Annotated in this window: 54 protein-coding genes and 1 other annotated feature (2 of these 55 cut by a window edge); of the genes, 48 read left to right on the top strand and 6 right to left on the bottom strand. The window is 51.0% G+C overall.

Annotation, left to right across the window (positions count from 1 at the left end; genetic code table 11):
* On the top strand, positions 1 to 390 hold the end of the coding sequence (locus AC0YN4_RS28615) for a sugar phosphate isomerase/epimerase family protein (protein WP_475837357.1). The gene continues 450 nt to the left of window position 1, outside the view; the window shows 390 of its 840 coding nt (coding positions 451–840); its start codon lies off the left edge, out of view; it ends in the stop codon at positions 388 to 390.
* Between the two features lie 208 nt (positions 391 to 598).
* Positions 599 to 1171 carry a nitroreductase family protein gene (locus AC0YN4_RS28610; RefSeq protein WP_475837356.1) on the top strand — a complete coding sequence of 191 codons (573 nt, stop codon included), beginning with the start codon at positions 599 to 601 and terminating at the stop codon, positions 1169 to 1171.
* 48 nt (positions 1172 to 1219) lie between these two features.
* On the opposite strand, the gene AC0YN4_RS28605 is transcribed toward AC0YN4_RS28610, so the two are convergent.
* On the bottom strand, positions 1220 to 2485 hold the full coding sequence (locus tag AC0YN4_RS28605) for a helix-turn-helix domain-containing protein (RefSeq protein ID WP_475837355.1): 1266 nt from the start codon (positions 2483 to 2485) through the stop codon (positions 1220 to 1222).
* Between the two features lie 191 nt (positions 2486 to 2676).
* Complete coding sequence (locus AC0YN4_RS28600; RefSeq protein WP_475837354.1) at positions 2677 to 5847, bottom strand: beta-galactosidase; 3171 nt, start codon at positions 5845 to 5847, stop codon at positions 2677 to 2679.
* 151 nt (positions 5848 to 5998) lie between these two features.
* Here AC0YN4_RS28600 and AC0YN4_RS28595 point away from each other — a divergent pair, with 151 nt between their 5' ends.
* The 17 genes from AC0YN4_RS28595 to leuS all read left to right on the top strand — a co-directional run bounded on the left by AC0YN4_RS28595 (position 5999) and on the right by leuS (position 23134).
* Positions 5999 to 7105, top strand: a complete 1107-nt coding sequence (locus AC0YN4_RS28595; protein ID WP_475779107.1) for a LacI family DNA-binding transcriptional regulator — start codon at positions 5999 to 6001, stop codon at positions 7103 to 7105.
* Between the two features lie 381 nt (positions 7106 to 7486).
* The gene (gene spoVAC, locus AC0YN4_RS28590) at positions 7487 to 7954 is read left to right on the top strand and encodes a stage V sporulation protein AC (RefSeq protein WP_475779108.1); all 468 of its coding nucleotides are present in this window, start codon (positions 7487 to 7489) and stop codon (positions 7952 to 7954) included.
* Positions 7941 to 8957: a stage V sporulation protein AD gene (gene spoVAD / locus AC0YN4_RS28585; RefSeq protein WP_475779109.1), complete on the top strand. Its 1017-nt coding sequence runs from the start codon at positions 7941 to 7943 to the stop codon at positions 8955 to 8957. Before spoVAC ends, spoVAD begins: the two co-directional genes overlap by 14 nt.
* Positions 8958 to 8983: 26 nt before the next feature.
* Complete coding sequence (spoVAE, locus tag AC0YN4_RS28580; RefSeq protein WP_475779110.1) at positions 8984 to 9334, top strand: stage V sporulation protein AE; 351 nt, start codon at positions 8984 to 8986, stop codon at positions 9332 to 9334.
* 183 nt (positions 9335 to 9517) lie between these two features.
* On the top strand, positions 9518 to 10474 hold the full coding sequence (locus tag AC0YN4_RS28575) for an AAA family ATPase (RefSeq protein ID WP_475779111.1): 957 nt from the start codon (positions 9518 to 9520) through the stop codon (positions 10472 to 10474).
* Positions 10475 to 10500: 26 nt separating this feature from the next.
* Positions 10501 to 11736, top strand: coding sequence for a DUF58 domain-containing protein (locus AC0YN4_RS28570; protein ID WP_475837353.1), 1236 nt, complete (start codon positions 10501 to 10503; stop codon positions 11734 to 11736).
* Positions 11736 to 13973 (top strand): transglutaminase-like domain-containing protein, encoded by a 2238-nt coding sequence (locus AC0YN4_RS28565; RefSeq protein WP_475837352.1) that lies wholly within the window; start codon positions 11736 to 11738, stop codon positions 13971 to 13973. The genes AC0YN4_RS28570 and AC0YN4_RS28565 overlap by 1 nt, the downstream gene beginning before the upstream one ends.
* A 104-nt stretch (positions 13974 to 14077) precedes the next feature.
* On the top strand, positions 14078 to 14632 hold the full coding sequence (locus AC0YN4_RS28560) for a YqeG family HAD IIIA-type phosphatase (RefSeq protein WP_475837382.1): 555 nt from the start codon (positions 14078 to 14080) through the stop codon (positions 14630 to 14632).
* A complete protein-coding gene (gene yqeH / locus AC0YN4_RS28555) occupies positions 14629 to 15753 on the top strand; it encodes a ribosome biogenesis GTPase YqeH (protein WP_475779114.1) in 1125 nt (374 codons plus the stop codon). The genes AC0YN4_RS28560 and yqeH overlap by 4 nt, the downstream gene beginning before the upstream one ends.
* A 44-nt stretch (positions 15754 to 15797) precedes the next feature.
* Complete coding sequence (gene aroE, locus AC0YN4_RS28550) at positions 15798 to 16658, top strand: shikimate dehydrogenase (protein WP_475837351.1); 861 nt, start codon at positions 15798 to 15800, stop codon at positions 16656 to 16658.
* Between the two features lie 125 nt (positions 16659 to 16783).
* Positions 16784 to 17074, top strand: a complete 291-nt coding sequence (gene yhbY / locus AC0YN4_RS28545; protein WP_090980029.1) for a ribosome assembly RNA-binding protein YhbY — start codon at positions 16784 to 16786, stop codon at positions 17072 to 17074.
* 38 nt (positions 17075 to 17112) lie between these two features.
* The gene (nadD, locus tag AC0YN4_RS28540; RefSeq protein ID WP_475780066.1) at positions 17113 to 17700 is read left to right on the top strand and encodes a nicotinate-nucleotide adenylyltransferase; all 588 of its coding nucleotides are present in this window, start codon (positions 17113 to 17115) and stop codon (positions 17698 to 17700) included.
* Positions 17690 to 18265 carry a bis(5'-nucleosyl)-tetraphosphatase (symmetrical) YqeK gene (gene yqeK, locus AC0YN4_RS28535; protein WP_475837350.1) on the top strand — a complete coding sequence of 192 codons (576 nt, stop codon included), beginning with the start codon at positions 17690 to 17692 and terminating at the stop codon, positions 18263 to 18265. Before nadD ends, yqeK begins: the two co-directional genes overlap by 11 nt.
* The gene (gene rsfS / locus AC0YN4_RS28530) at positions 18262 to 18609 is read left to right on the top strand and encodes a ribosome silencing factor (protein ID WP_475779117.1); all 348 of its coding nucleotides are present in this window, start codon (positions 18262 to 18264) and stop codon (positions 18607 to 18609) included. Before yqeK ends, rsfS begins: the two co-directional genes overlap by 4 nt.
* Positions 18606 to 19544 carry a CvfB family protein gene (locus tag AC0YN4_RS28525; protein ID WP_475779118.1) on the top strand — a complete coding sequence of 313 codons (939 nt, stop codon included), beginning with the start codon at positions 18606 to 18608 and terminating at the stop codon, positions 19542 to 19544. The genes rsfS and AC0YN4_RS28525 overlap by 4 nt, the downstream gene beginning before the upstream one ends.
* Before the next feature lie 2 nt (positions 19545 to 19546).
* Entirely contained in the window at positions 19547 to 20308 is a 762-nt protein-coding gene (locus AC0YN4_RS28520; RefSeq protein ID WP_475837349.1) for a class I SAM-dependent DNA methyltransferase, read from the top strand.
* A gap of 68 nt (positions 20309 to 20376) precedes the next feature.
* Positions 20377 to 20607 (top strand) — a binding site (T-box leader).
* An 82-nt stretch (positions 20608 to 20689) separates the two neighbouring features.
* Complete coding sequence (gene leuS, locus AC0YN4_RS28515) at positions 20690 to 23134, top strand: leucine--tRNA ligase (protein WP_475837348.1); 2445 nt, start codon at positions 20690 to 20692, stop codon at positions 23132 to 23134.
* A gap of 73 nt (positions 23135 to 23207) precedes the next feature.
* Here leuS and comER read toward each other — a convergent pair whose 3' ends face one another.
* A complete protein-coding gene (gene comER / locus AC0YN4_RS28510; RefSeq protein WP_475837347.1) occupies positions 23208 to 24047 on the bottom strand; it encodes a late competence protein ComER in 840 nt (279 codons plus the stop codon).
* Positions 24048 to 24224: 177 nt separating this feature from the next.
* Between comER and AC0YN4_RS28505 the strand changes: the two genes are divergently transcribed.
* The 3 genes from AC0YN4_RS28505 (at position 24225) to AC0YN4_RS28495 (ending at position 28310) form a co-directional block, all read left to right on the top strand.
* Complete coding sequence (locus AC0YN4_RS28505) at positions 24225 to 24764, top strand: ComEA family DNA-binding protein (protein WP_475837346.1); 540 nt, start codon at positions 24225 to 24227, stop codon at positions 24762 to 24764.
* Positions 24765 to 24980: 216 nt separating this feature from the next.
* Positions 24981 to 25511: a deoxycytidylate deaminase gene (locus AC0YN4_RS28500; protein WP_475780067.1), complete on the top strand. Its 531-nt coding sequence runs from the start codon at positions 24981 to 24983 to the stop codon at positions 25509 to 25511.
* 150 nt (positions 25512 to 25661) lie between these two features.
* Entirely contained in the window at positions 25662 to 28310 is a 2649-nt protein-coding gene (locus tag AC0YN4_RS28495) for a ComEC/Rec2 family competence protein (RefSeq protein ID WP_475837345.1), read from the top strand.
* Between the two features lie 71 nt (positions 28311 to 28381).
* Here the strand turns inward: AC0YN4_RS28495 and AC0YN4_RS28490 are convergent, their stop codons facing one another.
* Positions 28382 to 28699 (bottom strand): hypothetical protein, encoded by a 318-nt coding sequence (locus AC0YN4_RS28490; protein WP_475779124.1) that lies wholly within the window; start codon positions 28697 to 28699, stop codon positions 28382 to 28384.
* 149 nt (positions 28700 to 28848) lie between these two features.
* Here AC0YN4_RS28490 and AC0YN4_RS28485 point away from each other — a divergent pair, with 149 nt between their 5' ends.
* The 4 genes from AC0YN4_RS28485 (at position 28849) to holA (ending at position 33083) form a co-directional block, all read left to right on the top strand.
* Entirely contained in the window at positions 28849 to 29808 is a 960-nt protein-coding gene (locus AC0YN4_RS28485) for a D-2-hydroxyacid dehydrogenase (protein WP_475779125.1), read from the top strand.
* Positions 29809 to 30140: 332 nt separating this feature from the next.
* Entirely contained in the window at positions 30141 to 30689 is a 549-nt protein-coding gene (locus AC0YN4_RS28480) for an RNA polymerase sigma factor (protein ID WP_475779126.1), read from the top strand.
* On the top strand, positions 30686 to 31813 hold the full coding sequence (locus AC0YN4_RS28475; RefSeq protein WP_475779127.1) for an anti-sigma factor family protein: 1128 nt from the start codon (positions 30686 to 30688) through the stop codon (positions 31811 to 31813). The genes AC0YN4_RS28480 and AC0YN4_RS28475 overlap by 4 nt, the downstream gene beginning before the upstream one ends.
* A gap of 253 nt (positions 31814 to 32066) precedes the next feature.
* Entirely contained in the window at positions 32067 to 33083 is a 1017-nt protein-coding gene (gene holA, locus AC0YN4_RS28470) for a DNA polymerase III subunit delta (RefSeq protein ID WP_475780068.1), read from the top strand.
* A gap of 65 nt (positions 33084 to 33148) precedes the next feature.
* On the opposite strand, the gene rpsT is transcribed toward holA, so the two are convergent.
* Entirely contained in the window at positions 33149 to 33421 is a 273-nt protein-coding gene (gene rpsT / locus AC0YN4_RS28465) for a 30S ribosomal protein S20 (protein WP_090980003.1), read from the bottom strand.
* A 189-nt stretch (positions 33422 to 33610) separates the two neighbouring features.
* Between rpsT and gpr the strand changes: the two genes are divergently transcribed.
* From gpr to AC0YN4_RS28365, 20 genes are all read left to right on the top strand, one after another.
* Entirely contained in the window at positions 33611 to 34618 is a 1008-nt protein-coding gene (gene gpr / locus AC0YN4_RS28460; protein ID WP_475779128.1) for a GPR endopeptidase, read from the top strand.
* Between the two features lie 234 nt (positions 34619 to 34852).
* Positions 34853 to 36184 (top strand): stage II sporulation protein P, encoded by a 1332-nt coding sequence (gene spoIIP / locus AC0YN4_RS28455; RefSeq protein ID WP_475837344.1) that lies wholly within the window; start codon positions 34853 to 34855, stop codon positions 36182 to 36184.
* 25 nt (positions 36185 to 36209) lie between these two features.
* Positions 36210 to 36692, top strand: a complete 483-nt coding sequence (locus AC0YN4_RS28450) for a hypothetical protein (protein WP_475837343.1) — start codon at positions 36210 to 36212, stop codon at positions 36690 to 36692.
* A 66-nt stretch (positions 36693 to 36758) separates the two neighbouring features.
* On the top strand, positions 36759 to 38576 hold the full coding sequence (lepA, locus tag AC0YN4_RS28445; protein ID WP_475779131.1) for a translation elongation factor 4: 1818 nt from the start codon (positions 36759 to 36761) through the stop codon (positions 38574 to 38576).
* Between the two features lie 114 nt (positions 38577 to 38690).
* Positions 38691 to 39848, top strand: coding sequence for a radical SAM family heme chaperone HemW (gene hemW / locus AC0YN4_RS28440; RefSeq protein ID WP_475837342.1), 1158 nt, complete (start codon positions 38691 to 38693; stop codon positions 39846 to 39848).
* 108 nt (positions 39849 to 39956) lie between these two features.
* On the top strand, positions 39957 to 40418 hold the full coding sequence (locus tag AC0YN4_RS28435) for an N-acetyltransferase (RefSeq protein ID WP_090979992.1): 462 nt from the start codon (positions 39957 to 39959) through the stop codon (positions 40416 to 40418).
* Positions 40419 to 40610: 192 nt separating this feature from the next.
* Positions 40611 to 41543, top strand: a complete 933-nt coding sequence (locus AC0YN4_RS28430) for a C40 family peptidase (protein WP_475837341.1) — start codon at positions 40611 to 40613, stop codon at positions 41541 to 41543.
* Between the two features lie 276 nt (positions 41544 to 41819).
* Positions 41820 to 42845, top strand: a complete 1026-nt coding sequence (gene hrcA, locus AC0YN4_RS28425; RefSeq protein WP_475837340.1) for a heat-inducible transcriptional repressor HrcA — start codon at positions 41820 to 41822, stop codon at positions 42843 to 42845.
* A 63-nt stretch (positions 42846 to 42908) separates the two neighbouring features.
* Entirely contained in the window at positions 42909 to 43475 is a 567-nt protein-coding gene (gene grpE, locus AC0YN4_RS28420; RefSeq protein WP_475837381.1) for a nucleotide exchange factor GrpE, read from the top strand.
* A gap of 57 nt (positions 43476 to 43532) precedes the next feature.
* Positions 43533 to 45377 (top strand): molecular chaperone DnaK, encoded by a 1845-nt coding sequence (dnaK, locus tag AC0YN4_RS28415; RefSeq protein ID WP_475779136.1) that lies wholly within the window; start codon positions 43533 to 43535, stop codon positions 45375 to 45377.
* 125 nt (positions 45378 to 45502) lie between these two features.
* Positions 45503 to 46645, top strand: coding sequence for a molecular chaperone DnaJ (gene dnaJ / locus AC0YN4_RS28410; RefSeq protein ID WP_475837380.1), 1143 nt, complete (start codon positions 45503 to 45505; stop codon positions 46643 to 46645).
* Between the two features lie 82 nt (positions 46646 to 46727).
* On the top strand, positions 46728 to 46880 hold the full coding sequence (locus AC0YN4_RS28405) for a YfhD family protein (protein ID WP_475779137.1): 153 nt from the start codon (positions 46728 to 46730) through the stop codon (positions 46878 to 46880).
* Positions 46881 to 46896: 16 nt separating this feature from the next.
* The gene (locus tag AC0YN4_RS28400; RefSeq protein ID WP_475779138.1) at positions 46897 to 47088 is read left to right on the top strand and encodes a hypothetical protein; all 192 of its coding nucleotides are present in this window, start codon (positions 46897 to 46899) and stop codon (positions 47086 to 47088) included.
* Positions 47089 to 47224: 136 nt separating this feature from the next.
* Positions 47225 to 47560, top strand: a complete 336-nt coding sequence (locus tag AC0YN4_RS28395; RefSeq protein ID WP_475779139.1) for a cupin domain-containing protein — start codon at positions 47225 to 47227, stop codon at positions 47558 to 47560.
* A complete protein-coding gene (locus tag AC0YN4_RS28390) occupies positions 47557 to 48582 on the top strand; it encodes a Gfo/Idh/MocA family protein (RefSeq protein WP_475837339.1) in 1026 nt (341 codons plus the stop codon). The genes AC0YN4_RS28395 and AC0YN4_RS28390 overlap by 4 nt, the downstream gene beginning before the upstream one ends.
* 139 nt (positions 48583 to 48721) lie before the next feature.
* Positions 48722 to 49702, top strand: coding sequence for a 50S ribosomal protein L11 methyltransferase (gene prmA / locus AC0YN4_RS28385; protein WP_475837338.1), 981 nt, complete (start codon positions 48722 to 48724; stop codon positions 49700 to 49702).
* Positions 49703 to 49795: 93 nt separating this feature from the next.
* Positions 49796 to 50446: a site-2 protease family protein gene (locus tag AC0YN4_RS28380; protein ID WP_475780071.1), complete on the top strand. Its 651-nt coding sequence runs from the start codon at positions 49796 to 49798 to the stop codon at positions 50444 to 50446.
* A 143-nt stretch (positions 50447 to 50589) separates the two neighbouring features.
* Complete coding sequence (locus AC0YN4_RS28375; RefSeq protein ID WP_475779142.1) at positions 50590 to 51369, top strand: 16S rRNA (uracil(1498)-N(3))-methyltransferase; 780 nt, start codon at positions 50590 to 50592, stop codon at positions 51367 to 51369.
* Positions 51370 to 51374: 5 nt separating this feature from the next.
* Entirely contained in the window at positions 51375 to 52760 is a 1386-nt protein-coding gene (mtaB, locus tag AC0YN4_RS28370) for a tRNA (N(6)-L-threonylcarbamoyladenosine(37)-C(2))-methylthiotransferase MtaB (RefSeq protein ID WP_475779143.1), read from the top strand.
* A gap of 120 nt (positions 52761 to 52880) precedes the next feature.
* Entirely contained in the window at positions 52881 to 53318 is a 438-nt protein-coding gene (locus AC0YN4_RS28365; protein WP_475779144.1) for an NUDIX hydrolase, read from the top strand.
* A 1-nt stretch (position 53319) separates the two neighbouring features.
* Here the strand turns inward: AC0YN4_RS28365 and AC0YN4_RS28360 are convergent, their stop codons facing one another.
* A complete protein-coding gene (locus tag AC0YN4_RS28360; RefSeq protein WP_475837337.1) occupies positions 53320 to 54303 on the bottom strand; it encodes a Na/Pi cotransporter family protein in 984 nt (327 codons plus the stop codon).
* Positions 54304 to 54406: 103 nt separating this feature from the next.
* Between AC0YN4_RS28360 and AC0YN4_RS28355 the strand changes: the two genes are divergently transcribed.
* Both AC0YN4_RS28355 and addB read left to right on the top strand, forming a co-directional pair.
* The gene (locus AC0YN4_RS28355; RefSeq protein WP_475837336.1) at positions 54407 to 55822 is read left to right on the top strand and encodes a class I SAM-dependent rRNA methyltransferase; all 1416 of its coding nucleotides are present in this window, start codon (positions 54407 to 54409) and stop codon (positions 55820 to 55822) included.
* A 491-nt stretch (positions 55823 to 56313) separates the two neighbouring features.
* Positions 56314 to 57671: the 5' end (the start) of a helicase-exonuclease AddAB subunit AddB gene (gene addB, locus AC0YN4_RS28350; protein ID WP_475837335.1), read on the top strand. Its footprint extends 2182 nt past the window's final position; the window shows 1358 of its 3540 coding nt (coding positions 1–1358); it begins with the start codon at positions 56314 to 56316; its stop codon lies beyond the right edge, outside the window.

The following is a 57671-nucleotide window of genomic DNA, read 5'->3' as shown; positions in this document are numbered from 1 at the left end:
TTTCTATGGACGCTGGAGGAAACGCTCGATTGGATCGCCGCGATTGGCGAACCGAATGTCGGCCTGTTATTCGATGCGTATCACTGGTACACGAACGGCTTGAGCCTTGCCGATATCGAGGCGCTTACGCCGGATCAGATCGTTCATGTTCATATTAACGATGCGCCGGATCTGCCGGTAGAAGAGGTACGCGATAATGGCAGACTCTATCCGGGCGAGGGCGTAATTGACCTGGCCGGATTCCTTCGTGCGTTGAATGCGATTGGCTATAAGGGTTCGGTAACGCAGGAAATCCTCACTGCTGAACCGCCTGCACAATCGCCGGAGGAGCAGCTTGCACGCTCCAAGGCAGGGTTCGATCGCGTGTATACTGCGGCTGGATTGGCATAATCGAGATAGAGAATCCCGCGGGGTCGGCTGTGGCAGCCGATTCTGACGGGATTTTTTTTGTCCGGAGGACCGCTACTAACAAATCGTACAGGGCTTATTTGCATCGGCGTGTTGTAGCTGGGAACTTCTTGCATGGCATCCGTGGATCAAATTCCGAGACGAAATATGCTACAATTATAGTATCACTTACTAGAATAGGAGACGGTCCATGAATATTCACGAGGCAATTCGAACTAGAAGAAGTATTGGCAAAGTAACACAGGAGCCAATCGATAAAGCGGTTATCGAGCAGATCTTGGAAGCAGGCGTTTGGGCGCCGAATCATCGCTTAACAGAGCCTTGGCGGTTCTTCGTCCTTCGCGGGGACGGACGTAAGCAGCTCGGCGATGCACTTGCAAGTATAGCGCTTGCAGGCGAGGCTGATCCATCATCACCTGAGAATGCGCTCAAAGCAGAATCAGCGATCAAAAAAGCGTTCCGCGCACCTGTCATCATCGCGGTTGCCGTCTCGCCGGCTGAGAGGCACGATATTATCGAGCTCGAGGAATACGGAGCCGTAAATGCAGCCATCCAGAACATGCTGCTTACCATACACGCTCTCGGCCTTGGTGCTGTATGGCGCAGTGGAGAGCCATGCTACCACCCGCTGATGAATGAAAGTTTCGGCCTGCGTCCGCAGGATAAGATGCTCGGTTTCATCTATCTTGGTGTACCGGATATGGCTCCGCCGCAAGCGAAGCGGGCAGCAGCTGAGCTCAAGACGACCTGGATTGACGGCTAGATTAACGAGCAGCCAGCTGAGAACAACAAAAAAGAGATGGTTCCCGGATCAACCGGGAATCATCTCTTTTTTGTTCAGCGGCGGATTGTCTTTATTAATTAAGAAACTAGCCGTTTCCAGCGCCAGCTCCGGTTGACCGGTTGTCATATAATAGTTGAATAACTCCTTCTCGCACCGTTCTACCAGCATCGCATCGCCATGTTTACGGATTACGGACAGCGCACTGTTGCGCAAATAACTATAATATTGCTCGTGCTGCTCTTCGATCTTATAGAGGAGGAGCTGAAACCGAATTTGCAGCATGTGGTCATGAATTTCTTTCGCGGAACGGAGTCCGCCTTCCGTAACTCGCAGCAGCTCTTCTTTGTCCAGTAGTTTCCCCTGCAGGGAACAGCGGATATAACCTTCGAGCGAGAGCAGGTACAGCATCGTCTTCGGGTTATTCAATGCCATCGAAGCTTGATAATTCTTAGCTGCCATCTCGTAATTGTTCTGTTCCAGATATTCATAGGCTAGATTATGCAAGGCAATCCGTTTACGCTCAGGCGTGTTACAGATGTCGCAGGACTTGATCAAATTCTCGAAACGCACGATAATATCCGCATGGTTACGATTCTCGTCGAACACAACTTGCAACAACAACAGCATCTCTGCATCGATGGTGCGCACGAAGTTCCGGCTGTCTTTGAAGAAACGCAGCGATTTCTCCCCGTAATAATAGGCCATCATGTGGGACCCGATCCAATGATAAGCCACAGCCATATGATAGTAATATTCCGGATTGTTATATTCCTCATCGTCAATTTGCTTCAAGGTATCAATTGCAGATCGATAGTCTTGTCTGGCCAGATAACAGATTCCCGTGATGTGAAGAAGCAGGTTGCTCTCGTAGGTTGGGAGTTTGGAGTGGCTGCGCTGCATCTTCTGAACGATGGCATAGGCAGGGTCCGACTGGGAATGAACCAGATAATAACGAGCCTGAATGAGCTGGTATAAGGCGGTGTAATCGGAAATTTGAATCAGCTGCTCATTCGCAAGCTCCAGCTTTATCGTTTCCATTTCATCCAGCAGCAGCATCACGATCGCCTCATGCCAGGCAAATAATCGCTTCTTAATGGTGTTTAGTTTAATGAGCTCATGGTCGAGGCGGATATTCAACCGTTCAGTGAGAAGTGCAATCACCTCAGGTGAGAAGTCCGTCGAGCCGCGCTCGATTTTACTGATATGCGTATCAGAGCAAATGCCTTTTCCCAGCTGTTCTTGGGTCATACGTGCTTGTTCGCGATAAAATTTGATAATTTTTCCTACATGCATGCGTGATTCCTCCAACTGCAACTTCGTTTCCATGACCTTACATTCCTGGTGGGACGAAGCCTAAGAATGATACGATTTCACCATTATAGCATGACCTTGAAGACGGTATGACAAAAAGAAAAGACAAGCTGGGAGTTCATTTTACTCCGGTCTGCTTGTCTTAGCCCTTAGCCCTTAGCCTTTAGCCCCTATTAAAGGGAAACGTCGATTTGAACTTCATGCGGACGATAAACCGCAAGAAGTTTGCCGGCAGCATCTGCAGCGAACATCACAGTCCGCTCCTGTGGAAGTGTAAAGGCGTACACGGCGCCAGTCTGCGGATCGCGGACTTCAATAGCCGTATCGCAGCCGAATTCCGATACGAAGATATAAAGCGAGCCGGAAGCGAAGGCCATCTTACGGCCATAAACGCCAGGCAGCTCCCCGCCATGCAGCCATTCGAGCTCATCAGCCACGCCGGCTTGCGCCAATGCAGCACCGTACACCGCTTGCAGCGGCTCAAGGCGTTCATTCAGCTCAAGCGGAAGCGGGCACCACAGCAGGCGACCAGCGCCAAGCGCAATATCCGTTACTTTGGCTGGGCCTCTATCGGCGGAAGCGAGTACGCCTTTGTTGCTGTCCGTAATGCGATCGCCGCCGAAGGAAATCGGATGCAGCACACCATCGCCGAGCTCTAGCAGCTCTTCACGAAGCAAATTGCTGACTGCGTTCTGTCCCAGCTCGCCTGTCAAACGCTCAACCGGGCGCCAGTACTCGTCCAGCCCAAGCGGGCCGGTAAAGAGAAGCGTACCGCCATTGGTCTTCACGTGCGCGAGAAGCTGATCCAGTGCTTGGCTGCTGAAGTTATGCGCGCTTGGCACGATAATGAGCTTCGGCTTCGTAACCGCAAGCGAATCCAGCTGATATTCGCCAAGGCCGAATGCATGAACATTCATCGTGTAGGACAGTGTCCGAATCGCGCGAGTGGTTGCTCCATAGGCAAGCTTACGGTTCGAGAAGTCGTTGGAATAAGGGAAAATAACAGCAACCTCTTCCAGCTTGCGATCCACGAACAAGTCGCGAATTTGCTCCATGAATGCGCCGAAATCATACGATACATTGGCTTCGGGCTTCTCCGTACCATCTGCGCGCAGCGCTCCGATATGGGACTCATTGATATTGTTCATGTAGAAGTTAATGTTCCAGATCCACTGAACCGCACCGGCTCCGCCTGTAGAGAAGGCATAAGCATATTTGCGCTCCAAAATGTTGCGAAGCTCTTCCTCGCTGCGTTTAGCGCGACCGTCAGGCGTCTCTACATACATAATACCGGTCTCTTGAATGAGGTTCGGTTTATCCGGTGCTTTGGCGAAAATACCATCCCACACGAGATTGTCCATCAGCCACCACGAGTGAACCGTTGTATAATCGACCTCTTGCGCATAGAAGAACGGCGATGGACGCTGAGCGCCAAGCCCTTCATCCTGGCCGACGGTCACCAGCTGCTTCGGCTGGATCGCTCGAATCGTAGCAACTAACTGGGAAGCCCAGCGGTTATGCATATCCATTGTAAACAAGGTATAGTCAAGCCAAGGACCGCCAAGTTTCTTCAGCGTATTAGTCGTACCGAAGGCGATTTCGCTCTGCTCCGGCAGTTTCACGGATTCAAAGGAAGGCAGCTCCGAAGGTGTCATATTCCAGCGCTCTTGAAGCACGCGAATCGAGCCATGGCGCTCCCGCAGCCATTTGACATAATGTGTCTTCTCGAACTGATCGTGAGCGGATCGTGGTCCCGAGAAGATCCGTGTCGGATCGAACATGGATGGTTCATTGATCAAATCCCAATGGACATGCTTGGATTCAGCATGGCGGGACACGATTGCCGCGATGAAACGCTTCTGTGCTTCAACACTGCGCGGATCAAGGTAAGGGTTAACGCCTTCCCATGCTTCCGGTGTGAAAGCAAAGAAGTTAAACGTAACTTCAAGGTCATATCGCTTAGCTGTAAGGAAGAAGGCATCGATTGCGCGCAGCACTTCTTCATAGGGATGACCGTCTACAAACATGACACTGCGATACGCTGTCCAGATCCCGGTACGAATGGAGTTGATGCCCGCGCGTTTCATTTGGGCCATGTCGCGATCCCATACAGCAGCATTCGGCAGGAACAAATATTTACGCGCCACATCGCTCGTCATGTAAGTCATGCCGACAATCGGAAGCGGACGGCCGTTCTTCCAGAAATAGTCCCGGTCGCAAGTAATCATCTCTCCGGAATTGAGCAGTGCCTCATCCATACCCCAGAAGCCTTGGCGGAGCAAGCGACGCTCGCCCGCAGGAGAAACAGCCTCGCATTCTACGATATAGAAGCCTGCTTCTACGTTAAACGGCAATACGATACGTTTAATGCTCAGCTCACGACCAATCGCAAGCTCTGCATCGCTGCGCCATACTTCTGTGAAATCCGCTTCCTCATAGACAAAAGAAGGAGTAGGCTCGCTGACCGTATTGCTGTTTGCTTTGCGCACGCGCATAGTAAACGACCATGCTGCCGCCGTGTGATTGCTTGTCCGCTCGTCACGAGCCAATTGCAGCTGTTGACCTTGCAGCATCAAGACCGGACGCTCGCCAAGCTCATACGAGCCGTAATTCGGCTTCAACCAGAGCTCTGTAACGCCTTGCGATGTGAAGCCCGCCCACTCGGAGAGTGCGGCAGCGCCATTGCCCGACCAGAACGAGCTGCGCAGCGGCTGATTGATAAGAATCCAGCGGCCGCCGCTGAAAGGACCTTTCGTGTGCTCAAGCAAGATAGCAGGCGCTGACAGCTCACGCGCAAGGCCGTCTCCGCTGATCCCGCGAAGCAGCGGGTAGATGTGAGCGTCGATTGGGCCGGCAGAGCCGCCTTCGCCCGGCGCGTCATCCGCTCTTGTGACATGCAGCGCAAGACCGAATGTGGACTCGATCGTAAACAACGATTCGTAGCCTGCGAAGAGAGGAATATCGCGTAAATGCTGAAGTTTGGCAACGCCATCCACTGTAACCGGCAGAGCCTCATGGATATGCAGCTGTTGGTGATAAGCCGTTTGATCCGGTTCGAATTGCCACTCGCCGTTCTCTTCATATACAGGTGTTTTGAATGGTGCGCCGCCTGCTACAAGCAGCCCTTTACCTTCATTAGCATGCGCCAGAATGGCGGGCCAAGCTGATTTAGGGAAATAGGAACCGTGAAGATGCACGTATGTAGAAGCGCCTGGCAAACGATCAGCAAGCTCAGCTGCTGTTACGATTTGGAAGCTTTCACGCAGCTTCGCCAGCGTCCCGGCATCCGGGCGATCTCCTGTATAGGGGAAACTTTCATCATAGAACAAAATAGTGCTGCTCATTCTCGTGTCACTGCCTCTCATTATTGGTTCGTCTTGTTCACATATTGTTAGGTTTGTTAGGTTGATTCACTCTTTATCCGGGGCCAACTTTAGAGGTAAACTAAAGAAAAGTCAATCGGAATTATAGCGAGTTCGAAGGGGTGAAGCAGCCGTGGCACAGAAAATATCGATGCAGCAATTAGCCGACCGTTTAGGTGTGTCCAAGTATACTGTCTCCCAAGCGCTTGCAGGCAAACCAGGCGTCAGTGAGTCGACCCGCAGGGAAGTAACAGCTCTGGCCGGCGCACTGGGGTACAAGATGCGTCCTGTACCTGCCGGGCCGGAAGATGAAGTACATGGGGCACGAATCGTTCATATCGGTTTAGATGAACATCATGCGAAGGAGCCGCATTTCTGGCAGCGCGTCAGAGAAGGGCTGGTGGCAGGCTGCCGGATGCATGGGCTAACGCCGAAGTTTTTTACATTCGGAATGGCGGGTAATCGGACTGCTAAAGATTGGCTGGAGCCAGAACGGGAGTCTGAGCATACAGCAGCCAGCACGGTGTCAGGGTTCATTATTGCCGGCAAATGCCCGCTGGACACGCTGCTCAAGCTGAAGCGCCTTGGACTTCCCATTGTGCTGGCTGATCACGAAGAGCCATTGATCGGAGCAGATGCCGTGCTCAATGCGAATACGGACGCGGGCCGAATGGCCTGCCATCATTTGTTGACGCAGGGCTGCAAATCCCTCGTTTTTGTCGGTCGTGACAGCTTTGCCGTAAGCTTCCGAGAGCGATGGTGGGGATGCAAGCTGGCGATGGACGAAGCAAAAGAAGGACGACGAGGCGGAGAACCTGAGAAAACAGTCGCTCAACTGAAGAAATGGACCGTTCCCTATGGAAGCGCGCAGTGGAGTTCGTGGCAAACTGCTCTTGTACGGCGATTAGATGCGATGTATAGCACAGTGATGGACGCAAAGGAAGGAACTTACCAGCCTGACGAACAGCCGGATGGATTCATTTGTGCGAACGATGATATCGCGTTATACCTGCTCCAGCTGCTGCATCAGAAAGGTGTCATGAAGAAAGTGAGAGTTGTCGGGATTGATAATACGGCTCCCGGGATGGATGCGGTTATTCCGCTGACAACAGTGGATCTGGCGAAGGAGTGGCTGGGAATACGAGCCGTGGAGCAATTTGCGCGCAAGCTTGCTCAGTCCGAGGCGCAGCAGGAGAAAATCATCCTTTCTGCCAGATTGGTGATGCGAAATTCAGGCTGATCTTTTTAATCACGGCTGGACAAATCTCGTATCCGCATTAGCCCGCATAAGATAGCGCAGAAGCCGTTTCAGGCGGAGAGGAGCCTCCCCACATGCAAATGGAGCAACATGCCCGTAGAGTCTCGATGCTGCTTGCGCTTGTGCTGTTCGTGCTGCTGGTTGTTTTGTTGTTTATCGCGTTTCTATAAGCTTCACTTCCGGACATTGCTGTGTAAACCTTTGGTTGCCATACCGAAGGTTTATTTGCATTGGACGGATTACCTGTCTCCTCTTCCAAATTCGGCATAATGGACGGTAATTTAACACATACTCCAGAAAGACGAACCCAAGGAGGCAACCATCATCGCAACGAAAAGCGCAGGACAAGGCAAATACCAAAAAATGTCGATGTCACCCAAAGAATATCAGGCCTATGCCAAAAAACGCGAGCCGGCTCGATCCGTACTGGCTAATTGCGTTCGGGCCTTCATTGTCGGTGGCTTTATATGTGTACTTGGACAAGCCATAACGGAAGTGTTCATATATGGGCTCCATATGTCCAAAGAAGATGCGGGCAATCCGACGGTAGCTGTACTCATTTTCATCTCTGTCATTCTGACTTGTCTTGGCGTATACGACAAGATTGCGCAGTGGGCAGGAGCGGGCACAGCGGTTCCCGTTACAGGCTTCGCGAATTCGATGTGCTCGGCGGCGCTTGAGCACCGCAGCGAAGGACTCGTTCTCGGCGTAGGCGCCAACATGTTCAAGCTCGCAGGCTCTGTCATTGTATTTGGCGTCGTTGCTGCATTTGTTGTCGGTATCGTCTACTTAGTGTTCGGAATCGAGGGGAGTTTCCATGCTACGCGGTAAACAAACATGGTGGTTTGATCAACGGCCGGTCATTATCGGCGCCGCAACGGTCGTCGGTCCGGACGAAGGCGAAGGACCGCTGGCAGCGGATTTCGATCTTGTTCATCCGGAGCTTGATATGCAGCAGAAGAGCTGGGAGAAGGCAGAGCGTCTGCTCCTGGAGCAAGCGTCTGAAATGGCGTTGAAATATGCCAAAGTAAACAAGCAGCAGCTGCAGTTCTACGTTGGCGGCGATTTGATGAACCAAATTATTAGCAACAGCTTCGCGGCCCGAACAATCGGTGCTCCTTATCTTGGGGTATTCGGGGCTTGCTCAACGTCGATGGAATCGCTCGCCATAGCATCGCTTATCGTCAATTCCGGCTCGGGCGAATATGTGCTTGCAGGTACTTGCAGCCATAACTGCACAGCGGAGAAACAATTCCGTTATCCAACGGAATACGGCTCCCAGAAGCCGCCGACGGCGCAATATACCGTAACCGGAGCAGGAGCGGTCGTTGTAGCCCCGTCGGGCGACGGTCCTATAGTGGAATGCGCGACAATCGGACGAATCGTTGATCTGGGCATTACGGATCCGTTTAATATGGGAGCGGCAATGGCTCCGGCTGCCGTTGACACCTTGAAGTCGCATTTTAACGATACGGGCAGGCAGCCGAAAGACTATGATTTGATCGTGACAGGGGATTTGGCAACGGTCGGTCATGGCATTGCGAAAGACTTGCTCAAGCGGGATGGCGTGCCGATGGAAGATACGGTATTCGGTGATTGCGGCTTAATGATCTACGATGTGCAGAAGCAGAAGGTACAAGCCGGGGGGAGCGGCTGCGGCTGCTCGGCAACGGTTACTTATGGCCATCTGCTCAAGCGGCTGAAACAAGGGGAGCTGAAACGAATTCTCGTCTGTGCGACAGGCGCGCTGCTCTCGCCGCTGTCGTTCCAACAAGGCGAATCGATCCCATGTATTGCGCACGCTGTGGCGCTTGAAAGTCCGATGCACAACTAATACGGAAGGAAAGGAGCAGAGCTTACATGATCTATTTATGGGCTTTTATCGTAGGCGGGGGTATTTGCGTTATTGGCCAGCTTATGTTTGATATCGCGAAGCTGACGCCTGCGCATACGATGGCAACGCTCGTTGTTGCAGGAGCAGTTGTGGACGGGGTCGGCTTGTACGAGCCCCTCGTCAAATTTGCCGGAGCAGGAGCAACAGTACCGATAACGAGCTTCGGCAACGCGTTAGTGCACGGCGCGGTAACCGAGTATCAGAAGGATGGCTATATCGGGATCATTACCGGTATATTCAGCATCACGAGCGCAGGGATTTCCGCCGCGATCATTTTCTCCTTTTTGGCAGCGCTGGCGGTTCGGCCTAAAGGGTAAACTAAGCTGATACAACCCTGTGAATTAGCGGAAAATATAGACAGTTCTACTGAATTGGAGGGTCCCTGTGGGATTCTCCAATTTTTTTTGGCGGATATGTTGCTATACGAGTTGTTGTATTTTTTGTAAAATAATAGAATCACCACTCTCATATCCAACTATCATCATCCGGGAGGAATTGTCATGGACAATCGTACAACTGAGTATCGTTTATGTAAGGAAATTCGCCGTAATTTAGGCAGTTGTATATTGGGTAAAGATGTCGAAATCGAGAGACTGCTTACAGCGCTGCTTGCCGGCGGCCATGTTCTTATCGAGGATGTCCCGGGGACAGGCAAGACACAGCTTGTCAAAGCACTCTCCCGTACGATAGGCGGCCAATTCCGACGGATTCAATGTAATCCCGATCTGCTTCCAACTGATATAACCGGCGTTGCAATCTATCATCCCAAGAATGAAACTTTCATGTTCCGGCCCGGTCCGGTAATGACGAATTTGCTGCTCGTAGATGAGATAAACCGTGCCACCACGAAGACGCAATCGGCACTGCTGGAAGCGATGGAAGAGCATCATGTTACGGTAGATGGCGAATCTCATGAATTGCCGGTACCGTTCACGATGATTGCCACGCAGAACCCGATAGAATTCGATGGCACGTATACACTCCCAGAGGCACAGCTTGACCGGTTTATGATGAAGCTTACTCTAGGCTATCCGGATGCCGTGACGGAGAGACAAATGATTATATCTCCTAATGCTTCTTCGCCGGCGGATAAGCTGGAGCCTGTAGTAGATGTCGAGCAAATCGCCGTTATGATGGAAGCTGTTAAACGTGTACATCTCGACGAAGCGGTTGCCGATTATATCGTTCGAATCGTCCGTGCAACTCGTGCTCATAGCGGCGTGCAGCTGGGTGCGAGTCCGCGTGCTGCCATTTCGCTGACGGCAGCGGCCAGGGCCAATGCCTATCTGCAAGAACGTGATTATGTCATACCCGATGATGTGAAGCTGCTTGCTTCCTCGGTGCTTGCTCACCGGATTATTATGCATACGGAATCCAGAATGAACGGTTTGAAGCCCGAGGACGTGATACAGTCCGTCATCCGTGACACGAATGTCCCTGTCCGAATGGAGCGCTGACGCTTATGCTTACGGCTAAAGCGACAATGTTCAGGTGGCGTTTTATCGGCCTTGTCTACGTGATTTCGCTCTTATTTTTACTATTTCAAGGCGGCAAGACGTCTTTCATGTTGTTCTGTATCTTTAATGTCCTTCTTATTTATCTGGTCTTTGGCAGATGGAGCGGTATTGCGTCGGTGACCGGTGTTCGGAGGCTTAGCAACGGTACGAACTCGATTAGCGAGCAGTCGTTGTCCGCCGGAACCCGGCTTGAAGTCAGCTTGACCATGCAAATTCCTGGCGTCTGGCCCATCCCTTATGTACTCGTACGTGACCGTTTGAAGAGTATAAGCGGAACCGTGATTCCGATTGAAGCTTCCTTCGTGCCGAACTATCGCAGAAACGGCGTCGTTCAATATGTAACACCGCCGCTTGAACGCGGTGTTTATCGGTTCGATTCAACAGAATGCTCAACGCGGGATATATTCGGTTTATTCGAGCATAAGGGGTCATTCGAATCGTCCGAGCCGTTCACGGTTTATCCCCGTATCGTCGAGATTCGGCAGTGGAAGCAGATGAAACGCGGTTCGAAAGGGCCGTATTCTACCTCAGCCTCCCGTTTATCAGCGAAAGAAACGACACAGATCAACGGTGTCCGCGAGTATATTTATGGTGATCGGCTGTCTAGGATTCATTGGAATGCTACGGCCAAGACGGGGCAATGGAAATCGAAGGAATTCGAGCGTGAATCGCTTCCGCGAACCGTCGTCATGTTGGACCGTTATGCCGGATCCTACGAGAACAAGGACCAATTTGAGCTGGCGGTTTCGGCTGCTGCCTCGCTGCTGGAATTCGGTCTTCGCAGAGCAACGGCCGTCGGGCTGATATCCGTCGGAGCGAAGAGTGACGGGTATACGCCCAAAGCGTCGGCTGAGCAACGCGAGCTGATGATGAACCATCTGGTCCGCGTGAAAGCGGACGGGGAACAGCCTCTTTATCGCGCAATCCGGCAGTCAGGGACACTTACAGCGGCTGGCTCCTTTGTAGTCATTGTCAGTCCCCAGGTTGGCGAAGAAACCATTCGTGCCATGGAATGGCTGAACCGAACAGGCGTCGTGCCTGTCCTCATTCATTTGCAGTCCAAGGCTGCTGCAGGAAGAACCATCGCCGGTGATATCCGCGGCAACGAATGGATGAAGCTGCTGCGTAAGAGCGGCTTCGCGGTGCATACGATCAGTTCGCTGCAAGAGCTGCCTGATGCCCTTGAAGGAGGTCAGCTGTAATGAGAACCTTCAATCGTGCGGCGATCAAATGGTTTTCCGCAGACGTTTATCGTAAACTATCGGCTATTTTCTCCGCACTTATTGTCTATCAATGGATTCGATGTCTGGGTGACTACTGGTGGTCAGAGACCTATACGATCGTCAATGGCATTCTGTTCGCGGCAGTTGCCGCTAATCTTCTCATTCCATCCAAACTGCTTTCCGGCACCGTACAGCTCATTTCGCTGGTAGGCCTTAATGCAGCTTACTCCGGTTACATGTGGGTAGCATTCGAAGGAGATAAACGGTCCGCCGCGCAGTGGCTGGATTGGTTCAAGCTCCAGTACGACCAACTGACTCCATTTATCTGGATTAGCCTTGGCGTATGGGCAGTCTTCCATGCGATTGTGCTCCTGCGTCATAAACGTGCTTATATGATGATAATAGTGGGGCTTGCGATTCTTTCGCTGGCTGCAGCAGATTCCTTATTTACACCGATTCACTTGTGGGATGAGATCGCATGGCTTGTGTTCATCGGACTTGGCTGGCTGGTTGCGAGCCACTTCTCTCGATTCAAGGAACGTCATCCGGAGAATTGGGCGCAGCTGCTTGAATATCCGCTCAGTTTGTTTCTGCCGATGCTGCTTATTATTACGCTCGTTATGGGTGCCGGATTGTTTGTGCCGGCTGTTAAGCCGATCTTAACAGATCCCTATACGGCGTGGAAAGAAGCGCGTGGCGAGTCCATACCGAATTTGGTCGGCGACAAGGCGATCATTGTTCCTGCCGCCAAGAACAATGCAGATGGGAAATCCGGCTACAGTCGTGATGACAATGAACTCGGCAACGGATTTGAATTCGACTACACGCCGGTCATGACCGTCACGACCACCAAACGCAGCTATTGGCGCGGCGAAACCAAGTCGCTCTATAGCGGGAAGGGCTGGTCGGAAGCGCCGCAGGAGAAGAAAGAGAAGGCGCTCGGCTCCATCGAAAGCAAGCAGGAACTGGAGCCAAGCGGCATTGCCGAAACGACTAATACAGAAGTTGTCGATCAGACGGTAACGATGCTGAAGAAGGATAAGTATCCGGTCATATTCGGAGCAGGTCCGATATCATCTGTCATTGCGGTTAATGGGAAGAATACATCACTGCCTAAACTGAATTGGATGTCTGATTCCTGGGAGCTTCGGCTTTCTAAGTCGACCAGCTCGGCTAACTATCCGGAGAGCTACATTATTCAATCGAAGATTCCGATTCTTGATGTGGCTGCAATGGAATCCGGAGCACCGGCATCCCTAAGCAAGGACATCGATCCTATGTATTTGCAGCTGCCGGATACGTTGCCGCTTCGCGTAAAACAGCTCGCTCAGAATATAACGTCTACAGTGACAACGCCTTACGATAAAGTGAACTTATTGGTCTCCTACTTGCAGGCCACCTACTCTTATACCAATACACCGGACTTGTCGAAGCGAGTGAGCGATGATTTCGTCGATTCCTTCCTATTTGAAGTGCGCGAGGGCTACTGTGATTACTTCTCCACTTCGCTTGCCGTGATGTCACGCACACTTGGCATTCCTGCCAGATGGGTGAAGGGGTATTCTCCGGGCTCCAAGCCGGTTGATCCGGACATGCAGCGTCTCCAAGGGATGACGGGCATCGAACCGGAAGAGAGCGATGCGGGTACGTACACCGTGCGAAACGCAGATGCGCATTCTTGGGTTGAGATTTATTTTAATGGGTATGGCTGGCTGCCTTTCGAAGCGACTTCCGGATTCGCATTCCCTTATGCGGTACCGAAGGACGCGGCTGAACCCGAGCTTGCACCAGTTCCGGTTCCGGAGCTGGACAACGAAGCACAGCCTGCAGAAGATAATGGCTTTGAAGTGAAAGCTTGGATGTTCTGGACCGCTGCCTCTGTACTTGTGCTGTTGATCGGAGTGCTCGGCTTCCGTCCACTGCTAACGCAATTCAAGCGCTATCGCGGCGGCTCCGCCACGATTAATGAGCGCATTGTAAGAGAAACGAACCGTCTGATCAAGTATTGCCGCAAGAAGGGACTCGACTACAACGAGTATGAGACGGTCCGGGAAACGATGTCACGCTGGTCGGGAAGGCTCTCTTCGCTGCAGACGCATTTCCGTGATGTTCAAGTGGCATTCGAGCAAGCGATGTACAGCAATAAAACGATGACAAGAGAAGAAGCAGATCGTTTGTCGCTGACGATGAAACATATTCGTGAGCATTTGGGATAAATGAGCTTCATGAGCTTACAAGTCGCTAAAGATGTGAGTTTACGCATCTTTAGCGGCTTTTTTGCAACAAATTCACTAATTATGGTATAGTTTGCGTGATAGCGATAAGCAGGGGAGTCGAAACTATGTTTGAACGGCTGTTGCCGCACATGCGCGTCAATACCATTTATGATATCAATTTGCATGCCTTGAAAGAGCAAGGGATGAGAGGCATCATTACAGACCTCGACAACACACTCGTGGGAGCAAGAGAACCGCTGGCTACGCCGGAGCTTGTCCAATGGCTCGACGATGTGCGCGATAATCTTGGCTTCAAGGTTGTCATCGTATCCAACAATAATCAAACACGTGTCGGGAAGTTCGCGGATCCGCTGAATATTCCGTTCGTTCATGCTGCCCGGAAGCCGGCCGGAAGGGCGTTCACTCGCGCGCTTAATGAGCTTGGATTGTCTGCGGAGCAAACGGTCGTAATCGGTGATCAAATGATGACAGATGTGCTTGGCGGAAGAAGGAAGGGATTGTTTACAATTCTCGTTCGTCCAATCGCACCACATGATGAAGGAATCATGACCCGTTTCAATCGGTTTCTGGAACGCATTGCCCTGTCCCGTCTGCGGAAGAAAGGGCTATGGCCCGAGGAGGAACATAAGAAATCATGACTACTTACCATCAAGAAGACAAACTGGCTTGCGCGGGCTGCGGCGTTAAGCTGCAAACCGAATCATCGGACAAGCTGGGGTACATTCCGCAAGCAGCGCTTGCTAAGGATCCGGCCATCTGCCAAAGATGCTTCCGAATCAAGAACTATAATGAAGCAGCATCAATTGCTGTGGATCAAGACGACTTTCTGCGGCTGCTAAGCGGGATTGCGAATACGCAAAGCCTAGTTGTACATATTGTCGATTTGTTTGATTTTGAGGGCAGCTTGATCTCCGGCTTGCAACGATTCGTGGGCAACAATCCCGTATTGCTGGTCGTGAACAAGATTGACCTATTGCCGAAGAGTATCAACCCGAACCGTATTCTTAACTGGGTGCAGAAGCAAACGAAAGCGCAGGGCTTGAAGGTTGTCGATGTCGTGCTTTGCTCCGCGAAGCGCAATATCGGCTTTGAACGCGTTATCGAAGCCATCGGAACACATCGCGGGAAGCGGGATGTGTATGTTGTCGGCGCTACTAACGTAGGTAAGTCGACGCTAATCAATAGACTGATTCGCGACTACAGCGATCTGGAGCGAGAGCTGACAACATCCCGTTACCCGGGCACAACGCTTGATGCGGTTCATATCCCGCTGGATGACGGGAATGAAATTATTGATACACCGGGTATCGTATATTCGCACCGAATGACAGAGATCGTGCCGCGCGAGGTGCTTGGCGCTTTGCTGCCGGATAAACCGATTAAGCAGCTCGTTTACCAGTTGAATGCGGGACAGACCTTGTTTGTCGGCGCACTGGCGAGATTTGATTTCATAGAAGGGGATCGTCAATCCTTCTCCCTCTATGTCTCAAATGCGCTGCAGGTGCACCGGACGAAACTCGAGCGTGCAGACGAGCTGTACGAAACACATAAAGGCGAAATGCTCGCGCCTCCTTCTAAGGAGCAGCTAGAGGAAATGCCGGCGTGGACGCGTCATCGGTTGACGATCAAACGCGGCACGGATACGGATGTGTTTATCTCCGGTCTGGGCTGGATTCATATCAATGGCAGCAGCGGCGCATTGGTTGATGTATTCGCACCGAAGGGGATTCGAGTGCTGCAGCGTGATGCGCTGATCTAATCGAATAGGCCGATTCATCTTGCATGGGGAGAGTGAACAGAAGGATGGGCAACGCAGTGGACAGCCATACCGTGCTCTACAGTGTGATCGGGGATCCGATTCGGCATTCGAAATCGCCGATTATGATGAACAGGGCATTTCGTGAGACCGGAATCAATGGCATTTACACCGCTTTTCATATTACCGGTGACCGACTTGGCGATTTCGTAGCAGGGGTACGTGCGATGGGGATTCGGGGCGTTAACGTGACGATTCCGCATAAGCTTGATATTATGCCTCTGCTCGATGAAATCGACGAGAGCGCCAAGGCGATTGGTGCTGTGAACACGATCGTGAATACGGGCGGTCATCTGACAGGCTACAATACCGACGGTCTTGGTTATGTTCGGTCGCTTAAAGAAGAGGCGAAGTCGGATCTTACCGGCGCGAATGTGCTTATTATCGGTGCAGGCGGCGCTACACGAGGCATTCTGTATGCACTGGCCCGTGAAGGAGTCGGCTCCATCACGATCTCCAACCGTACGGTCGCTCGTGCCGAAGAGCTTGCAGCTGCATTCCGAGCATTGGTTCCTTCGATTCGCGCGATTGGACAGGATGAGTTGCAGGAAGCCTGCGGCTTGAATGATATCATTATTAATACGACTTCGCTTGGCATGTATCCGAATGTGGAGGCTACACCGATCGACAGTACTTGGTTGAAGCCGGATACGGTTGCGAGCGATTTGATTTATAACCCGCTGACGACGAGATTTCTCGCGGAAGCGCAAGAACGAGGCTGCCGCATTCACGGCGGGCTAGGGATGTTTATTTATCAAGGCGCATACGCCTTTGAATATTGGACGGGCAGTCCGGCTCCGGTTGCCGCGATGCGGGAGACCGTGCTGGAAGCGCTGCTCGAAATATAAGGAAGTATATCGTTTTTTATACTTCGCTTATATTTTTAACGAGAAGAAACTTACTGCGCCGCCAAAGTATGGCGACAGCCGTTTCTTCTTACTTCAAGCTAATTTGACGAGAGAAGGAATCACACATGCTAACAGGTAAACAAAAACGTCATTTGCGCTCGCTTGCGCATCATTTACAGCCGATTTTCCAAGTAGGCAAAGGCGGCACAAACGATCATCTCGTTCGCCACATCGAAGAAGCGATTGAGGTTCGTGAATTAATTAAAGTCTCTGTACTGAACAATTGTATGGATGACCCCAAAGAAGTAGGCCAATGGATCGCGGAAGAATCCGGCTCCGAGCTTGTTCAAGTCATCGGCAAAACAATCGTATTGTACAAAGAATCGAAAGATAACAAAACAATCGAGCTTCCTTAAGGGCAGGTTCGGCTAAGGCGAGAGGAGTCATGTCGTTGATTAAAGTGGGATTTATGGGCGGAACGTTCGACCCCATTCATTATGGCCATTTGCTTGCTGCCGAATCGGCACGTGAAGCTTGCGGACTGGACGAGGTATGGTTTATTCCTGCCGGTCATCCGCCTCTCAAAGAAAACGGACCTCTTGCTGACGGACAAACTAGGCTGGAAATGGTGTACCGTGCCATTGACTTCCAACCTCATTTCCGCGGGATGGACGTTGAGCTGGAGCGCGAAGGCACCAGTTACACGATCGATACCGTCAAATCGCTCATGGACCTGTATCCCGGCAGGGAGTTCAGCATTATCATCGGCTCGGACCGCGTCAATGACTTGCCGCAGTGGCATCAAATCGCAGAATTGGCAGCGCTGGTTCGCTTTATCGGTGTACGCAGAGCCGGTGAAGAGCTGAAGGCAGACGAACTTCCCGCGTTTCTGCAGGAGAGGCTGACTATGATTGAGATGCCGCAGATTGGTATCTCATCGACAGATATCCGGAATCGCCGTGCGCAGGGTCGGTCGATTCGATTCCTTGTTCCGGAGAAGGTATATTCGTTCATCAGAAGGAACAATCTCTATGAATCGTGATGAGATGATTGCCAGGGTACAAGCCGAGATGCCGGAGCGGAGATGGACACACACAGTTGGCGTAATGGAGACTTCCGTTATACTTGCTGAGCGGTTTGGCGCCGATCCCATAAAGGCAGAGCAGGCAGCTATTCTGCATGATGTCGCCAAATATTGGGCCACCTCCCGCATGGAAGCGATCATTCGGGAAGAAGAGCTTCCCGCAGATTTACTGGCGTTTGATAAAGAACTGTGGCATGCGCCTGTAGGAGCGTTCGTCGCCAAGCGCGATTATGGTGTCACAGACCTTGAAATTCTGGATGCGATTCGTTACCATACCTCCGGTCGCGAGGGGATGACTTCGCTGGATAAGGTCGTCTGTTTGGCTGACTATATGGAGCCGGGTCGCGATTTTCCCGCTGTGCAAGCCATTCGGGAATTAGCAGAGCATAGCGTGGAACGCGCGCTTGTTGCAGGTTTTGATTCAACGATTACGTATTTGCTGCAGCAGGGAAAACGGATTTATCCGCTGACAGTTGCTGCGCGCAATGATTTACTACTAAAGATACGGGAGGCGGGGCTATGACGGTTCATTCCGACGAGCTGCTCAAGCTTGTAGTTAAGGCTGCTGACGATAAGAAAGCGCAAAATGTAATCGCGCTTGACTTGAAGAACATCTCGCTTGTAGCGGACTATTTTGTTATCTGTCACGGGAATTCGGACGTGCAGGTGCAAGCCATTACAACGGAAATTCGCAAACAAGCGGAATCGCGCGGCGTACGTGTTCGCGGGATTGAAGGCGCGGATACAGGAAGATGGATATTGGTAGACATCGGTGATGTTGTCGTCCATGTGTTCCACCGCGAAGAACGCGAATATTACAATATCGAACGTCTATGGTCCGACGCGAAGGTCGTGGAATTCGCATGAGTTTAATAGCCGGTACTACGATGAAGCTTAAGCTGGCACGAGAAGTTTCGCCTTATGGTTATTTCATGACCGATGGCGAATCGGAAGTGCTGCTGCACTATACCGAGCTTGTCGGACATCGTCCGCAAATCGGACAGTCTTATGATGTATTTCTGTTCTTCGATTCGGAGGATCGCATTGCCGCAACGATGAAGACGCCTCTCATTCAGCTCGGCACCGTGGCGAGGCTCGCGATAGCGGATATTCATCCGCGAATCGGTGCGTTTCTCGAGATGGGCCTTGGCCGTCAGCTTCTGCTGCCATTGTCTGAGCAGCCGGAACTAAAGGAGCTTCGACCGAAACGCGGTGACGAGGTTCACGTCATTCTTGCCCATGACAAAATCGGCCGTCTTGTTGCTAAGGTAGCCTTCGAGGAAGAACTCTCGGAGCTGGCCTTCCATGCGCCGCAAGCTTGGCATAACACCTGGGTTGAGGGCTGGGTAACGAAGACGCTTAAGATCGGCTCGTTCGTGATGATTGACGGCGGCGTTATCGGTTTTGGCGCATACGGCTTTATCCCTGCGGAAGAGCGTACTCGATTGCTTCGACTCGGCGAGCGTGTAAAAGCACGCGTCACTTTCGTTCGCGAGGATGGACGTGTGAATTTGTCCATGAATCAGCGTAAAGAAGTGGGTCGGGTTGAAGACTCGGAACGGATTCTTGCCTTCTTGAAGGAGCGTCCAAAAGGCGCAATGCCATATTCGGATGAAACGCAAGCCGAGATCATTAAGGAGAAATTCGGCATCAGCAAAGGCGCGTTCAAACGAGCGATCGGTAAGCTGATGCGCGAAGGACTCGTAGTCCAAGAGGGAAGCTGGACGAAGCTGACTGAACAAGCAGCGACGGCGGCGGTTACGACGCATTCTGCGGCAACCTCGGAAGACGCGGGGGAATAGAGATGGAAGCCTATCGGCATTTCGCCTCCGTATATGACAGGCTGATGGAAGAGATGCCGTATCCGCAGTGGTTGAAGTTTGCAGAGGATTGCTGGACGCGGTACGGAACGCCGAAGACCGTCGTTGATCTGGGATGCGGAACAGGAAGCATTGCGATTCCTCTGGCACGAAGCGGTCACCAAGTCTTCGCGATTGATCTTTCCTCCGATATGCTGACTATTGGGCAAAGCAAATGGGGGGATGAACCTTCACGCAGCGGCGGCACGATTACTTGGCTTCAGCAGGATATGACCGAGTGGGAGATTGGCGAACAGGTCGACTCCGTCATCTCATTCTGCGATTGTATCAACTATCTGACGGAGGAAGATGAAGTTCAAGCTGCTTTCCAAGCCACCTATGAGGGCTTGAAGTCCGGGGGGTTGTTCCTCTTTGATGTTCATGCGCCGAAGACGTTAGCCAGGTATGCTGCGGAGCAGCCGTTTGTACTCGATGAACCGGATGTGGCTTACATCTGGACGTGCGAGCTTGATGAAGAGCGGGTAGAAATCGAGCATCGGCTTACGATATTTGCGCAGGAGAGCGGCTCGCGAGACAACAGTTATTCTCGCATCGAGGAGATACACGTCCAGCGGGCGTATGACGCGGAGTGGATTCGGGAATCACTGCTAATGGCAGGCTTCAGCCGTGTAGATCAATTTGCGGATTTTACGATGAATGAGGCTGATTCGGAATCAGAACGGCTGTTTTTTGCGGCAATCAAGTGAATATGACCGATTCCGGGCGTTCTATGCCTTGACATGACAGGATTCGCTTCATTATAATCGAACTATCTATTTAGGTGTTGAAGAGGAGCAGTAGCTTTAGCAGCGTTTGGAACAGAGAGCCGGCGGTAGGTGCAAGCCGGACCAACGTGAAGTGAACTCGCCTTGGAGCCGCGCGTGAACACGATTGCAGTGGTAAACGTGCCGTTTCGCCTGCGTTAAGGGCAAAGAGTGAGCAGCGACAAAGCATGTCGTTTGCTAACTAGGGTGGTACCACGGGAGAATAGTCTCCCGTCCCTAGCGTTGTCGCTAGGGACGGGAGTTTTTTTTGTTTTCTGATAAGGACTGGTTTGGCATGGAAGAGAGAATAGGGAGGCAATTCGTATGACACAGGAACGCCAAGAGCAGCAGGGGTATAACCCCTTAGTCATTGAGCCGAAATGGCAGAAGCATTGGGATGAGAACAAGTCGTTTAAGACGACCGAGGATGCAGGGAAACCGAAATTCTACGCGCTTGATATGTTCCCTTATCCATCCGGAGCGGGACTTCATGTCGGCCATCCGGAAGGTTATACCGCAACAGATATCGTCTCGCGTTATAAGAGGATGAGAGGCTATAACGTGCTTCATCCGATGGGCTGGGATGCATTCGGCTTACCGGCTGAGCAGCATGCACTGGATACAGGTGAGCATCCGCGTGAGATTACGGTCAAGAACATCAACAATTTCCGCCGTCAAATTAAATCGCTTGGTTTCTCTTACGATTGGGACCGCGAGTTCAGCACAACAGATCCGGATTACTATAAGTGGACGCAATGGATCTTTATCCAGCTGTTCAATAAAGGGTTGGCGTATGTAGCTGAAGTGCCTGTTAACTGGTGTCCGGCGCTTGGAACGGTTCTTGCCAATGAGGAAGTGATCAACGGCCTCAGCGAGCGCGGCAACCATCCGGTTATTCGCAAGCCGATGCGCCAATGGGTGCTGCGGATTACGGAATATGCGGAACGTTTGCTTGAAGATTTGGAAGAGCTGGATTGGACCGAGAGCATTAAAGATATGCAGCGCAACTGGATTGGTAAATCCAAAGGTGCGGAAGTTACATTCGCGATCGACGGACATGATGCTTCGCTTGTCGTATTTACGACACGTCCCGATACCCTGTTCGGTGCGTCCTATTGCGTACTTGCACCGGAGCATGAGCTGGTAGATGTGATTACAACTTCTGCGCAGCAAGCTGCCGTGAAGAATTATCAAGAGACAGCCGCGCGCAAGAGCGATCTTGAACGTACGGATCTGAATAAAGACAAGAGCGGCGTATTCACGGGTGCTTATGCAGTCAATCCGGTGAACGGTGCGCTTGTTCCGATCTGGATTGCCGATTACGTCCTTGCCGGTTATGGCACGGGTGCAATTATGGCCGTTCCGGGACATGACCAACGCGACTGGGAATTCGCTAAGCAGTTCGATCTGCCGATTGTTGAAGTTGTTCAAGGCGGCGATGTGCTGGCTGAAGCTTATGCAGGCGACGGTCCGCATGTGAATTCCGGATTCCTGGACGGTCTCAGCAATGAAGCTGCGATTGCACGCGCTATCGAATGGCTTGAAGCCGAAGGAAAAGGTCAAGGAAAAGTGACGTACCGCCTTCGCGATTGGCTGTTCAGCCGTCAGCGCTACTGGGGCGAGCCGATTCCGATTCTGCATTTGGAAGACGGCACAATGAAGCCGGTACCGGATGATCAACTGCCGCTGCTGCTTCCTGATGTTGAAGCAATCAAGCCATCGGGTACAGGCGAATCTCCGCTTGCGAATGTAACGGAGTGGGTAGAAACAATCGATCCGGAAACGGGTTTGCGTGCCCGTCGCGAGACGAACACGATGCCGCAATGGGCCGGCAGCTGCTGGTACTACCTGCGCTTCATCGATCCGCATAACGATAAGGAACTGTGCTCCAAAGAGAAGCAAGCCGAGTGGCTTCCAGTCGATTTGTATATCGGCGGCGCTGAGCATGCCGTGCTTCACTTGCTGTATGCACGCTTCTGGCATAAAGTGCTCTACGATATCGGCGTAGTCGATACCAAAGAGCCGTTCCACAAGCTCGTCAACCAAGGGATGATCTTGGGCACCAACAATGAGAAAATGAGTAAATCACGCGGCAACGTAATCAATCCGGACGATATCGTAAACGTATACGGCGCAGACACCCTGCGCATGTACGAAATGTTCATGGGTCCGCTTGAAGCGACGAAGCCTTGGAACACGAACGGCGTAGAAGGCATGTACCGCTTCTTGGCTCGCGTATGGCGCTTGTTCGTAACGGATAGCGGCGAGCTTGCCGAGAAAGTCGGCGGCAGCGGTGAAGTTACCGAGGCGTTCAAACGTACTTGGCACCGTACCGTGAAGAAGATCACCGATGATTACGAGAACCTTCGCTTCAATACGGCGATCAGCCAGTTGATGATCTTCGTCAATGATGCTTACAAAGCGGAATCCTTGCCTCGTGAAGCCATGGAGAGCTTTGTTCAAATGCTTTCACCGCTGGCGCCGCATATTGCGGAAGAGCTGTGGTCGAAGCTGGGCCGTACGGATGTTTTGTCTTATGCGGCATGGCCGACTTTCGATGAAGCGTTGACGGTTGACCAAGAAGTCGAAATCGTCGTACAAGTGAACGGGAAGATCGTAGAGCGTATTTCTATTGCTGCGGATACAGAAGAAGCAGAGATGGAGCGAATCGCGAAGGAGTCCGAGAAGGTCGCGGAAGCAATCGCCGGGAAGACCGTTCGTAAGCTAATCGTCGTTAAAGGCAAGCTGGTTAATATCGTAGTAGGCTAATTAGGCGTGGGTTTTATCCGAATTCACCAATAATAAAGAAAGAGGTGAGCGACCTCTTAACGCAAAGCATGCGTTAAGGGCCGTTCACCTCTTTGCCGTATAAGGATACTTTCACACGTTCTAAATCTTCGTTGTATTTGGCATGTGTTGCACGAATAAGTCGGTTGAACACGCCGTCCATCTCACGATTGAGCAGCGCGAGTGCTTGTGCGGTAATTCCGCCAGGCACTGATACACGCCGTTGCAGTTCCTCCGGAGACATGCCGCCTGCCGTCAAGAGCTGCCCAGTACCTAAGAGCATTTCGCTGGCAACGATACGCGCCTCTTCACGCGGGATGTTGGTTTCCTCTACAGCTGCGTCGATGAAGCGCTGAAGGAGGTACGACATGATGGCTGGGCCGCAGCTGGATAAATCCGATACGATGCGCGTATGCTGCTCGCTGACCGGCATTGGCTCGCTGATATATGAGAGCAGATGATTTAAGCGATTCTTATCGGCATCGGTCATCCGGTCGCCGAACATACACAAGGATACACCGCTGCACATATAGTTTGTGATGCTCGGAATGACTTTCGCTATTTTGCAAGGAAGCGACTCTTCCAACTGCTCAATCATGACCGGGCTTGTGATCGAGATGACAATCTGCTGCGGCAAGATGACATCGCGAATTTGATCGATGACGTTCTTGAACTCCATAGGTTTGATACAAAGAAAAATCAGATCCTGATCGATGACGGCGTCGCGGTTCGAAGGGACAGCCTGAAGACCGGGATGGCGGTCAGCTAAGCAGATTGCTTTTGCTAGAGTGCGGTTGCTGGCTGTTATTTGCGACGGCTTCAAGGCTCCCGATCCGATAAACGTATCGATGAGCAAGCTGCCCATGCTTCCAATCCCGATAAATCCGACATTCATCGCAATCCCTCCTATGCGCTATAAGGCGATCAGCGCAGCTTTAACACAGTAATGGGTAAATGGCTCTATAAAGTCGTTGTGGTGCTCTTACTACGTTATGCCGGGAAGCAAGGCCATCATGACCAGCAATAACGTTAAAAATTACAAAGTTTTCTAAATCGGGGAGGGAGTATTGGTATGCTGCATACCAAATCAGGCCGATTGGATTGGCAAAAGCTGCTGATTCTCGTTTTGATTCTAGCCGCAATCCTATTGGCTGTGACAGCTATTTTACATCCGAAGGCTGAGGAGCCGCCGGGCTGGGTTTCGGTTAACGATGAGGTGGATTTGGCATTAAAGCCGCTTGAGCAACGAATAGCCGACAAGCAATTGCACAGTGTGAAGCCTGCACCTGAGGTGACAGCTCCACAACCAGTTAACTCGAATATTAGAGAGACAGTACCGGAAGCGGCATCTGCTGATGCAAAGCCGGCTGTTGTGGGTAAGGAGGAAGAGGTGCGTTCATCCGAGACGACTGGCGGGAAGATTGATATCAACCACGCGACGGTTGGCGAGCTGGATGCGATTCCGGGTATAGGGGCCGCCAAGGCCAAATCGATTATTGAGGACCGTGAGAAAAACGGATTGTATAGCAGCGCGGACGACCTGCTTCGCGTGAAAGGCATAGGCCCCAAGCTGCTTGAGAAAATGAAATCTTCCATTGTTCTCCATCCGTGATTATGCGACAATAAGAGAAATATCGGGAAGTTATTGCTATTATTGACGCACGAAGAAGGCAGTAAGTATTCGCTTATTAATGATCATACGTTCCCAAGCCCGTACTTGTGCCCCCGGAATGTATGAGAGGCATAGATGATATTTTGCATGATAGGAATCAGCGTGCAGCTTGCGGATGCAGATCGCATGGATGCACAAGGAGGAAGAGCTACAGAAATGGCAGAAGAGGTTCAAGACAGCGCCAGAAAAGACTGGGATACTTATTTTATGGATATTGCGTATATGGTTTCTACCCGCTCACGTTGTCCGCGCCGACATGTCGGTACTGTGTTGGTACAAGGAAAGAAGCTGCTTGGTACGGCTTATAACGGCGCGCCTATGGGGGTTGCGGACTGCTCAGAGGATGGCTGCATGATCGTTGAGGAGTTTGAGATGACGCAAGTCGGTGAGGTCGAGCAAATGGTGAAGAAGCAGCGCTGCATTCGTACGATTCATGCCGAGCAAAATTTGCTTCTCTTCACAGATCGGATTGACCGTGAGCGTTCGACCGTTTATGTGACGGATCAGCCTTGCTGGACTTGTGCGAATATGCTTGCTAACAGCGGTGTGCGCGAGATTGTATATCATCGTGCATATGCCAAGGACAGCGATAAGGTAGCTTCACTTATGAGTTTGAAAGGGATTGTATTTCGCAATCTTGCTGCTTATGAGCCGCCGGCTCAGGCAGGTATGAATGTGATTGGTTAATCAACAGCACAAGTGGGGAAGAACCTTCGAACTGTGCCTAAGGAAGAGAGCTGTGTGGTGGTCCTCTGTGGATGATCTTAATCGGCTGCTTTCGCGGGTATGGGCGGAGGTTTTTTGTTGTTTGCATGATGTGGAAGGAGGGATGGGCGGATGATGGCGCGAAGACCGCTCATCTGGTTTACGGTGTGTTGGGTGCTGGGAGCAAGTGCAGCTGCGGGATTAAAGGACAGCGGCGTTTATTTGACCGCTGCCGCGTTGCTTGCTGCCATGCTCGCGCTGGGGCTGCTGAAACGTGCATCATGGCCGCTTGCCGCAGCATGTTTGGCAGCTTATGTGGCTGCTGCAGGAGAGCGGATATGGATGGATTCGCGGAATGTCACTGCGCTGCCAGAACTGCAGGCTCTTGCTTATGAGGCTATTCCTGTGGGCTCCGCCATGTTCGGGGCGGAGATCAGAGGGATTATTAGTTCACCGGTGGAGATTGACGGTGATCAGGTTCGGTTCCGCGTTGCTGTGGATGAGGTTGTGCAGGGCGGAGGAGGAAACAGTCCTGTGCAGCTCGGCGGTGAAGGAATGCAGGTTCAAGTACGATTAGCGGCTGAGGCTGAGCTTGTTAAGGCAGCTTCGTGGAAGCGAGGGCAGCAAATGTCGGCTGCCGGTGAGCTGTCCGCGCCTATGGCTGCCACGAATTTCGGCGGCTTCGATTATCGCAGTTATATGAACAGCCAGCGCATCCACTGGCAGTTCAGCGTGGATGGGGCTGCCTCGGTGCAGATAAGCGCCGGACCACGCTGGTCGGCTGCTGCGCTGCTCCGTTATGTCGATGACGTGCGCGCCGCGCTTGGGGCGCAAATGGACAAGCTGTATCCGGACCTCCAGTCCGGTTACATGAAAGGCCTCGTCCTCGGCATAAGCGACGATCTCGATCCCACTGTGTACCGCCGGTTTGCGCAGCTGGGACTCACGCACATCCTGGCCATATCCGGCCTGCACGTCGCCGTGTTCCTCTATATGCTCGGCGGCCTGCTGCGCTTAGCGCGAATGACCCGGGAGCGCATGCTGCTGCTGCTCATGGCGGCGGTGCCGCTGTACGTGCTCCTCGCCGGAGCCTCGCCGTCGGTCGTACGCTCCGGCATTATGGCCGTGCTCGGCCTAGGTGCAGCCCGCCTGCACAAGCTCGGCGACGGGCTGCACCTCCTGGCCGCCGCCGCGCTGCTCATGCTCGCCTTCGACCCGTACATGCTCGGAAACGTCGGCTTTCAGCTGTCGTTTCTCGTAACGGCGGGTCTCATTCTCGGCGTGCCGCCTGTGCGCGGCTGCTTGCCTGCCGGGAAGCGCTGGTGGGCGCGCTCCCTACTTGATTTGCTCACGGTCACTGTGGTCGCACAGCTCGTTTCGCTACCGGTCACCATCTACTATTTCAACGCGGTACATCTGCTCTCGATCGGCGCGAACCTAGTACTTGTTCCTTTCATCAGCTTCATCGTCATGCCGCTTGGCGGCGCTTCGATGCTGCTCGGTGCGTTATGGCATCCTGCCGGTTCGCTGCTGTCGCAGGTGACAGCCATTGGCAACGAATTGACGTTTGCATTTGTTACAAGGCTGAGCAGCTGGAACAGCTTTCGAATGATTTGGGCAACCCCGCCGCTCGGGTGGGTGGTAAGTTACTACGGCATGTTATGGATCTGTTTTGTATGGCTTGGCAGGTTGAAGCGGCGTCTTCAGCAGCCAGAGTCGGAAACAAGTTCGTCAACGGGTTTAGGATCGGATTCGGATAAGCTGGTAGAACTGCAAGCAATCCCGTTCATAGATATGTCTTCATTCGAATCGCCGCATTCTCACCGCAGAAGGTTCGTTCTGCTGTCTCTCACGGCCGCAGGCTTAAGTTTTCTTCTATTATGGGCCTATTTCCCTGATTTCAGAGACCGCCATGCGTATGTCGATTATATCGATGTCGGCCAAGGCGATGCGATTTTGATTCGTACTGCGAAAGGAAAACATATTCTAATTGATGGGGGAGGAGCCGTTCAATTCGGCAATAAAGAGGCCTGGCGGATACGAAAAGATCCCTATGAGGTTGGCCGCAAGCTTCTCGTGCCGCTGCTGCAGAAACGAGGCGTGCACCAGCTGGATTTGCTCGTCCTATCGCATCTCGACAGCGACCATATTAAAGGCCTGCAGGCGGTGATAAGCGAGATCAAAGTAAAGGCGATCATGTGGAACGGCACATTGAAAGCTTCCGAGGATGCGGTAACGCTGCTGCGGACAGCAGTGGATGCGGACATTCCGCTCTATAAGAGTACGACGGGCTTGGAATGGCGGGTCGACTCCGGCACAACAATCCAAGTGCTCGGTTTGGCGTCAGGCTCCGACCAGGCTATCGTGGAGGAAGACGAGCAGAATGGGCAGAGCGCAGCTTTACTCATTGAATTGTACAACCGCAGGTTCCTGTTCGCAGGAGATGCCGACGTGCAAGAAGAGGAGCTGCTCTTGGAGCAGCTTCAATCCCATGATGTTGAATCGTCGTCGCCGCTTAATCCCTTCATAGACGTCATGAAAATCTCCCACCATGGCAGCAAAACCTCGACTTCCGAGCTGTGGCTGAACTATTGGAGGCCGAAGTGGGCAGTCGTCTCCGTCGGGAGAACCAACACCTACGGTCATCCGGCTCAAGTTGTGATGGATCGGCTGGCGAGTGCAAATATCCAAACAAGCCGCACGGATCGGAATGGCGAGATCCAATTTCGAATTAGCCCGGATCAAGCAATCACCCGAAGAGAAAAAATCCCCGACTCCTAGCAGACAAGCTGCAAGGCACCGGGGAAACGCATTTATTTTGTATTTAATTAGTCTTGTATCTATTTAACCGATTAGTGAAGCGATTTAATTTTCTTCGCCAAATCCATGCGCTGAAGCTTCAAGGTTCCGATCAGCTCGCGTATCGTGCTTTCTTCGGCGGGATCGCTGCTCTGCTTCATTTGTGCAAGCAGATCCATCATTTGATGGTTGATCGTATTGAACTTATGCCACAGCTCTTCTTTGGCACTTCGTACAGCCTCTTCGCGGTCCAATGCATCCTTGTGACGCATCGCTTCGAGCAGCTCTTCCTGCCACTGCTGATCGCCGAGCTGCTTGGCAAAGTTATAGAGGTCCAAATAATCGTCAAACCAATTGCTGGTCTTAGTCATCGTGGAGGACTCCTTTCGTGCGCTTGTCTACCTCATATTATACTGAGATTGGGCTGAGAATCAAACCTTCCCGAACTTTATCCGTTTGACATCGACTTCGGAGCGGTGGTAATCTGTGGCAAAGAACGGTTTGGGAAGGGGATCATCGCATGGGAACGATTGTGTCCGTACATCCTTTTGACGAAGTACAGGTGAAGGCCATACAACAGGCTTGTCCAAGTCTGGATTATTTATCAGTTAGCGGCTTAGACGCCGATGAAGCAAGAGCGGCTCTAATGAAGGCAGAAGTGATTTTGGGCTGGAATCGCGATGTGCTCAAAATCATTCATGCGGAGGACATTCCACTTCGGTGGCTGCAAAACTTAGGTGCGGGTGTCGACCACATCCCGCTGGATCGGCTCCAATCGCTCGGCGTCACATTGACGCAGGCTTCCGGTGTTCATCCGAACGGGATATCGGAATCGATCTTTGCCATGCTGCTCTCCCTGACAAGAAGCGTACATATCGCAATTCGCAACCAGCAAACGCAAACATGGAAACCGTCGAAGCGTATGGGGGAAGCACATGGGAAAACCATCGCTATACTCGGTACCGGCGCGATTGGACTTGAAACGGCTAAGCTGGCTCAGGCGTTCAGCATGAACGTGCTCGGTGTTCGCAAGTCTGGCGAACCGGCCGAATGGGTAGATCGTATGTACACCATCGAACAATTAAATGAAGTTCTCGCACAAAGCGATTACATCGTCAATTGCTTGCCGCTGACTTCGCAAACGAGGCATATCGTAGGCAAGGAACAGTTTGCGGTGATGAAGCCATCCGCGATTTACATTAATATTGGCAGAGGCGGCACAACGGATACAGCAGCCCTGGTTGATGCCTTACAGCTCGAACGGATCGCGGGAGCGGGACTTGATGTATTTGAGCAGGAGCCCTTGCCGCGGGAGCATCCGCTGTGGAACATGGAGAATGTTGTTCTAACCCCGCATGAAACAGGCAATACGCCTTATTATATGGATCGAGCATTATCGATCGTGCTCGATAACTTAAAGCACTACAGCGCTCATGGAAAACCTTGCCGAAACTTGGTTGACTGGCAAGCGCAATACTGATTTTCGTTACGTAGTCCTATAGCCGTACTCCCGCTGGTAATTTCTAGTAGGGTGTACGGTTGTTCTATTTTCTGCTATCATTTTGAATAGTATGTTTTCCTTCATGATTTCTCAAAAATTGAAGCGAAATGCATCGTTCTCCATGAATTCTCGTAGTAAGATGTGTGCCGATCGGCCCAGAAACGGCGATTATCCGCACTTTTTCGGCACTTGTCCATTTCATTTCATTTGGTTTTATGACAACAGCTTAAATTTTTATAAAGAATTGTTTAGGCTTGGTGCAACATTATAACGAACCTTTCCGTCTGAAAGGTTGCAAGGGGGGATCCTCCGTGGTAGAGCCAGGCCTTATTAAAGCCGCACAAGCCGGCGATGGCGACGCTCTTATTTCTCTATTGCGCGAGATTGAGAATCATGTTTACCGGACAGCCTATTATATTGTAGGCAATGAGCAGGATGCGATGGATGCGGCTCAAGAAGCACTTATTCGTATTTATACGAAAATCGGCAGCTATGAAGAGAAAGCCCAGTTTAAAACTTGGGTACAGCGGATTGTCACTAATATATGTATCGATAAGTTTCGTCGAACCAAACCGACTGTGTCCATTGACGAGCATGAAATGGTGTTCAAGGATAATCAATCGGTTGAGGAGGAAGTTCTTACTTCCTATGCTGTGCAGGATATCCGCAAAGCGATCGACAAACTGCCTGAGCATCATCGGGCCGTTGTTGTTCTTCGCTATTTGCAGGATTTCTCGTACAACGAAATCGCCGATTCACTTGATCTGCCGCTGAATACGGTCAAATCTTATTTATTCCGGGCAAGACAACAGCTGCAAACATACCTGCATGATTATCAGAGAGGGGGTGTCCGAGGATGAATTGTCAAGAGGTGATGGACTATATGCAAAGGCAGCTTGACGGCGATCTGGATGAGCAGGAAGCCGAATTCTTGATGACTCATACACGGCATTGCCCGGAATGTGCAGCCATGCTTGAACGGCTTGAATTGCTTTCCTCCGGACTAACCAACCTGCCGAGGGTCACGCCGAGCTACAGTTTAGTGGATGCGATACTGCCACGACTGGCAGAGCTTCAAGTCGCTCAAGATACCATTCAAGGCGATATTCCAATGCAAGACCGTGATGTGAACCAATCGGCAATGCCAAGACGAATTGCGCCAAGCACGGAGAAGAGAAGATGGACGGACCGATTCTCGATTCGTGCAATTGGCGGCATTATAGCAGCAGGTATCATAGCGGGACTGTTTATCGTCAACTACGACCCAAGCCGCTCGATGAACGATTCAGCAAAGGACATGGCCGCAGATTCTTCGAATACTTATGATACGGCTCAGAATACATCTTCAGCCGATTCTTCAGCCAGTATCAGTCAGTCGGAAGAGACGACGAACGATGCAGCTACAATCAATGAGATTACGACTGAAGCTGCCGCGCCGCTGGCTTCCGTGTCCGATGAGAAGCCGCTGATGAAGTCAGAGAGCCGCAACGTGGATCCGAATGGTGAAACGATGCCTCCGCTCACAACCGATACGGATGATGGAGCACCTGCTGTGAAGGGCCAGTCACCTAACTACGAGGTATCCGGTTCAAGTGATTCTGACTCGGGTTCCGGTTCCGGTAATACCGCTGCTACGGACAGTGCTGCCGAGGATCGGAGAGATAACAGCAAGTCGGATAATGCGAATACGTCGGCAAACAATAAGAGCACTGATTTTGGGGCTTCCAGCATGATCATGGCTTCGCCAATCTCGCCGGACGATATGTACCAAGCTTTTATTGTGGAGGATACCGTTCGCATTTACACCGTTCAAGACAGCTTAATGATTTTCCAAGGTGTGAAACGTACCGGCATTTCGAATTTGAAGTGGTCCGATGACAGTTCGGTGTTGACGTATGAGGCAGCGGACGCCGACGGGGTTAAACAGGTTTATGCCGTAGATCCCAAGAAAGCAACCGAGCAACAAGTACAATCTATTAAATAATATGGCGGTTGATTGCACACTTTACGGGATGTTCGCGTATGGTGTAGGGAGCAGGAAACCAGTCATAGGACGGCACCTTGACGTCGTATGACCATTCGCAGCCGGTACCATGGACCGTTTGCTAGCGAGTGTTTATATAGATGTTCGGGGACAAAGGGATGAGTCGCAAGCTGACTTCATCCCTTTGTTGCGTTTTTTGCAAAATGGCGCTATCGTAGGGTTGGTGGTTTAAAGGGGGACATATGCCGTGGAAATGAAGGATGTCATGAAGGAACTGAAAGCGGGAACGATCCGCCCCGTCTATGTGCTGTACGGGAAAGACAGATATCGCATGCGGCAGTTTGTGTCGACCTTGACGGACAAGCTGCTGCCGGCTGAAGAGCGAGAGCTTGGTCTTGTTAAATTCGATACGTCGGAAACACCTATAGAAGAGGCTGTGGCAGAGGCCGAAACATTGCCTTTCTTCGCATCGCGCAAGCTGGTGCTTATTCGGGATTCCTCCGTTCTCGCTGCGGCTCAAGGCAAAGAAGGCAAGCTTGAGCATGGGACAGACGCGCTGATCGCTTATTTGAAGCAGCCCTGTGAGAGCAGTGTCATCGTGTTTCAGGTGATGGCCGAGAAGCTGGATGAACGTCGTAAGGTTGTGAAGCTGCTGAAGGAGCAGGATGCATTAATACCGTTCCAAGAGCTTCAAGAAAATGAGCTTCTGCAATGGACGGTTAAGCGAGCGGAGGAACAGGGTCGTGGCATGAGCCGTGATGCCGCACAGCTGCTTCTGGCGCGCACGGGGACCAATATGCAGCAGCTGGCGCATGAAGTGGACAAGCTCTGTTTACATGCCGGCAGCGGCGGCTCCATCAGCAGCAGTGATGTCGAGCAGTTGATTGCCTCGACGGTAGAAGAAGACGTCTTCGCGCTTATTGATGCTATGGCATCGCTGCAGGTGGACCGAGCGCTTAAATTATATGGAGAGCTGCTGCTGCGCCGTGAGGAGCCCATTAAGATCGCAGCGTTAATTGCGAGGCAATTTCGCATTATGCTGCAGGTGAAGGAGCTGGAGCAGCATAATTATTCTCCTCAGCAGATGGCAGGGCAGCTGGGCTTGCATCCTTACGTCGTCAAGTTAGCCGCTGAGAAGGCCAAACGGTTCTCCACTCAAACGCTCGGCAAACATCTGAACAAGCTGGCAGAGCTGGATTACGGCATGAAGACAGGTCGTATTGATAAGACGCTGGGTCTGGAACTGTTCCTGCTCTCGCTTGCCGCATAAGAAGAACATAAAAAAAGTCCTGCTTTTACGCACAAGGCGTAAGAGCAGGACTTTCGTTTGATTGATTAGGCTTGTGCGCTAAGTGCGTTAAGCTTTTTAGCCAGGCGCGACTTCTTGCGAGCAGCTGCATTTTTATGAATCAGGCCTTTAGTTACAGCTTTATCCAGCTTTTTTGTAGCATTGATCAGAGCTGCTTTAGCAGCATCGACATCAGTAGCAACAACAGCTAGATCAGCAGTTTTAACGGCCGTGCGAAGAGCTGATTTTTGCGAAGCGTTCAAAGCGCGGCGTTTCTCGATCGTTTTAACGCGTTTGACTGCGGATTTAATGTTTGGCATTGCATTCACCTCCTGTAAAAAGGGACAATCCCTTTGTAACAACACAACTTGACATAGTGTATCACGGGCAAAACCAAAAAGCAATAGCTCGCGCATGACTGAATCCATGTATTCCGGGCCGTAACCGCATAATTAGAGGTTCTCTATCGCAAACTAGACACAAACGGATGGAAGGAGCGCCCTTATAACATGAGTGAGCTTGATCTGCAAGAGTTTAACGTGGGGATCGATTTGGCGCTTGAAGCGAAGGAATATGCAGAGGCAGCAGGGAACGGTCCAGTACCCGGTGTTCTCTCCGAAGTATCGGAGGATGACGGTATTACCATCACGAGACTTGAAGTAACAACTGAGGAAGGCTCCCGCATTATGGGCAAAATGATCGGTCACTACGTGACCTTCGAAGTGCCGGAGCTGCGCAAGCAGGACACCGTGCTGCAAGACCGCGTGGCTACGAAGCTGGCACAGGAATTTGCGGAGTTTCTTCTGCGGATTGGCATTAGTAAGACGGCGAACGTCTTAATCGTCGGACTTGGCAACTGGAATGTTACGCCGGATGCACTCGGTCCGATTGTCGTTGAGAATGCGCTTGTGACGCGCCACTTCTTCGAGCTGATGCCTAACGAGGTCGCGCCTGGCTACCGAAATGTAAGCGCGGTTGCGCCTGGTGTGCTAGGGATAACCGGCATTGAGTCGAGTGACATCGTACAAGGAATCGTAGATCGCTCGAAGCCGGATCTGATCATTGCGATTGATGCGCTGGCGTCCAAAGCACTTGAGCGGGTAAACACGACGATTCAAATTGCGGATACCGGTATTCATCCCGGTTCAGGCATTGGGAACAAGCGGCGCGGCATTACGAAGGAAATTCTGGGAGTGCCGGTTGTGGCGATCGGTGTTCCGACCGTGCTGTATGCATCGACAATTGTCAGCAACAGCATTGATCTTATGCGGGAGCATTTGAAGAAACATGCGGCGGGCAAAGCGGACGGTTTCCTAGGTTTGCTGGATTCGATTGACGAGAATGAGCGGCTTCAGCTTGTCCGTGAAGCGCTCGGGCCTCTTGGCCATGATCTGCTCGTAACACCCAAGGAAATCGACCAGTTCATTGAGGATATCGCCAACATCGTTGCCAGCGGGCTCAATGCTGCACTGCACGAGGCAGTGGATAAGTCGAATGTAGCAGCTTATACACACTAAGTTATTGAATCGAGCCACTCGCGTTGCGTGAGAAGGGCACTCAGGTGCTCTTCTTTTTTTGTGGTCCGATGATCCTTCACCAACTCTATTCATTTGCTATCACTCTACTAATCTAGCAATGCTCCAAACTCTATTAAACTTTCGGTTCTATTAAATCGGCTTGCCTCATAAAGTGATACTAGCCTAGTGCGCGATGAACCAATGCCACAATTGGAACTGGGAGGAGTACACGGAATGAAACGATGGATTGTGACCCTGAACCTTGCTAAAGGCAGCATGCGTTTGCGTCAGCTGCTAGTAGCAGGCCGTACCTTTGCGTTGTTGTCATTGGGATCGATGATCCTTGTCCTTGTAGTAGGAATTGGTGCGATTGTGCATCAGAACGCCGCGTCATCGCCGGTATCGTCGATGAAAGGTTTCGCGGTAGCGGTATCCGGCGGATTATTCAAAGACATGCTGTCGATGGAATTGCCGGGCACAAGCGACGGTTCACCGAGAACAGCCATTAACGGCAGACAGATCAGTACGTTTCTGTTCCGGCTATTGACCGACATTAATCCGGAGGATCCGAGGAGCTTGCTGGCAAGCCAATATCCCGGAATGAGCGGCGACACGACAGTCATCCTGCGACCGGGAACAGGTACAGATGCAGTTGTTGAATCGGGAGATCACGATTCGATTCCGGGCCAAGAGGAAGTTACCGGTGAAGGATCGGGTCTGCCGGTTACGGATTCGGGCAGGCCGGATCATGAAACAGGCAACACGCAGCCCGATCAAACCGAACCTGATGACAGTGAGGCAGGAACAGGTGAACAGCCGACGACGCCCGTGAAGACGCCGGGTGATACGAAGCCGGATTCAGATCCGGAGCAAGTCGAGCCGGTTAATCCGGCAACTCCGACAACCGGGGGTAAGAAGGTCGTTTTTATCTACCATTCTCATAGCCGCGAATCCTGGTTTCCGGAAATCAGCAGCAAGAAATACGCCGAATCGCCCGTGAAGAACATTACGCTGCTGGGCAAACGTCTTGCTTTTCAACTGGAGAAAAGCGGCATTGGGGCACAACAATCTTCCACGGATTATGTAACGGCGATTAAAAACTACAATTGGCTCCTATCCTATAAGTATTCGAAGAAAACGGTCGTCGATGCGATGGCCAAAAATAACAATCTCCAATTCTTCTTCGATATTCACCGAGATTCCCTGCGACGGAAGAATACGACCATCACCATAAACGGTGAAACCTATGCAGAAGTTTTCTTCATCATCGGGCTGGCCAATCCCAATTGGAAGCAGAATGAAGCATTGGCGAACCGTATGCATGAAGCGCTGGAGAAGAAATATCCGGGACTGTCGCGCGGGATTTTGGGTAAAACGACTGCCAGCGGCAATGGGGAATATAATCAATCGCTCTCGCCGGACAGCGTTCTGATCGAAGTTGGCGGAGTCGACAACACGCTCAAGGAATCCTATCGGACCATTGATGTGCTTGCGAAGATCATCTCAGATATCTACTGGGATTCAGCGAAAGTGTCAGCACCGCCGGTATCGAAATTGAACAAATAGTTTAACCATAGGGGAGAGAATCTAAATGCGTCGTCAATCGATGAAGATGGCTCTGGTTGGAGGAGCGGTTGCGCTCATCATTCTGTTTGGCATAGATATGGCCTCGAGCGGTATTGAACGTGTTTATGGTCCGGTTGAAGGAGGCGTTCAAGCTGTTAACCCTGCTGGTTACTCCTCTTCTATGCTGACCGACAGTGAAGATGAATCCAGTGTAACCGGTGTAACGGACACAACTAAAATCGACCAACTCCCTGAGAATCAAGTCGATCAAACTACACAACGACGCACCGTTGCGGATGCGCAGCATGGGAGAACAGAAGAGGAAATCCGTTTGGAATACGAGCGCAAACTCCAAGAAGAGCTTAATAAACAACTGACAGGCTTGCCTGATTTGCGCAGCGATGCGACGGTTAATAAAGTTGCAGACGGGACGGCAGGGGTGCTTCAAACGGTGTCTGCGAAGGGGATTCGAATGGTCGTTTCGTTTTTTGAATCGGTAACGGATTGATGGTGACCCCTCAAGCTGTTATACTTATAAGAATGATTAGCAATTAGGTACCTCTGGGGGTTTAGCATGGCGGACGTACGAGACAGACAAAAACGAATTCGCAACTTTTCAATTATCGCCCATATCGATCATGGGAAATCAACGCTGGCAGACCGGATTCTTGAATTTACCGGCGCGTTGTCATCAAGAGAAATGCAAGAACAAGTGCTTGATCAAATGGATCTGGAGCGCGAACGCGGCATCACCATAAAGCTGCAAGCCGTTAGACTCGGTTACAAAGCCGATGACGGTGTTGAATACATTTTGAATTTGATTGATACACCGGGACACGTAGACTTTACGTACGAGGTTTCGCGCAGCTTGGCTGCTTGTGAAGGCGCTTTGCTCGTTGTCGATGCCGCTCAAGGGATCGAAGCGCAAACGCTTGCCAACGTGTATTTGGCACTCGATAACAATTTGGAGATTATTCCTGTACTGAACAAAATCGACCTGCCAAGCGCAGAGCCAGACCGCGTCAAACAGGAAATTGAAGATGTTATAGGCCTTGACGCCAGCGAAGCTGTTCATGCTTCTGCGAAAGCGGGCATCGGCATTAAGGAAATATTGGAGCAGGTTGTCAGCAAAGTTCCGGCACCTACCGGTGACCCGGACGAGCCGCTTAAAGCGCTTATTTTCGACTCGCACTATGATCCTTATAAAGGGGTTATCGTTTATGTGCGCGTTATCGACGGCGTCATCAAAGCAGGCAAGAAGATTCGCTTCATGGCAACAGGAGCGGAGTTTGAAGTAATCGAAGTCGGAGCTTTCATGCCGCGTATGGGAATCGTTAATGAGCTGGCTGTTGGAGACGTTGGTTTCGTCGTAGCAGGCATCAAGAACGTGAAGGATACCCGTGTAGGGGATACCGTTACCGATGCTAAGAAACCAGCTCTGGAAGCACTGCCGGGTTACCGTAAGATCAATCCGATGGTATTCTGCGGCTTGTATCCGATCGAAACGCAGGATTATAACGATCTTCGCGATGCGCTCGAGAAATTGGAGCTTAACGATGCGTCGCTTCGTTATGAAGCGGAGTCGTCTACGGCGCTTGGCTTCGGTTACCGCTGCGGATTCTTGGGCTTGCTTCACATGGAAATCATCCAAGAGCGGATTGAGCGCGAGTTCAACATTCCGCTTATTACGACAGCGCCAAGCGTAGTTTATCGCGTCACATTGACAAACGGCGAAATCTTGGAGATCGACAACCCGTCTAATTATCCGGATGTCGGTAAGATTGAATATGTTGAAGAGCCATTCGTAAAAGCGGCTATCATTGTACCGAACGATTACGTTGGGGCGATTATGGAGCTTTGTCAGAACAAACGCGGTGAGTTCGTCAACATGGAGTATCTAGACACGAACCGTGTAACGATCACCTACGATATGCCTCTTTCTGAGATCGTTTATGATTTCTTTGATCAATTGAAATCAAGCACGAAGGGCTATGCTTCCTTCGACTACGAGCTGTCCGGCTATCGCCAGTCCAAGCTCGTGAAGATGGACATTATGCTTAACAACGAGCAGGTGGATGCCTTGTCCGTTATCGTCCATCGTGACCGCGCTTATCATCGCGGACGGATCATATGCGAGAAACTCAAGGAACTGATCCCTCGTCAAATGTTCGAGGTGCCGATTCAAGCATCGATCGGAAACAAGGTTATCGCTCGTGAAACCGTTAAAGCGATGCGGAAGAACGTTCTTGCCAAGTGTTACGGCGGAGATATCAGCCGTAAGCGGAAGCTGCTTGATAAGCAGAAGGAAGGTAAGAAACGGATGAAGCAAGTCGGCAGTGTTGAGGTGCCGCAAGAGGCATTCATGGCCGTTCTTAAGATCGACGAGGATTAGAATCTTAGAGACGTTGTTCTGGGGAGGGAGCCATCGTGCTCCCTTTCTTTATTAGTGGAATAGGTTTCTCCTTGATCAAACGAAATTCCCGTACTATGGAGGTGACAATCGCTTATGTTTACCCACGCGCCGAAGGCGCTTTATATTCATATCCCGTTTTGCACGAACAAGTGCCACTATTGCGATTTTACGTCTTATGTCCTTCGCGGACAGCCTGTAGATGCCTATCTGGATGCGCTAGAGAGCGAGATGGCGCGGACTGTAGAGGCGCTTCCTCCGGAAGAAATCCTTACGGTATTCGTTGGTGGAGGAACGCCTACGGTGCTCACACCGCCGCAGATGGAGCGGTTTCTGACATCTGTTAAGAAATATTTCCCCATTCATCCGGATGCGGAATTTACGATGGAAGCTAACCCGGGGACAACGGATCTGGACAAGCTGACGGCTATGAAGGCAGGCGGCGTAAACCGGATCAGTTTTGGCGTACAGTCGTTTGATAACGGGCTGCTGGAGCGGATCGGCCGCATTCACAATGTCGAGGATGTCTACCGCAGCATCGAGAATGCACGTACGGCCGGCTTTAGTAATTTATCGATCGATTTGATGTTCGGACTCCCGGGACAGAGCGTAGAACAGCTTTCAGACAGCGTCAACCGTGCGCTGCAATTAGGGCTTCCGCATTACTCGCTCTATGGTCTTAAAGTTGAAGAGAACACGTTGTTCCACACTTTATATGAACGCAATGAGCTGCCGCTTCCTCCGGAAGAGGATGAGCTTGCGATGTACATGCTGCTGATAGACAAGCTTAAAGCGGAGGGGTTTCATCATTATGAAATCAGCAACTTCGCGAAGCCCGGCCACGAAAGCAGACATAACATTACGTATTGGCGCAACGAGCCTTATTATGGGCTTGGTGCAGGCGCGCACGGTTATGCCAGAGGCGAGCGGCATGTCAATATCAAAGGGATTCAGCCTTACATTGATGCGGCGGCAGAGCGGCTTCCGCGCCTTGAAACGAACCCGGTTCCCGAGCATGAAGCGATGGAAGATTTCATGATGGTTGGACTTCGTATGCTCGAAGGTGTGAACAATGATCGTTTCTCGGCTCAATTTCCCGGTCAAACGATTGAAAGCGTGTTTGGTGAGGCGCTTCAAACGGTGCTCTCGCAAGGGCTGGTTGAGCACACGGAAGGCAGTGGCGGCGGATATCGATTGTCTGAGAAAGGGATCCCGCTTGGCAATGAAGTATTCGGAGCCTTTATCAGCGGATAAGTCAGCAAATCCAGTCAAATTATTCTTGTGTTAACATTCACGATGTTGTATATTTATTCGTGTTAAAAGCAGTTTACTCTAGAGTTTATGGATGCGGAGGCGAGTGAGATGCAAGCGGTATGCAGAAAGGCGACCGAGAATGATATCGAAACATTAGTGGATTTAATAGCAGGGTACGCCGAGAAGGGAATTATGCTGCCGCGATCTCGCGATATGCTGAAGCGTCAAATTCATACATTCGTTGTGGCGGAGGTTTCGGGTGAAGTAGTCGGCTGCGGTTCGTTAACCCAGCTTGGCGCTGACCTCGTCGAAATCCGTTCGCTAGGCATATCGGAAGGCTATAAGGGTTTAGGCATCGGCAGTAAGCTTGTCGATCAGCTGCTTCATGAAGCGAAGGAACAGAACATCCCTAAAGTGATGGCGCTGACATACGAAGTGAATTTCTTCGAGAAGAACGGCTTCACGATCGTGAACAAGGAGATTTTTCCCGAGAAGGTGTGGACGGACTGTATCCACTGTCCGAAGCAGCATGCATGTGACGAAATCGCCGTACTAAGAATGCTGAACTAATACAGCTATAATGAACAACCATAACTCGATGAATAGCTCCATATTTCTAATAAACCACTGCGCCTTTCGATAAGGTTGCAGTGGCTTTTTTGTTTCTTCCAGCACGTAATCAGCCATAATAATGACCTGAATGGGAACAATACAAGCTGTCAATGAGATGATCAGCAACCCTTACAGGAGGATACGCAAATCATGAAACGCTTACTGATCTTCATCTCCCTGGCTCTTATTCTGGCCTCTTGTTCGGCTAAAGAGAATGCGCATGTAGGGAAGAACAATGCAAGCGGCTCACTCGTCAATTTGCAAATACAAGGTCATCAAGGAGCGGTAACGACCCCTTATAAGTTGAGAGATGGGAAGGTTTGGATTCCGGCGGATCAAGCGGCAGAGCTATTCGGGTATCGGTACGAAATGGAACCTGCAAACCAATCGGCATCGATGGGCTATACGGATCCCATCTATAGATTCAAGCTGAATGAGAAGCAGGCCCACGTCGGTGATGAGTCGGTTATGCTGCATGAGGCTCCTCAACTCATGGATCGTAAGGTGTATTTGGAAATGAGCTCCTTGTCGCAGCTCTGGCAAACGCCTCTGGATTGGGATGCGAAGCTTAATTCAATCGTGGTGACCCCTCCTGCTGTAGAACAGCCCAATAGATTATCGGCAGCAAGCTTTCCCACAAGAAACGATTTTAGAGCAAAGGCGCTCGACACAGAAGACGGAAATGCGGAACCCGGAGCAGATGCGGAGAAGGTCATTTCTTATGCTAAACAGTTTATGGATATTCCTTACAAATTCGATGCAGCGCCGTATGCACAAAGCCGAAAGTTCGATTGTTCGTCGTTTGTGCAGCATGTATTTTATCATGTAGGCATTGACATGCCGCGTTCATCTAGAGCGCAGTCAAATATTGGTAAATACCTGGCCCGGAAGGATTTCAAACCGGGAGACGTGGTGTTCTTCTATACACCGGGCAGATATAGCAGTAACAAAATCGTCGGACATGTAGGGATTTATATCGGGAACAACAAAGTCATTCATACGTTTGGAGATCCCGGCGTTACGATCTCCGAGCTGGATGGGATCTGGGAAGATCGGGTCTTGTGGGGAAGAAGAGTGCTTTAAATCTTAGCATATGATTCGTATGAAATGGCTGTCTCGAACGTGTGCAGACGCACACTGCTTTTGAGATGGCTTTTTCTTTGGGGACGCGATGGCGATGGGATGTGTTGTCTTCCGGCCCAAAATATCGAACTGACTTGACAATTGGCAAGCGATTTTGGTATTTTTGTAGTAATGATTAGCACTCGCCGATAACGAGTGCTAACGGTTGAAGGATGACCGTAATAAAGGGAAGCAGCTTTAGCATGAAACGATCTTAAGAAACCGGGAGGGACTGCGATGTTAACTGAACGGCAGCGTATGATTCTGAATGTCATCATAGACGATTATATCCGCTCAGCAGAGCCAATTGGTTCACGCAGCATTTCGAAACGAAGCGATGTCAGCTTTAGCCCGGCAACCATTCGTAACGAGATGGCTGATTTGGAAGAGCTCGGATTTCTGGAGCAGCCTCATACCTCGGCAGGTCGTATTCCATCGATTAAAGGTTACCGCTATTACGTCGATCATCTTGTAAGACTGAGTCAAGTTAATGAACAGGATGCGCAAACGGTTCGGTCCTTCTTCACGGAGAAGGTGAACCAAATGGAACAGATTATTCAACATGCAGCCATGATATTGTCCAATCTGACGAATTACACGAGCATCGTGCTTGGGCCGGAGACGTTTACGAATTCGCTTAAGCATTTCCAGCTCGTTCCAATCAGTGATGACACGGCCGTAGCGATTATTGTTACCAACACCGGTCATGTTGAGAACCGTACGATTTCCTTGCCGGATGATATGAGCATGGAGGAAATGCAGCAGGCTGTTAACATTCTTAACAGCAAATTGATCGGAGTGCCGATTGCGCGCCTCAAATCAAAGCTGTATTCCGAGGTCGGTCAGGAGCTTGGCCGTTATGCGGACCAATGCGAGCGACTGCTCGGTGTACTCGACGACGCGCTAATGAGCGAAGACGATCACCGGGTGTTCTTAAGCGGTACGACGAACATGCTGATGCAGCCGGAGTTCAAGGATGTCGACAAAGTGAAGACGCTGCTCGACCTGCTAGACGAGACGCCGACCATTATGCAAATGTTCAGTACGCTGCCAAGCGGTATTCAAGTTCGAATCGGTACAGAAAATACGCATGAGGCGATTAACAATTGCAGTTTGATTACGGCGACTTATTCGGCACAAGGCAAACAGCTGGGCACGATTGGGATTTTGGGACCGACACGAATGGATTACGGTAAAGTAATCGGCTTGCTGGATTTACTGTCCAAAGATATGGCGGTTCTGCTGGGTCGATGGTACAAATGACGTTAAATTTGCATGGGTTAAGGCATTAGGGATTACTTTCAGGAGGTGTAAGCGCTCGTGTCTGTGAATGAACAGCATACAGATGAAGAACATAAACATGAAGAGAACCTTGCTGCTGAAGAAGCGCAGGAATCGGTGAACGAAGAATCGGCAGCTCCCCAAGAAGAAGGAAGCGCAGGAGATTCCCGCGTGGAAGCACTTGAGAAATTAGCCGAAGAGAACCAACAGCGCTACTTAAGAGCACAAGCCGACTTTGACAACTTCCGTCGCCGTACGATGAAAGAGAAGGAAGAGCTTGGGCAATATGCTTCCATGAAGCTAGTCGGGCAGCTTCTGCCGGTAGTGGATAACTTTGTCCGTGCCATTGAAGCTGCGAAGAACGGCGGCGATGGTGAATCGTTCTCCAAAGGCGTCGACATGATCTTCCGCCAGCTTGAGCAAGTGCTTGAAGCTGAAGGGCTGAAAGCGATGGATGCGGTTGGACAGCCGTTTAACCCGGATTTCCATCAAGCGATTATGCAAGTGGAATCCGATGAGCATGAAGAAGGCATTGTCATTGAAGAAGTGCAAAAGGGCTATGTCCTGAAGGATAAAGTGCTGCGTCCCGCTATGGTGAAAGTCAGCGGTTAACGATCAGCTTGCCTATAGATGATTTCAATTATATCCCTTTGAGGAGGAACTTTAATTATGAGTAAAGTAATCGGTATCGACCTTGGTACAACAAACTCTTGCGTTGCGGTAATGGAAGGCGGCGAAGCTGTCGTAATCCCGAATCCGGAAGGCAACCGTACAACACCTTCTGTTGTTGGTTTCAAGAAAGACGGCGAGCGTATTGTCGGTGAATCGGCAAAACGTCAAGCAATCACAAACCCAGACCGTACAATCATGTCCATTAAACGTCACATGGGCTCCAGCCATAAAGAAGTTATTGATGGCAAAGATTTCTCCGCTCCTGAAATTTCCGCAATCATTCTGCAAAAGCTGAAATCAGATGCTGAGGCTTACCTTGGCCAAACCGTAACGCAAGCCGTAATCACAGTACCGGCTTACTTCAATGACAGCCAGCGTCAAGCGACTAAAGATGCAGGTAAGATCGCTGGTCTTGAAGTGCTGCGTATCGTCAACGAGCCGACAGCTGCAGCACTTGCTTACGGTCTTGAGAAAACAGAAGATCACACGATCCTCGTTTATGACCTTGGCGGCGGTACGTTCGACGTTTCCATCCTTGAGCTTGGCGATGGCTTCTTCGAAGTAAAAGCAACCAGCGGCGACAACCGTCTGGGCGGCGATGACTTCGACCAAGTGATCATCGACTACCTGGTATCCGAGTTCAAGAAAGAGCAAGGCGTTGACCTTTCCAAAGATAAAGCGGCTGTACAACGTTTGAAGGATGCTGCTGAGAAAGCGAAGAAAGAGCTTTCAGGCGTAGTAACTTCGACGATTTCCTTGCCGTTTATCACAATGGCAGACGGCGTTCCACAGCATTTGGAGCTTAGCCTGACTCGTGCAAAGTTTGAAGAATTGTCCCAAGCCCTTGTAGAGCGTACGCTTGGTCCTACTCGTCAAGCATTGAGCGATGCCGGTATGTCCCCAAGCGATATCGATAAAGTTGTTCTTGTCGGCGGATCGACTCGTATCCCGGCTGTTCAAGAAGCGGTTAAGAAATTGATCGGCAAAGATCCACACAAAGGCGTTAACCCGGATGAGGTTGTAGCTCTTGGTGCAGCGGTTCAAGCGGGCGTACTGACAGGCGATGTGAAAGACGTTGTATTGCTTGACGTAACTCCATTGTCCCTTGGTATCGAAACAGCTGGCGGTGTGTTCACGAAGATGATCGACCGTAATACAACAATTCCAACAAGCAAATCCCAAGTGTACTCCACTTATGCGGATAACCAACCAAGCGTTGAAATTCACGTGCTTCAAGGTGAGCGTCAAATGGCTGCAGGCAACAAAACACTGGGCCGCTTCACTCTTGGTGATATTCCACTGGCTCCGCGCGGCGTACCGCAAATCGAAGTTACCTTCGATATTGATGCCAATGGTATCGTAAACGTGTCTGCACTGGATAAAGGCACTGGCAAGAGCCACAAAATCACGATCACCTCTTCCGGCGGTTTGTCCGATGAAGAAATCGATCGCATGATGAAGGATGCGGAATTGAACGCAGAGGAAGATCGCAAACGTCGTGAGCTTGTTGAAGCGAAGAACGCGGCTGACCAACTGGTCTATTCCGTTGACAAAACAATTAAAGATCTTGGCGATAAAGTAGATGCAGGCGAAATCGCAAAAGCGAACGAAGCCAAAGAGAAAGTGACTGCAGCGCTGGCAACAGACGATGTAGAACAAATCAATGCAGCTGCAGAAGCGTTGACTGAAATCGTGCAACAGCTTTCCGTAAAGCTGTATGAGCAAGCACAAGCTGCAGGCGGCGCTGAAGGCGCTGGCCCTGAAGCAGGCGGCGAATCCTCCTCCAGAGGCAAAGATAACGTAGTCGATGCCGACTATGAAGTTGTAGACGACAAGAAGTAAGACTTGTTGTATAGTGATACGTAAACGGTGTGCCGTCCGAAAAAACTTTGGACGGCGCAGCCGTTTTTCGTGTGTCTGGATAGATAATGATTTTTGCAGCGTAAATAGGAGACGGGGTGACGGAGTTGGCTGACAAGCGGGACTATTATGAGGTGCTCGGCGTCGGGAAAGACGCAGGCGAGGACGAGATCAAGAAAGCGTATCGTAAAATGGCGCGCCAATACCATCCGGACGTAAACAAAGCGTCGGATGCGGAAGATAAATTTAAAGAAGTGAAGGAAGCTTACGACGTTCTTAGCGATGACGGAAAGCGTGCTACGTATGACCGACATGGTCACGTGGATCCGAACCAAGGCTTTGGCGGCGGTGCCGGTGATTTCGGCGGCGGCTTCGGCGATATCTTCGACATGTTCTTTGGCGGTGGCGGCGGTGGCGGACGACGTGATCCTAACGCTCCGCAGCGCGGTAACGACCTGCAGTACACGATGACAATCGAATTCAAGGAAGCGGTATTCGGTAAGGAAACGGAAATTACGATTCCTCGCACCGAAACTTGTGACACTTGTGTAGGTTCTGGAGCGAAACCGGGTACGAAACCGGAAACTTGTTCGGTTTGTCGTGGTACAGGTCAGCAAGAAGTGGTTCAAAATACACCGTTTGGCCGTATGGTGAACCGGAGAGCTTGTTCCAACTGTAATGGCGCAGGCAAAATCATCAAAGAAAAATGCACGACTTGCCACGGTGCAGGCAAAGTGAAGAAGCAGCGTAAGATCAATGTGAAAATTCCTGCCGGTGTCGATGAAGGCGCGCAAATCCGCTTAACCGGCGAAGGTGAAGGCGGATCACGCGGAGGCCCATCCGGGGACTTATATATCGTAATTCGAGTGAAGCCGCATGATTTCTTCGAGCGTGAGAATGATGATATCTACTGTGAAGTACCGCTAACGTTTGCGCAGGCGGCACTTGGCGACGAGGTCGAAATTCCGACGCTGACTGAGAAAGTGAAACTGAAGATTCCTGCAGGCACGCAAACCGGCACTTATTTCCGATTGAAGGGAAAAGGTGTTCCGCGCCTTCGCGGTTACGGTCAAGGCGACCAGCATGTTAAAGTAACGGTCGTAACGCCTACTGCCCTGAATGAAGAGCAGAAGGAATTGCTTCGTCAGTTCTCCGGTGTCGGAGCAGCAGGCGACAGCACGGATGGTGGGCAGCAAGAACACCATGAATCGATCTTCGAGAAGATGAAGAAAGCATTCCGCGGCGACTAATGGGTTTAAAGCATAAGATCGCAGCCACTTGTTTATGCTAACTTTCGTGTCCAAATCAATCTCTACATGAAGGAGCATAACCATGAGCGATCAAGACTTGGAGAAACAAAATTTCGCAGAGCTGCCGATCAGCAAAAATGAAGACGTTGAATTCTCAGAGGAGCTAGCTGACGAAGCGGATAAGAAGGCGATGCAGCGGGCCGCCGAGGCTGACGCCAGAGCGCAGAATAAATGACGAGTCTGTCTGCTGTATGACAGTCATTCATGCCACGTTTCAAGACAGGGATGGAGCACGTGAGGCGCAGCTTAAGCTGATGGCGCTGCGCGTGCTGCAAGTGGATGGCGGCGCCGACGGCGCATCGCTTACTGCCACTGTCGGGGATGAGCTCGTTGATCGTGCTCTTCATTTGATTGAACAAACCGGAGGAACAGCTGACTTGTGAAGCAAATGAGATTGAATTCGGGGATGCCATACCTGCAATGTACTATTGCGGTATGGTATCTTTTTTTTATCCTTGTGAAACGTTTCAACGTGTGGCAAAATTAACGTTAGTTTAACGTATTGCGAGGGGGATTTTCATGCCGGTTAATTTCAAGAGTGCAACGCAAGTGTATCCGGAGTGGAGTGAGCTTAGCCATTATGGTATTAATTATCTCAAAGTCGGTGATGTTGTTCAGCTGCATTATCATGATGCGAATGAATACTGGATTATTATAAGCGGCAAAGGAAATTGTACGACTGAAGGGGACGCCTACGAAATCGGTCCCGGAGATATGGTCCTTACGAAGCGAGGAGACGAGCACTCTCTTGTTGTTACGGAAGACATGATTGCTGTATATATTTATGGCATTATGCCAGAAGGCGGCCGAGTGGGTTACCTATTCAAGGATAAAGGAGATGCAGCACAATCATGACATTAAAAATCATTCAAGTCGGCCTAGGTATGCATGGGTTTGGCGTTGCGCTCCATTTCGTGAAGCAGTCCGTAGATTTCGCCTATGCAGGTGTAGTAGAAATCAATCCGGCTCGTCTGAAAGAATGTGCGGCAGAGCTTGGCGTTTCGGAAGAGAATTGTTACACGGATTATTTGGAAGCGTTCGCATCCTGTGAAGCGGATGCCGTGTTTGTGACAGCAGCTTCTCCCTATCATTATGCGATTTGCAAAGCTGCCTTGGAACAAGGCCTTCATGTACTGGTTGAGAAGCCATTCGTGCTCGATATCGGCGAAGCTTGCGAGCTGGTTGAGCTTGCTAAGCAGAAGCAGCTGATTCTGATGGTCAGTCAGAACTATCGCTATCAGAATCATGTCCTGTCGCTGAAGAAAGCCATCTCCGAAATGGGGAAACCGCTGTTTGTGCAGGCTCAGTTCTTCTATGATCATTTTGGCAAGGACTATCAGCAGGTAATGGAGAACTTCATGCTGCTTGAGATGGCTGTCCACCATGTGGACATGATTCGCTACTTACTGGAATCCGATATTCGGACCGTGTCGGGCAAAACGTGGAATATCGAAGGAAGCATGTACAAAGGACATCCGAACGTGCAGGCAAGTATGGAGCTGGACAACGGAATTCCTGTCTTCTACTTAGGCAGCCTCGTATCCAAAGGTCTATCAACACCTTGGGAAGGTGACTGGCGCATCCAATGCGAGAATGGCTCGATTCATCTGGATGATCTCGGTCAAGGTTATGGCGTGTATATCGTGGACCAAGAGCAGAACAAACGATTTATCTCGTATGCGGACGGTCCGCTGCCAGACGACAAACAAGGCATTCACAGCGTATTGTCCGAGTTTGCCGCACGAATAAAGGACGGTGCAGAGCCATCGATTTCGGGCCGCGATAATTTGCGTACCTTAGCTGCGCTTATCGCATTCAGTGATTCCTCGCGAACCGGTGAAGTCACCTATCCGGAAAGTTATATTGTTTCGAAGTAATGCCGTGATGACAAGTCTCTGCTGCCGATAGGCTGCGGGGGCTTGTTTTTTTGTGTGAAGCCCTTATCTGGTGTAGAATAGACAAGATAGGTTAAAAATGACTACTAGAAATGATAACGCGATCAGGGGGATTTACAAAGTGAAATGGCATGAACTTACAATCTCGACAACCGAAGAAGCGATCGAGATGATTTCCAACTTCTTGCATGAAATGGATGCCGACGGCGTATCCATTGAAGAATCAGGTACGCTGAACAAACAGCGGGACACATCGCTCGGACAATGGTATGAGCATCCGCTTAACGATATTCCTGAAGGCCAGGCTGTTATTAAAGGCTACTTCTCGGAGCTGGATTCGGACATCGACAAACTCATGGCCATATTGCCTGAGCGTATCGATCAGCTTCGTGAATTCGATATTGATCCAGGTGACTACAAGATTACAAAAGCAATTGTAGACGAAGAAGACTGGGCTAACGCATGGAAGCAATATTTCAAACCGATCCGCGTGTCGGAGCGTTTGACGATTAAGCCGACTTGGGAGGAGTACACGCCTTCACCGGATGAGCGAATTATTGAGCTTGATCCAGGCATGGCATTCGGTACAGGTACGCACCCAACAACTGCGCTCTGCTTGCGTACGCTGGAGACGGTTATCAAAGGCGATGAGGAAGTTATCGATGTAGGGACAGGTTCCGGCATATTGGCTATCGGCGCGATTCTTCTTGGCGCTCGCCGCGTGCTTGCACTTGATCTGGATCCGATTGCAGTTACCTCCGCTACGGAGAATACAAAACTTAACAAGCTGGAAAATGATATTCAAGTGCATCTGAGCGACCTGCTCGGAGTTTTGAATACAGAAGGCAATCCCACGGATAAGCCGCTGAACGTGACGGTACCGGTTGATGTAGTTGTAGCTAATATTTTGGCGGAAATCATCCTGCTGTTCATCGACGATGTTTACGCAGCGCTGAAGCCGGGCGGCACCTATATTGCATCGGGTATCTTTAAGAATAAAGAAGATGCCGTTGCGGAAGGTCTCGAGCAAGCCGGCTTTACGATTATCGATCGTCAGCGTGACCAAGACTGGCTCGCGTTCGTCGCGACGAAACCGGAGTAAGCTGAAGCTCCGCAAATATGCGTAGGAGGGTGAACGGTGTCGGACTTTTTGTGGTATCCGCTCAAAGATTTACCATTTATCTTTCTAGTACTAATGATTGCGTTCACGCTGCATGAGTTCGCGCATGCGTACAGCGCTTATAAGTTTGGAGATCGAACCGCATATGATGCCGGCAGGGTGACACTGAATCCTCGTGCCCATCTGGATGTAATGGGAACCATATTGCTGCTTGTAGCGGGTTTTGGCTGGGCCAGACCCGTTCCGGTTAACCGGAGCCGCTTCAAGTATCCTCGATTGATGGGTATCGTCGTTTCAGCTGTTGGTCCGCTTAGCAATTTGCTGCTGACCTTTATCGGCATTCTGGCCGTTTATGTGCTGAACCAGATTGGCTTACTCAACGCAGGCTCCTTTGGCGTACATAGTGCAATCGTTCATTTTCTTAACTACTTAATTACGCTGAATGTCATGCTGTTTATATTCAATCTTATCCCGGTACCGCCGCTTGACGGATACCGAATTATTCAGGATCTCGCCCCGACTCCGCTGCGTATGAAGATGGATCAATATGAGACTTGGGGGATGTTTCTCTTCCTGCTGATTGTATTTGTTCCGCCGCTTCGCGCAGCAACGCTCGATCCGCTGTTCGCCAACTCCGATGCGATTATTTCCGGCATTATGAAATTATGCGAATTGTTCTTTGACGATGTGGATTGGGCGCAGTTTGTAGCGGATTTCTACAGGTAAGCTTGGCTAGCGGTATCGCTTCTGGAAAATGTTTAACGACCCTAGCGGAGCGAGTGTAAACCGTGTATGATGTAGGTTGGAGTTTTGACACAGACCTTGTAGATGAGTGGGCCTGTGATTTGACTGGAAAGGTTCTACCTAAGATGCAACGATATTTTGTTACGTCCGAGCAGTTTACTGACAATTCGGTTGTTCTTACAGGCGACGATGCTCATCACGTAACGCGAGTGATGCGGATGGAAGCGGGAGATACCATTATTGTAAGTGACGGCCGCACGCGTGTCGCGGAAGCGACAATAAGCGCCTTATCACCGGGCAAAGTGGAAGCTGAAATTTCCGAATGGCTGACCATGAGCGGTGAACCGACTTGGTCGGTGACGGTAGCCCAAAGCTTGCCGAAGGGCGATAAAATGGAGATTGTCATCCAGAAGGGGACCGAGATCGGCGCAGCAAGCTTCGTGCCGTTCCAATCCCAGCGGATGATTGTTCAATATGATGACAAGAAAGAAGCCAAGCGACTTGACCGTTGGGGCAAGATTGCGAAGGAAGCTGCTGAGCAGGCACACCGCAGTCGTATTCCGGTTATTGAACCGGTTGCGTCATGGCGGGAACTGGTCAAACGCATTCCGGAGTACCACTTGGCGTTGTTTTGCTATGAGAAGGAAGGCGGTGGACTTGGTTTGCGTGATGCAATCCAGGCGCGCCGTGGAGCAGTAGAAGGCTGGAGCGACTATGAAGAGCCGCGCAATATTCTGCTCATCGTTGGACCAGAAGGCGGCTTCACTGAACGTGAAGCTGAGGAAGCAGAAGAGGCCGGTGCTGTCATTATCGGTCTTGGCAAGCGAATCTTACGCACGGAAACCGCTGCGATGGTTGGACTCGCCTGCCTCATGTATGAATCAGGAGAAATGGGAGGCGTTTAACAACTATGCCATCGGTTGCTTTTTACACATTAGGCTGCAAAGTTAACTTTTACGATACGGAAGCGATCTGGCAGCTGTTTAAGAAGGAAGGCTACGAGCAAGTCGACTTCGAAACAACTACTGCTGATGTCTATCTAATCAATACATGTACGGTAACGAATACAGGGGACAAGAAGAGCAGACAGATTATTCGTCGTGCGATTCGTCGTAACCCGGAAGCGGTTATCGCTGTAACGGGCTGTTATGCCCAAACTTCACCTGCCGAAATTCTGGCTATTGAAGGTGTCGATCTTGTCATCGGAACGCAGGATCGGGACAAGCTGATGAATTATGTTACGGATCTGCAAAATGAGCGTAAACCGGTTAACGCGGTTCGTAATATTATGAAAACACGTGAGTTCGAGGAACTGGATGTACCGGACTTTGCCGAGCGTACTCGTGCGTTCCTGAAGATTCAAGAAGGCTGCAACAACTTCTGCACCTTCTGTATTATTCCGTGGTCACGTGGATTGTCCCGCAGCCGTGAAGCAGAGAGCGTCATTAACCAAGCTCGCCAGCTGGTGGAATCCGGTTACAAAGAAATTGTACTGACAGGCATTCATACCGGCGGTTATGGTGATGATATGGAGAACTACCGTCTGTCTGACCTGCTGTGGGATCTGGATGCCATTGAAGGTCTTGAGCGGATTCGGATCAGCTCCATCGAAGCGAGTCAGATTGACGAAGCGATGATCGACGTGCTGAACCGTTCCAGCAAAATGTGCCGTCACCTTCATATTCCGCTGCAATCCGGCGATAACGACGTTCTGAAGCGGATGCGCCGCAAGTATACCGTGGAACAGTTTGCTGAGAAAATCAAGCTGCTGCACGAAGCGATGCCCGGTGTTGCGATTACAACGGATGTTATCGTTGGATTCCCCGGCGAAACGCAAGAGATGTTCGAGAACGGCTATGCGTTTATGGAACAAATGGGCTTTGCTGAAATGCATGTCTTCCCCTATTCCAAACGGACGGGTACGCCTGCCGCGCGCATGGAAGATCAGATCGACGATGAGCTGAAGAACGAGCGCGTTCATAAGCTGATTGACTTGTCTGAACGGATGCAATTGGACTATGCGAAGAAATATGTCGGTGAAGTGCTTGATATCATTCCAGAGCGTGAGCACAAAGGCTCAGAAGGCTCCGGCCTGATTATGGGCTACTCCGACAACTATATCCAAGTCGTATTCGAAGGTTCGGAATCGCTGATTGGCGAGCTGTGCAGAGTGAAAATCACGGAAGCCGGCGTCAATGAGTGCCGAGGACAGCTTGTACGCGTATTGGATAATAACCATACCGCGTCCACTGCCCGTATCGAAGCCGACTCACAGGCACAAGCGATGCAGGCATAAGCTTGTTCGAATTCAATAGCTTGAAGCGAGGATTCTAATGCGGCCGGGACAGGGCTGCAAGAGAGTCCTTGCTCTACATAAGAGCTTAGGTATCCAAGAAACGCGAAGGGGGAACGCAAAATGAAGGAGATTTCAGCAGGTGGCGTCGTGTTCCGTAAGGTTGGCAATGAGCTGCAGGTGCAGTTGATTCAAGACCGTTACGGCAAGATATCGCTGCCTAAAGGCAAAATGGAACCGGGCGAAACCATTGAGCAAACAGCCCTTCGCGAAATCGTCGAGGAGACGGGTATGGAAGGCGTCATCGTCTCACCGATTGATCAGATCAAATACAAATACAATCATGAGTCTAAAGGGCTAGTGGATAAGGAAGTTCACTACTATCTCGTGGAAGCAGTTGGCGGTAAGCTTCAGGCGCAGGTGGAGGAAATTCGCGGCGTGGAATGGTTTGAGCCGATGGAAGCATGGCGCAGGCAGAAGCAATCCGGCTACAACAACAATGATCGCATTCTAGCCGGAGCATTGCGCCTGCTTGGATTGAATGTACAGAGCAGCAGCTAATTCAAGTTGCCGACAGTTTCCTTAAACGTGGGAGATAACAAATCGGCAGGGCAATTAACGAGCACAGAACATTAAAGATCGTCTGAGCATGGGCAATTTGGCCGGCAGGCGATGAAGTTAATGAAGCCGCTATGGAGCCGAGTTCACCTGCGAATGGTGCAAATAAGGCAGCTCCGCCGACGTTAAGCAGCACGTGAGCCCAAGCGACGAAACGGCCGGATGGCGTTCCTCCAAGTGCTGCGAGTACGGCAGTAATGCATGTACCGACGTTAGCGCCGAGGACAATCGCGATGCCAACGTCCAGGGGCATGGCGCCGGACTGAGCGAGTCCCATAACGATGCCGATAACGGCGGCGCTGCTGTGCACGGCAGCAGTTAGCACGACGCCTGCTGCAAGTCCCCACAGTACGCTGTCTTCTGCACGGCTCATGAAGCCTTGGAAGAAAGGTGTAGCTTGTACGGCAGGTGCAACGGACTGCATGAGCCCAATTCCAATAAGCAGTAAGGAGAACCCTCCTGTAACGACGGTGCCGTTGCGGAATGGCCTCAGGAAACGGCTAACCTTCTGCCCTGCGCGCGTGCCGCTGCCAAGGCCGACCTCGCCGAAGAGGGCGGTCAGCAGCCAGATGGCGAGCGATAGCTTGAGCAAGGGCCAGCCGAGACTGCCTAGATTAAGGCCGATCAGCTCGGTCGTCAAGCAGGTGCCGATATTGGTGCCCAGAATAATGCCGAGCGTGCGCGGGAAGGTGAGCACACCGGCGTTGACCAGTCCTATTGCAATTACGGTAACGGCTGTGCTGCTCTGCAGCACAGCCGTTGTTGCTGTCCCCACGAGCAATCCGTGCAGCGGCGTAGCAGTGGATTTGCGCAGCACATCCTGCAGACGGTGGCCGACAGAACGATGCATGGCCAGCTCCATCGCCCTCATGCCGAGCATGAAGACGACAAACCCTCCGAGCACGCGGGCTACGATCATGATTAGCATGGCAGTACGCTCCTTTAACAAGAATAACGATACATATGCAACAGACCGGACGAGCATGACAAGTTCGGACCAGGTCAGCTAATGGAAAAGGATGAGGATGAACATGGAACGCGTGAAGGCGAAGGCGATATTGCAGCGTGACCGCAAGAAACGATTGGAGGCCGGGCACCCATGGGTGTTTGCAGGCGAAATTAACCGTATCGAAGGAGAGGCGACTCCCGGAGATCTGGTTGACTTAGTAACGCATCAAGGCAAGTATTTGGCAACAGGCTATTGGAACCCGAAGTCCCAAATTACGGTTCGGGTAACATCCTATAAACCGATCGAAGCCATGGATGAGGCGTTCTTCCGGGAACGTTTCATGCAGTGTGCACAACATCGGAGCCGGTTCGTGCAAGGGCATGATTGCCGGATGGTTTACGGCGAGGCTGATTTTCTGCCGGGACTTATCGTAGATCGTTTTGGAGCTGTGCTTGTTGTACAACTGCTGACGCTTGGCATGGAGGTTCGCCGTGAAGCGATTGTTGCCGCATTGGTTGCTGTATTTGCTCCTCAAGGCATTTACGAGCGCAGTGATGTATCCGTTCGTGAATTGGAAGGCGTCGAGCAGCGGACAGGGGTACTCTATGGGGAGTGTCCGCGTATCGTTGATATTTTGGAAAATGGCTTGCAGATGGAAGTGGATATCGTTGAAGGCCAGAAGACCGGCTACTTCTTCGATCAACGCGAGAACAGAGCTTCTATTGCACCTCTGATGCTCGGCTGGGGTACGCGCAGCGGCATTCAATTGAAGTCTGTCGCAGATGGCGAACCATCTTCGGCTCCGTCAGACGATACCGGCACATTGGCGGCTCTTAACGAAGAGAAGCTAGTCCCCGTCAATGCGAATGGCAAAGTAGTCACGTTCCCGTATTGGGATGGCGCTACAGTGCTTGAATGTTTCGCGCACACGGGCAGCTTCACGCTGCACGCCTGCAAATACGGTGCCAAGAAAGTAACCTGTCTCGATGTATCCGAGCATGCCATCGAAACCGCACGCCGCAATGTCGTTCGTAACGGCTTCGAGGAGCGAGTAGAGTTTGTCGTAGCGGATGCGTTCGAATATCTTCGCAGACAAGTGAAGGGAATCGAAGTGCGTCAAGAGCGCGGCAGTGCGAAGGCAGTGGATACCTCCAAGAAGATGGGGGAAGCAGGCCGTAAATGGGATGTGGTCATACTTGATCCGCCGGCGTTCACGAAGTCGAAGAACGCAATTGAAGGCGCGGTACGCGGCTATAAGGATATCAACCTTCATGGAATGAAGCTCGTGAATGAAGGCGGCTACCTGGTTACAGCCAGCTGCTCCTACCATATGCGTCCCGAGCTATTTCTCGAGACGATCCAAGCGGCTGCCATTGATGCAGGGAAGACACTTCGCTTAATCGATTGGCGCGCAGCGGGCAAGGATCATCCCCAAATCGTCGGCGTCAACGAAGGGCATTATTTGAAGTTTGGCATATTCGAAGTGCGAAGCCGCTAGCAGCATTTGATATTCGTTTTTAACGCTCCCTTACTTAAGTGATCGCTTAAGTAAAGGGGGCGTTTTTTATTGTTTATTAGGGTTGCTGAACCAACACCAACAAAACCGGTGTCATACCACCGCCACCGCCGTCGTGATGATCTCCGCCATGAACAATACTGCTCAAAATACAACATTTGCTCCATGCATCGGGTTGATAAAGAGATATGATGCCGAGAATGCAACATTTCCAATATTTTAGATTAGTTTTAATCAGCTTCTTTGGGGATTGTTGCAGAACGAGCAACAATTCTCTGTTTTGCACGCTGTACTAGGATAAATGTTGCAGAACGTGCAATATTCCAATTGATGAGGGTGGCGGCTTCAGCCAAAAGGGACAAAGAACAATTTACCTTCGCTCAAAACGAACAAATGTTTGTGTTTTCAGATGAAACAAGCTGGGGCGTATGGTAGAATAGGAGAATCGAATAACGAGAAGAGGTTGGCGGATTATGACGCTCCGATTTGTAATTGGCCGGTCAGGGTCGGGTAAGACCCATTATTGTTTGGATCAAATTCGCAGCAACGTGCTGGCACAGCCGGACGGGCCGCCGATTGTCATCTTGGTGCCGGAGCAGGCAACCTTCCAAACGGAATATGCATTACTGAACCATGCAGAGCTGAATGGTTCTATAAGGGCGCAGGCACTCAGCTTCCGCCGTCTTTCGTTCCGGATTATGCAGGAGACAGGCGGTACTGCACTGGTTCCTATTAGCGAGAACGGCAAGAATATGCTGCTTTACAAAATCGTCCACCGCCTTGAGGAGCAACTGCAGCTGTTTAAAGGCAGCGAGTCCCAGCATGGTTTCATCGAGCGTCTTGGCGAGCTGATGACGGAGTGGAAGCGGTACGGGATCGGTACAGATGAGCTTTCCACATTTGTCGAAAGCCGCATGCCTCAGAAGGGCAGCTTGCTGCTTGGGAGAAAGCTTCACGATCTGCAAATGATTTCCTCAGGCCTTGAACGTGAACTGGACGGGCTCTATGTCGATGCCGAGGATTATTTGAGCTGGCTTGTCAAGGGTTATCATCAAGCGCCTTCAATGGCAGATACAGAGATTTGGGTAGATGGGTTTCACGGCTTTACACCCAAAGAATTCGACGCGCTCGGCACCTTAATGAAGTACTCCAAAGGGATGACTGTAACGTTATGCCTGGACAAGCTTTACGAGCAAAGCGAACAGCCGCATGAGCTGGATCTATTCCGGCCGACTGCGGAGACCTATATGAAGCTACGTGATTTGGCAATCGAGAACGGTGTGGAGATCGAGGAGCCGGTATTCCTCGACGGAACGCCGTACAGGTTCAAGGAGAATCCGATGCTTGCGCATTTGGAACGCCACTACGGCGGAAGGAAGCCGATTCATCTAACGGAGACTGAACTGGCGCAAGGGGGCGTTTCGCTTCATGCTGCAGCCAATCGCCGGGCAGAAGTTGAGGCGGTCGCTCGCGATATTACGCGCCGAGTACGTGACGAAGAGCTGCGCTATCGGGATATGGCCGTTATGGTACGTAATGCGCCGGATTACAACGATTATATTAAAGCTGTATTCGCTGACTACGGCATCCCCTTTTTCCTCGATCAGAAGAATGGTGCGCTACATCATCCGTTCGTCGAGTTTATTCGTTCTGCGCTGGAGATCGCGACACACGGCTGGCGTTATGAAGCCGTATTCCGCTGCATTAAATCAGAGCTTCTCATCCCTGAGGACGGCAGTATAACGCGGGAAACGTTTGATTTGCTAGAAAACTATGCACTTGCATCAGGCATGAATGGCAACAGATGGACGACGCTCAGCCAGTGGAAGCC

The sequence above is a fragment of the Paenibacillus sp. J22R3 genome (genome assembly GCF_056269305.1).
The sequence above is the reverse complement of the archived record's forward strand: the minus strand, read 5'-3'. Positions and strand labels throughout refer to the sequence as shown.

What these genes read in the sequence shown, in the direction of transcription:
- AC0YN4_RS28610 (WP_475837356.1), top strand. Translation starts at nt 599, where the DNA reads ATGAATATTCACGAGGCAATTCGAACTAGAAGAAGTATTGGCAAAGTA.
- AC0YN4_RS28605 (WP_475837355.1), bottom strand. Translation starts at nt 2,485, where the DNA reads ATGCATGTAGGAAAAATTATCAAATTTTATCGCGAACAAGCACGTATG.
- AC0YN4_RS28600 (WP_475837354.1), bottom strand. Translation starts at nt 5,847, where the DNA reads ATGAGCAGCACTATTTTGTTCTATGATGAAAGTTTCCCCTATACAGGA.
- spoVAC (WP_475779108.1), top strand. Translation starts at nt 7,487, where the DNA reads ATGTCGATGTCACCCAAAGAATATCAGGCCTATGCCAAAAAACGCGAG.
- spoVAD (WP_475779109.1), top strand. Translation starts at nt 7,941, where the DNA reads ATGCTACGCGGTAAACAAACATGGTGGTTTGATCAACGGCCGGTCATT.
- spoVAE (WP_475779110.1), top strand. Translation starts at nt 8,984, where the DNA reads ATGATCTATTTATGGGCTTTTATCGTAGGCGGGGGTATTTGCGTTATT.
- AC0YN4_RS28575 (WP_475779111.1), top strand. Translation starts at nt 9,518, where the DNA reads ATGGACAATCGTACAACTGAGTATCGTTTATGTAAGGAAATTCGCCGT.
- AC0YN4_RS28570 (WP_475837353.1), top strand. Translation starts at nt 10,501, where the DNA reads ATGTTCAGGTGGCGTTTTATCGGCCTTGTCTACGTGATTTCGCTCTTA.
- AC0YN4_RS28565 (WP_475837352.1), top strand. Translation starts at nt 11,736, where the DNA reads ATGAGAACCTTCAATCGTGCGGCGATCAAATGGTTTTCCGCAGACGTT.
- yqeH (WP_475779114.1), top strand. Translation starts at nt 14,629, where the DNA reads ATGACTACTTACCATCAAGAAGACAAACTGGCTTGCGCGGGCTGCGGC.
- aroE (WP_475837351.1), top strand. Translation starts at nt 15,798, where the DNA reads ATGGGCAACGCAGTGGACAGCCATACCGTGCTCTACAGTGTGATCGGG.
- yhbY (WP_090980029.1), top strand. Translation starts at nt 16,784, where the DNA reads ATGCTAACAGGTAAACAAAAACGTCATTTGCGCTCGCTTGCGCATCAT.
- yqeK (WP_475837350.1), top strand. Translation starts at nt 17,690, where the DNA reads ATGAATCGTGATGAGATGATTGCCAGGGTACAAGCCGAGATGCCGGAG.
- rsfS (WP_475779117.1), top strand. Translation starts at nt 18,262, where the DNA reads ATGACGGTTCATTCCGACGAGCTGCTCAAGCTTGTAGTTAAGGCTGCT.
- AC0YN4_RS28525 (WP_475779118.1), top strand. Translation starts at nt 18,606, where the DNA reads ATGAGTTTAATAGCCGGTACTACGATGAAGCTTAAGCTGGCACGAGAA.
- AC0YN4_RS28520 (WP_475837349.1), top strand. Translation starts at nt 19,547, where the DNA reads ATGGAAGCCTATCGGCATTTCGCCTCCGTATATGACAGGCTGATGGAA.
- leuS (WP_475837348.1), top strand. Translation starts at nt 20,690, where the DNA reads ATGACACAGGAACGCCAAGAGCAGCAGGGGTATAACCCCTTAGTCATT.
- comER (WP_475837347.1), bottom strand. Translation starts at nt 24,047, where the DNA reads ATGAATGTCGGATTTATCGGGATTGGAAGCATGGGCAGCTTGCTCATC.
- AC0YN4_RS28505 (WP_475837346.1), top strand. Translation starts at nt 24,225, where the DNA reads ATGCTGCATACCAAATCAGGCCGATTGGATTGGCAAAAGCTGCTGATT.
- AC0YN4_RS28500 (WP_475780067.1), top strand. Translation starts at nt 24,981, where the DNA reads ATGGCAGAAGAGGTTCAAGACAGCGCCAGAAAAGACTGGGATACTTAT.
- AC0YN4_RS28495 (WP_475837345.1), top strand. Translation starts at nt 25,662, where the DNA reads ATGATGGCGCGAAGACCGCTCATCTGGTTTACGGTGTGTTGGGTGCTG.
- AC0YN4_RS28490 (WP_475779124.1), bottom strand. Translation starts at nt 28,699, where the DNA reads ATGACTAAGACCAGCAATTGGTTTGACGATTATTTGGACCTCTATAAC.
- AC0YN4_RS28485 (WP_475779125.1), top strand. Translation starts at nt 28,849, where the DNA reads ATGGGAACGATTGTGTCCGTACATCCTTTTGACGAAGTACAGGTGAAG.
- AC0YN4_RS28475 (WP_475779127.1), top strand. Translation starts at nt 30,686, where the DNA reads ATGAATTGTCAAGAGGTGATGGACTATATGCAAAGGCAGCTTGACGGC.
- holA (WP_475780068.1), top strand. Translation starts at nt 32,067, where the DNA reads ATGAAGGATGTCATGAAGGAACTGAAAGCGGGAACGATCCGCCCCGTC.
- rpsT (WP_090980003.1), bottom strand. Translation starts at nt 33,421, where the DNA reads ATGCCAAACATTAAATCCGCAGTCAAACGCGTTAAAACGATCGAGAAA.
- gpr (WP_475779128.1), top strand. Translation starts at nt 33,611, where the DNA reads ATGAGTGAGCTTGATCTGCAAGAGTTTAACGTGGGGATCGATTTGGCG.
- spoIIP (WP_475837344.1), top strand. Translation starts at nt 34,853, where the DNA reads ATGAAACGATGGATTGTGACCCTGAACCTTGCTAAAGGCAGCATGCGT.
- AC0YN4_RS28450 (WP_475837343.1), top strand. Translation starts at nt 36,210, where the DNA reads ATGCGTCGTCAATCGATGAAGATGGCTCTGGTTGGAGGAGCGGTTGCG.
- lepA (WP_475779131.1), top strand. Translation starts at nt 36,759, where the DNA reads ATGGCGGACGTACGAGACAGACAAAAACGAATTCGCAACTTTTCAATT.
- hemW (WP_475837342.1), top strand. Translation starts at nt 38,691, where the DNA reads ATGTTTACCCACGCGCCGAAGGCGCTTTATATTCATATCCCGTTTTGC.
- AC0YN4_RS28435 (WP_090979992.1), top strand. Translation starts at nt 39,957, where the DNA reads ATGCAAGCGGTATGCAGAAAGGCGACCGAGAATGATATCGAAACATTA.
- AC0YN4_RS28430 (WP_475837341.1), top strand. Translation starts at nt 40,611, where the DNA reads ATGAAACGCTTACTGATCTTCATCTCCCTGGCTCTTATTCTGGCCTCT.
- hrcA (WP_475837340.1), top strand. Translation starts at nt 41,820, where the DNA reads ATGTTAACTGAACGGCAGCGTATGATTCTGAATGTCATCATAGACGAT.
- dnaK (WP_475779136.1), top strand. Translation starts at nt 43,533, where the DNA reads ATGAGTAAAGTAATCGGTATCGACCTTGGTACAACAAACTCTTGCGTT.
- AC0YN4_RS28405 (WP_475779137.1), top strand. Translation starts at nt 46,728, where the DNA reads ATGAGCGATCAAGACTTGGAGAAACAAAATTTCGCAGAGCTGCCGATC.
- AC0YN4_RS28400 (WP_475779138.1), top strand. Translation starts at nt 46,897, where the DNA reads ATGACAGTCATTCATGCCACGTTTCAAGACAGGGATGGAGCACGTGAG.
- AC0YN4_RS28395 (WP_475779139.1), top strand. Translation starts at nt 47,225, where the DNA reads ATGCCGGTTAATTTCAAGAGTGCAACGCAAGTGTATCCGGAGTGGAGT.
- AC0YN4_RS28390 (WP_475837339.1), top strand. Translation starts at nt 47,557, where the DNA reads ATGACATTAAAAATCATTCAAGTCGGCCTAGGTATGCATGGGTTTGGC.
- AC0YN4_RS28380 (WP_475780071.1), top strand. Translation starts at nt 49,796, where the DNA reads ATGATTGCGTTCACGCTGCATGAGTTCGCGCATGCGTACAGCGCTTAT.
- AC0YN4_RS28375 (WP_475779142.1), top strand. Translation starts at nt 50,590, where the DNA reads ATGCAACGATATTTTGTTACGTCCGAGCAGTTTACTGACAATTCGGTT.
- mtaB (WP_475779143.1), top strand. Translation starts at nt 51,375, where the DNA reads ATGCCATCGGTTGCTTTTTACACATTAGGCTGCAAAGTTAACTTTTAC.
- AC0YN4_RS28365 (WP_475779144.1), top strand. Translation starts at nt 52,881, where the DNA reads ATGAAGGAGATTTCAGCAGGTGGCGTCGTGTTCCGTAAGGTTGGCAAT.
- AC0YN4_RS28360 (WP_475837337.1), bottom strand. Translation starts at nt 54,303, where the DNA reads ATGCTAATCATGATCGTAGCCCGCGTGCTCGGAGGGTTTGTCGTCTTC.
- AC0YN4_RS28355 (WP_475837336.1), top strand. Translation starts at nt 54,407, where the DNA reads ATGGAACGCGTGAAGGCGAAGGCGATATTGCAGCGTGACCGCAAGAAA.